Origin of the sequence: Mesorhizobium sp. M0698 (genome assembly GCF_040320455.1) — a bacterium.
Taxonomy (GTDB): Bacteria; Pseudomonadota; Alphaproteobacteria; order Rhizobiales; family Rhizobiaceae; genus Mesorhizobium.
The window spans coordinates 387,923-443,667 of the sequence record NZ_JAMYPQ010000001.1; the positions used below are offsets into that span (position 1 = coordinate 387,923).

Genomic DNA, 55,745 nt, shown 5'->3' on the forward strand with positions numbered 1-55,745 from the left:
GTTTATCTCAGTGAATTGAAAGCCGTTGCCGACCCTGACGAGGTCGGCGAACCGCCGTGCGGCGAATGGGGCGAAGCCCCGGACGGCATTCAGTATTTCGAGGTGCAATCACCCGAACTGCGAAAGCTTCTATTCGTTCGCGTTGGCCAGGAAGAGCCGCTGTTTGACGAGCAGACACTGCAAGTCCTGCCACCCGGATAGCGCCGGTAGATATCAGCCGTAGTGCCAGCTTGGCTTTGGCTCGGTGCCGGTGAACATCACCCCAATTCGGTCCTCGCGGCGCCAGCGGACCACCGCCTTGTAGGCAATGCCGTCGGTCGGAACATAGAGCAGGAACTCATCGGGCACGCGCGCGTCGATCGAGATCTTCAATTCGGCGCCGCCGGCATGCATGTTGCGCAGCGTGCATGTGACCTCGGAATTGCTCACGCCGGTCAGGATCGTCGCGCCCTTCAAGACGCGCTGCCGGTGTTTGTCCCTCTGTTCGTCCTCGGCCATCGCACGCAATCCAGCCATCTTCGCGTCTCGGGCGTTCTGATCGGGAGGATTATTAGACCTGCCTGATAAAAATAGCGTTATCAGCAGTGGAGGCTGGCGATTTTTCGCGGTTGCTGGCCGTAAGAAAAAATCGGCGCCGCAACGCGCGGCGCCAGACGATATTATTACCGGCCTGCTCAGCTATAGGGCGAGTAGCATTGCTGGCGCGGCCCGTTATAGGGCTGGAACGTGTTGTCCCAGGCGCGGTACGACCGGTAGCGATTGTAGCACCATTGGACATGCGCGCTGGAAAGCCGCTGTGTCCGGTAGTAGCGCCGCGGTGCGGGCGCATCGTAGTAGTTGTAATTGTTGTATAGGCTGCCGAGGCCAAACCCCAGGCCCAGCCCAAGAATCGCGGCGCCGGCACCATCATCGTAGTAACCGCCGCGGTAATGGCGGCGGTGATGGCGCCAACGCCAGTTGTCATTCCAGTCGCCATTGTCCCAGTGTCTCGAGAAATGACGGCCGCGGAAATTGTTGGACCGCCATCTCCAACCATCGTCGCCGCGCCATTGCCGAAAGCCGTGATTGCGCCAACGCCAGATCTGCCTGTCGTTGCCGCCTGCCCAATCTTCACGAATTTGCACGATGTCGGCGGCATTGCCCGCCACCGGCAGCAGGGGTTTGGGTATCGGCCCGGCAAGCGAGGGGGCCGAGAGGCCGGCGATCAGACCGAGGGCCATCAGCCCGGATCCGACAGAAGATAAAAAGAGCGGTTTCATCGCACTCTCCGAAGATTCAGGCCCCACGCCCAGAATACCCCGGGGAAGGGCCTATTGATGGAACTTTCCATCTGAACGGAAGATGAACAAAAAGGTTCCGTCAACCATGGCGAGCGCGCGATCAATCAGAGCCGCCTGGTTTCTGCGCCCTTGTTTTCGGGCGCGCTTGCGGGCAAAGGTCAAAGCCATGTCGCTGCGCCTTGCCACCTTCAACGTCGAAAACCTGATGAACAGGTTTGATTATTCCGGCTACCGCAACCAACTCAACGAAGACCGCACACTGGCGCTTTTCGACATTCAGAGCGAGGCCGAATACAAGATGCTCGAGCAGGCGCGGGCCATCGCCCAATCCGACGACACGCGGCAGCTGACGGCATTGGCGATCGCGGCCACCCGCGCCGACATCATCTGCATGCAGGAGGTCGACAATATCGAGGCGCTGAGGGCCTTCGAATATGGCTATCTGTTCAAGATGGTGGGGCAAGGCTACCGACAGAAATACACCACCGCCGGCAATGATTCGCGCGGCATCGACGTCGCCGTGATGATGCGCAACGAGACCGCGCAGGGCCAGCCGATCGAATTCGTGCGCATGACCAGCTACGCCTATGTCACGTTCGAGCAATTCGGGCTGCACACGGCGGAATTGGCAGCGCTTGGTTACCAGGCCAATGAACGCATCTTCCGGCGCGACTGCCTGGAAATCGATCTGACGGTGGCTGGCGCGCCGTTGACGCTCTACCTCGTTCATTTCAAGTCGATGGGCTCGCCCCGCAACGGCCTCGACGGCCGTGAAGCGACAATGCCGCTGCGCATCGCCGAAGCTCAAGCAGTGCGCCGGATCATCGAGGAGCGCTTCGGCAAGGACCATGCCGCCGACAAGCGCTGGGCAATCTGCGGCGATATGAACGACTACCGGCAGCGCGTGAAGATTACCGGCGATGCCGTCGACGGCTACCGTTTCGAGGTCATCGACGAGAGCCGGTCCTGCATCGATGTGCTCACTGCCGGCGGCTTTTGTGAAAACGCGGTCGAGCGGCGGCCGGAAATGGACCGCTGGACTTTCTATCACACACGCGGACCGGAAGAGCGGCATCTCTGCCAGCTCGACTACATCCTTTTGTCGAGGGCGCTGGCCAGGCAGAACGCCACCGCCGTTCCCGATATCATCCGCAACGGCCAGCCTTGGCGCACCATATTTCCGGCGGGCCAGGAGGTCGAGCGCTTCCCACGCGCCGGGTGGGACCGGCCGAAGGCATCCGACCATTGCCCGGTAGCAATTACCCTCGACATGGCGTGAGACAGGCGTGAGTTTCGACCTGCCGCGCAACGTCATCCTGCCGGTCGATGCCATCGACGTCAGGCTCGATTCCGGCCCGCATCCGTTCGAGCGCGATCATGCCGACGCGATCGCCGAGAACTGGCGGCGTGAGACCGCGGCCAAGCCGGCGCTTTTCGACGGCACCGTGGTGCTGCTTTCCGCTCTCAGCTATCGCGACAATCGCCTAGTCGGCCGTTGCCATGCGGTGCGGTATTCGACCTTCATGCTTTGGCGCGGCAATCGACAGGTGGCCGGGGCCGAGCACGCCTATGCCCATGCCATGCTGGTCGCCGGCGACAATGCGCTTGTGGCGATCCGCATGGCGCCGCATACGGTCAATGCGGGGCGCGTCTACTTCGCCGCCGGTTCGTTCGAGCCAAGCGATTTCCGCGATGGCCTTGTCGACGTCGACTTCAACATGATCCGCGAGGTGCGCGAAGAGACCGGTCTCGACCTGTCAGGCGCGACACGCGGCAGGCGCCATTACGCCCTGTCGACGGCAAGCGGCACGGTGATCTTTCGCCGCTACCGAGAGACGGCCTCCGCCGACGACCTGGCACAGCGGATCAGCGCTTTCGTCGCGGCCGAGTCAGAGCCTGAAATCGAAGGCCCCGTCATCATCCGCAATGCAGCCGACCTGCCGGACGGGTTGATGCCGCATATGAGACCGCTGATCGAATGGCACTTTGCGAGCGAGCAAGGTTTCCAACTCTAACGTCGTAGCCTACCTTCAATAGCCTTGCGGTCGTTGCGGGCGGCAACAAAATACAACAGCACGCCGAGACCCAGGAGCGCGCCCATCGTCGTTCCCATCGTCTGCCCAATTACCTGCTGGAAGTCAGCGGTGACGCGATCGGGATTCTCCATCCCATAAAGGATCAAATTCCACCAAAGCCCTGCCAAGGCGGCTTCGACGATCACAATCGCCAGAGCCAGTCGCGCTTTCTTGCTCATCCATTGTTCCCCCTTAGTCCCCAACAGCATTGTTATCATTGCAGAATGTGCTGCGACAAGGGCAGGTTGCATAAAAAATCGGCAGCGTCTGGAGGCGACACTTGCTGCAATGCCTATTCATGCCTCAGCGCGTCGATCGGGTTAAGCCGCGCGCCGCGCAGCGCCGGGAAGAAGCCGAACACCATGCCGATCAGCGCGGAAAAGCCGACGGCAAGCAGGATGACCGCCGGGCTCGGCGCAAACGGGATCGTCAGCGTCACCGAGGCGAGGCCGGCCAGCGCCAGGCCGATCAGGATGCCGATGATGCCGCCAAGCAGCGACAGCACGGTTGCCTCGACCAGGAACTGGATGAGGATGTGCTTTTCGTGGGCGCCGATGGCGAGCCTGATGCCGATCTCGCGCGTGCGCTCGGTTACCGACACCAGCATGATGTTCATAATGCCGATGCCGCCGACGAGCAGGCTGACGCCGGCGACGGCGCCGAGCATGCCAGTCATGGTGGTGGTGGCGCTGGCCATGGCATCGGCGATCTGGGTCATGTCGCGGATCGAGAAATCATCGTCACGGTCGGGCGTGATGCGGCGTGTGTCGCGCAAGATGTCCTCGACGCGCTGCTGCAGCACCGTGGTTGGCGTACCGTCGTCGGCGGCGACATAGATCGATTCGATGTCGCGATTGCCGGCAATGCGACGCTGATAGGCGGCGAGCGGCATCAGCACGACATTGTCTTGGTCCTGGCCGAAACCGGTATAGCCCTTCGGTTCGAGCAGGCCGATGATCTTGCAGGAGGTGCGGTTGACGCGGATGATCTCGCCTTCGGGGTCGCCGGCACCGAAGAACTGCTGGCGCACCGTCTCGCCGATGAGGCAGACGCCGGTGCCCGAGCGGGTTTCCGAATCACTGAAGGGGCGGCCCGAAACCAGCTTCCAGTCGCGGGCATCGAGATAGGCGCTGTCGGTTCCGGTGACGCCCGAGGTCAGGCTTTCGGTGCCGAAAATGACGCGCACCTGCTTTTGCGACGCCGGCGAGATGGCGCGCGAGCCGTCCAGATGCGCGGCAAGCGCTGCAAGATCTTTGTCGCCCAGCGGTCGGACGACCTGATCGAGCCCTCCAGGTCCGCCAGGCCCGGCCGGACGGCCGGAACGGATGACGAGCAGATTGCTGCCGAGCTTGGAAATATCGGACTTGACCTTTTCGGTGGTGCCCGAGCCGATGGTCAGCATGGCGATGACGGCGGCAACGCCGATGACGATGCCGAGCAGCGTCAGGAACGAGCGCAGCACGTTGCGGCGGATGGAGCGGAGCGAGAGGCGAACGGTTTCCCAGATCATGGCTAGGCCATCTCGAGATTGGCTGTGTCCAAGGCGACATGGCCATCGAGGAAACGGATCGTGCGCTGGGCATAGCCGGCAACGTCGGCTTCGTGCGTGACCATGGCGATCGTCAAGCCGAGTTCGGTATTCAATTGCGTCAGGAGTTCCATGATCTCGTGCGTGCGTGCGGTGTCGAGATTGCCGGTCGGCTCGTCGGCAACGAGCAGCGTCGGCCTGGTGACGATGGCGCGGGCGATCGCCACGCGCTGCTGCTGGCCGCCGGACAGCTCGGCTGGCGTATGATGCTCGCGGCCGACAAGGCCGACCTCGGCAAGCGCCTGCATGGCAAGGCCGCGACGCTCGCGGGCACCAACGCCGCGGTAGATCAGCGGCAGTTCGACATTCTCCGCCGCCGTAGTGCGCGGCAAGAGATTATAGCCCTGGAAGACGAAGCCCACATAGAGATTGCGCAGCTGAGCACGGCGGTTGCGGTCGAGACGGCCGGCATCGATGCCTTCGAAGCTGTAGGTCCCAGCAGTCGGCGTGTCGAGGCAGCCAATGATGTTCATGGCCGTAGATTTGCCCGAACCGGACGGGCCCATGATGGCGACGAATTCGCCGCGCCTGATGGCGAGGTCGACGCCGGCCAGCGCGTGCACCCGGGCTTCGCCCTGGCCATAGCTTTTCCAGACCTTGTCGAAGCCGATGAGGGTCGCGCCCGATGCCACGATCAGCTCCGCTGCTGCGAGGCGGTAATGACTTGCGCGCCTTCCTCCAGGCCGGAAACGATTTCGGTCAGTTCGCCATCTGTCGAGCCGACCCTGACGTTGACCGGATGCGGCCGGCCATTCTCCAGCACGTAGAGCGTGCGCGAGCCGTCGATGGGCTTCGTCGCCGCCTGCCGCTGGCGGTTGCCGCCCGGGCGCCCCATGCGGCCGGTGAACAGGTCGGTGAGGCTCCAGCCGCGGTCCGCCGTCTGCGCCGGCCGGTAGCGGAAGGCGATCGATGGCACGGTGAGCACGTTTTTGGCCTGCTTGGTGACGACCGAGACGGTGGCAGTCATGCCGGGCCGTAACAGAAGCTCGCTATTGTCGACATCCAGCCTTGCATCGTAAGTGACGACGCCGTCGGTGGTGACCGAGGCATAGGAAATGTCCCGGATCTCGGCGTCGAATGGCCGTTCAGGAAAAGCGTCGACGGTGAAGCGCGCATGCTGGCCAGGTTTTACTGCGCCGATATCGGCCTCGTCGACCGCAGCTTTCAGTTCCATGTTCTTCAAATCCGCGGCGATGACGAACAGCACCGGCGCCTGCAGCGAGGAGGCGACCGTCTGGCCGGGGTCGACCGAGCGCGTCAATATGATGCCATCGATCGGAGCGTAGATGGTACTCTTGGCAAGATCCGTCTGCTGCGCCTTGAGATCGGCATTGGCCATGGCGAGGTTGGCTTTGGCGATATCAAGCGCCGCCTTCGAGCGGTCGCGGGTGGCGGTTGCCGCTTCAAGCGACTGGTCCGTCGCCATGCCGCGCTTGGTGAGTTGTACCGCGCGCACCAGGCCCTTTTCGTTTTCGGCCACGGTCACGGTGGCGTCCTCGACGCTCGCCGCCGCTGCCTTGGCGGAGGCCTGGGCGCGCTCGATCTGCACCTCCAGCTTTGCGGTGTCGAGCGCGGCCAGCACATCGCCCTTCTTCACCAGATGGTTCTCGTTGACTGAAACCGAGCGGACGACGCCGGAGAGTTCGCTGGAAATATCGACCTGGGTGAGAGGCTGCAGCGTGCCGGTAGCCGAAACCGCGACGGTAAGGTCGGCCATGGCGGCCAGTGTCGTGGTATACTCGATCTTGGCGGGCGAGCCCGCATACCACTGGTAGCCGACGACACTCGCGGCGACGGCAAGCAGTGCGAACACTGCGTAAAGCCAACCGCGACGGCGTTTTGTCTTCAGGCCCTGGTGGTCGAGCCCGAGCGCCGTCTCGATGGCGGAAGCGGATTCCGTCTTTGGCAGATTGACAATCTGGTCCACGCCAGACCCCTATGTTCAGTGATATCCCATCGGTGCACAAATCAGGCCTTATGGTTCAAAATTCAAATTAAATTTCGCTCATGTTTGGAATGAGGCAGAGGACTTACTGAGATGCAGCCGCGGAATTACTTGCTTTACGACGTATTCACCACCAACCGGCTGGCCGGCAATCCGCTGGCCGTCGTGCTCGACTGTGATGGGCTGGACGTTGCGGCGATGCAGGCGGTGGCGCGCGAGTTCAACCTGTCCGAAACCGTCTTCCTGCTGCCGCCGGACAACCCGAAGCACCGGGCCCGCATCCGTATCTTCACGCCCGACTATGAAATGCCGTTCGCCGGCCACCCAACCGTCGGCTCGGCGATAGCGCTCGCCGAAATGGCGGGAGAGGCCGCCGGCATCTTCGTGCTCGAGGAGAATATCGGTCCGGTGCGCTGCGCTGTCAGCAAGCACGACGGTTCGACCTTTGCCGAGTTCGACCTGGCGAAACTGCCGGCGCAGCTGGCATTGTCGGCCGATCCCGAGGCGATCGGCGCGGCCCTTGGCCTTGGGCCGCACGAGATCGGCTTCGAGAACCACCGCGTTTCGTTCTGGTCGGCGGGCGTGCCCTACGTGACCATCCCCGTCGCCAATCTGGAGGCGGCCGCCCGGATCAGGCTGGACAACCAGGCGTGGTCGGAGCTTGCACCACGCAAGAGCGATTGGGCCTTCGCCAGCCCCTATGTCTATTGCCGCGAGACGGTGCATCACGACAGCGCCTTCCATGTCCGCATGATGGTGCCCGGCAATCCGTCCTACGAAGACCCGGCGACCGGCTCAGCGGCGGCCGCCTTCGCCGGCGCGATCATGCATTTCGACGGCCCGACCGACGGTGTTTCACAACTGTGGATCGAGCAGGGGCTGGAGATGGGCCGGCCTTCGCGCATTCGCCTCGAACTGAATGTCGAAGGCGGCAAACTGGCGGCCGCCCGCATTGGCGGCCATGCGGTGAAGGTGGCTGAAGGCAGGCTTTTTGTCTGATCCTACCCTTACGTTTCGTCATCCTAGGGCGGACCAGGAGCGAAGCGACGTCGCGAAGACCATAGGATCCATGCCGTGACCGGACGGCAATGCGCCGACGGTGCAAGCTGGACTTCAACGAGCCGCCGTCTTCTGCTCATTTGCGGACGGATGCTAATCCGCGTCGCTGCGTTCTTCGACGACTGTAACGGCATGGATCCCAGGGTCTGCGCTCCGCTTCGCGTTCGCTCCGCCCAGGGATGACGAGACCCCCGGTGCGATTTGTCGGGAAATGAATCGGCAGGGCTGGACATGGCGGATGTCGGCGGCTATATGCCCGCCAACGCCGGTTTTACCGGCCGAGTGGGTGCGTAGCTCAGTTGGTAGAGCAGCTGACTCTTAATCAGCGGGTCCACAGTTCAATCCTGTGCGCACCCACCAAAAATCTCCGGGATTTGGTGGAAAGACCTTACATCGAGCCGCGGCGCGAGACAGCTTTTGCCCGTCGCACATGTCGGCAAGCGGCTAGCTGACTCGCCCGACTATTGGATAGTGGGCTTCAGATAGGTCAGGATTGCTCGCGTTATGGCTATCACGCCGTCGACGGCATCGAAGTTTGTTTTGCTCTTGCTTGCGATCCATTCGAGTTCAGGATGCCTGGGCAGTCGAAGTGCATGGAATAGCGCCTCGCCCGAGAGACCGCCCAGTTCAAAGAATGTAGGTTCACCGTCTGCGTAGTAAGAAAAGTGAAAATCCAGCCGAATCGCCCCACCATATCCAAGCTTAAAGGTCATTCTGACTGTAACATTGTGACCAAATCTGTCCTCAAAAATTCCGCAGAACCTAAGGTCCTTGGCATCATAGCTATGCCATTGCCTCGCCAATCCCAAAGAACTCCATACCTTCAGGGTATGGGCTTTCAGTTCTTTGCGATTAGGGAATTTCGTCAATTCCGGGGTCAGATGGATGGGCGGATCACTGTAACCTGTCTCTGTTCTCCACTCTTCCGCAGCACTGCGAAGATCTTCAAAAATTTGGATGATTGGCGGATTCGTCGGATTCCCAGAGCGAACCGAAATCCGGCATTGAGAAATCATCTCGCACAGCTCTTCGACCGTATGGCCCGATCGCTCTGCCCAATCTTCGGTGGCGCGTATCCACGGGGAATTGTATTTCAGCCCGGCAAAAGCGCCGCTCTTGCTATCGAAATCTCTGATGATCCGAGCAAGAATATCGCGAAGCCCCTGTTTGGGGTCTCCGAAAATCTGTGAGAGTTTGTTCATCAACGCGATCCGCGCTTGGCTCCGCCTTACTTCTCCGAAACACCAGCCTCAGCAAAGCTTGCCATGCGGGCATGGCATTCGAGCGCTGAACGAACAATGTTGACGGCGAGGCAGGCGCCGGAGCCTTCACCGAGCCGCATGCCGAGGTCGAGCAAGGGTGGCAGGCCGAGCGCTTCGAGCAGGCGGCGGTGGCCGGATTCAGCTGAGACGTGAGCGGCCATGGTGTGAGCGAGGCCAGCAGGGTGCAGCGCTGCCAAAGGTGCGGCGGCGGCGGTGCAGACGAAGCCGTCGAGCAGCACCGGGACGCCCAGGTGGCGCGCAGCTAGCGTCGCACCAAGGATCGCCGCGAGCTCGCGGCCGCCGAGGGCTGCCGCTACCTTCAGGGGGTCGGCTAGCGCCGGGGCGTGGCGCTTCAGGCCGGCCTCGATGGCGACGATCTTGCGCACGAGGCCGGCGTCGTCGACGCCGGTGCCACGCCCTGTCCATCGCTCCGCGCCGCCGCCGAACAGCGCGGTCGAGATGGCCGCCGCCGGCGTGGTGTTGCCGATGCCCATTTCGCCGAAACATACAAGGTCGAGATCCCTGCTGATCGCGTCGTAGCCTGCCGAGACGGCGGCGAGGAAGGCTTCGTCGTCCATCGCCGGCTCTTGCGTGAAGTCGCCGGTCGGACGGTCGAGGTCGAGCGGGATGACGTCCAGCTCCGCGCCGGCGATGCGGGCAAGCTGGTTGATGGCGGCGCCGCCGCCGGCGAAATTCGCCACCATCTGCACGGTGACCTCCGACGGGAAGGCCGACACGCCTTGCGCGGTGACGCCGTGGTTGCCGGCAAAGACGAAAACCTTGACGCGGTCGAGCTTTGGTATGTCGCGGCCCTGCCAGCGCGCCAGCCAGGCGGCTACTGTCTCCAGCCGGCCGAGGCTGCCTTGCGGCTTGGTCAGCGTGTCCTGGCGGTGGGCGACGGCGTTGGCCGCGGCGTCGCTGCCGCTGTGCAGGTCGAGGCAGGCGGCGCGCAGTTCATCGAGCGATTTGAAAGGCATGGGGGCAAAATCTCCGAAACAGAGTCAAGACAGGGAAACGGAAGCGACGAGCAGGATTGCGATCTCGCCGAGCTGCTGCAGGGCGCCGACGGTGTCGCCGGTCTGGCCGCCGATCTGGTTGAGGCAAAGCGCTCGAAATGCGGCAAACAAGAACGCAAGCAGGATGAGCGCGAACATGGCAGCACTGAACCCAAGCGCCAGCAGCGCGACGGCGCCGAGCACGGCACCGATACCAGCGGTTTCAGTGGAGACGGTGCCTGCATCGGCCGAGAGGCCGTCGGCGCGGGCCGGCGGCAGCAGGTGCATGAAGGCGCCGAGCAGGCCGCGCGAGGCCGCATGCGCTGCAATGAGAGCCCAGAAGACATGAGCCGGGCCGGCGAATCCAGAGAGCACGCTCCAGCGGATCAGCAGCGAGACAGCAAGTGCACAAGCGCCGTAGGCACCGATGCGGCTGTCGCGCATGATCTCCAATTTCCTGCCGCGCGTCTTGCCGCCGCCAAAGCCGTCGGCCACGTCCGAAAGCCCGTCCTCATGCAGGCAGCCGGTAGCGAGCAAGATCGCGGCAAGGGTCAGCGCTGCAGCAGGACCCTCGGCAAGGCCGAGCCTCGTCCCGACGGCGTAGACCAGCGCACCGGCCAGAGCGACGGCGAGACCGGCAACGGGTGCAGCCCAGATCGCAGCGGCAAGGCTGCGGCCACGGAAGTCGGCTCTCGGCAGCGGCAGCCGGGTAAAGAAGACGAGGCAAAGCGCGATGTCGTCGGTAAGCTGCCGTTGCGAGACGTTCATGCGCCCCTCGCAATGGCATGGAAGAACGTGCCGCTGACATTGCCGCGCCGGTAGCCCGAGGCGCCGAGCGGATTTCCTTGACCGTCGGCGAGGTCGGCCAGCGGCTCGTCATTGCCGGTCGCAATCATCTGCGCGTAGTGGAATTCGTGGCCGCGGATCAGCGTGCCTTGGCTGCCGAGCGGACAGCCGGACCGCAGCCGCGCCTCGCGGTAGCCGAGATTCATCTTGCGCTTGGCGAAGCTGGTCAAATGGCCGAGGAGGCCAAGCATCCGATGCGTCTCGCCCGACGCGTCCTCGAGCGCTTCGCCCAACACCATGAAGCCGCCGCACTCGCCGTGCACCGACCGCGTGCCGGCGAACCGCGCCATGCCGGCCCTGAAATTCGCCGCGGCCGCGAGGCGGCCGGCATGAAGCTCGGGATAGCCGCCGGGCAGCCAGCAGACATCGCAATCGTCGCCTGGCGCCTCATCGGTGAGCGGCGAGAACGGAACGATCTCGGCGCCGGCCTTGCGCCAATGCGCGGCAACGTGCGGATAGAGGAAGGTGAAGGCGGCGTCCTCGGCCAATGCGATGCGCTGGCCGGGCGGCGGCAGCCCGTCGTCGAAATTGCCCGGCGCGGGCGTGAATGGCGCCGCCAGCGCCATAATGGAGTCGAGGTCGAGCGACCGCTCGACCATGTCGGCCAGCCGGTCGAGATGCGCCATCAGATTCTCATATTCGCCGGCCTGGACGAGGCCGAGATGGCGCTCGGGCAGGTTGAGCGAGGGATCGCGCAGGATGGCGCCGACGACAGGCAGGCCGAGTGCCTCGATGGCATCGCCGCATAGCCGGCGGTGGCGCTCGCTGCCCAGCCGGTTGAGCACGACCCCGGCCATGCGTACATCCGGGTCATAGGTGGCAAATCCCCTGGCGACGGCCGCTGCCGTGGTCGACTGACCGGAGACATCGAGCACAAGCAGCACCGGCAGGCCGTAAAGCCGGGCAAGGTCGGCAGCCGAGCCGGAACGGCCTGGAGCAGCAGGGATCCCGTCGAACAGGCCCATGGCGCTTTCGAGAAAGATAAAATCGGCATCTTCGGTCGCTTCGCCGGCCAGTGCGTTGAGCAGGGCGGGCGGCATTGCCCAACTGTCGAGATTGACACCGGACAGGCCAGTGGCTGCGGTGTGGAAGCCGGGATCGATATAGTCCGGGCCGGATTTGGCGCCGCGCACTTTCAGGCCGCGCCGGGCAAGTGCGCGCAAAATGCCGATGGTGACGCTGGTCTTGCCCGAGCCCGAGCGCGGCGCGCCGATGATGATGGCGCGGGTCATGACTCACCCGCCAGTGCCGCGCGCATCCCGACAATACCGCCGACGACGATCAGCGCCGGCGAGGTCAAGCCGGCTGCGGCCGTTTCCTCGGCAATCGTGGCGAGCGTGGCGACGACGATACGCTCCTGCGGCGTCGTCGCGGCAACGATGACCGCGGCGGGCGTCGAAGACGGCAGGCCGCCCTCGAGCAACGAAGCGGCGATCAGCGGCAGGTTGGCCATACCCATATAGACGACCACCGGCTGGCCGGTGCGGGCGATTGCCGCCCAGTCGAGATCATCATCGGTGCCGGCGGCATGGCCGGTCGCCAGGATCAGCGCCTTGTTGATGCCGCGCATGGTGCCGGGAATGCCGGTCGCGGCCAGCGCGCTGAGGCCGGACGTCAGGCCAGGCAGGATGCGGAACGGGATAGTTTCCCCGGCCAACGCCAGCGCCTCTTCGCCGCCACGCCCGAAAATATAGGGGTCGCCGCCCTTCAGCCTGACGACGCGCCGGCCCGCGCGCGCCAGCCGGACCAGCAGAGCGGTGATGTCGTCCTGCTTCATCGACGGCTTGCCGCCGCGTTTGCCGGCATAGAACAGTTCCGCGCCCTCGGCGACAGCGACGACTTCTGGCGAGACCAGCGCGTCATAAACCAGCGCGTCGCACTGTCCGAGGGCGGCCAGCACTTCCAGCGTCAGGCAGCCGGGATCGCCAGGGCCGGCGCCGGCCAGCCAGACATGCCCGGGCTCAAGCTGGCGCGGCTTGAAGTTGAGCCGGGTGAGCGCCTGCTCGACCGTAGTGTTTCTGTTGCTGCCGCTCACAATCCGTCCCGTCCGCGAAAGCGTCGCTGGTAGTGCGCGTCGTACAGTGAACTTTCGCCAAAGCCCTCCGCCGCCAGCGAGCGGCCGACGAAGATGATTGCCGTGCGTTCCATCGGATCGGCGGCCAGTTGCGCCTCGATGGTGGCCAGCGTGCCGGTCAGCACGCGCTCGTCCGGCCAGGAAGCACGGAAGACGACCGCCACCGGGCAATCGGCGCCATAGAACGGCGTCAGTTCGGCGACGATCCGGTCGATAGCGTGGATGGCAAGGTGGATGGCCAGCGTGGCGCCGGTGCGGCCAAAGCCGGCCAGCGTTTCGTCGGGAGGCATTTGCGAGGCGCGGCCGGAGATGCGGGTCAGCACCAGGCTTTGCGCGACTTCTGGAATGGTCAGCTCGCGGCGCAGCGCTGCCGCCGCAGCGGCGAAGGACGGCACGCCCGGCGTCAGCGTGTAAGGAATGCCGTGCTTTTCCAGCCGGCGGATCTGCTCGGCAACGGCGCTCCACACCGAAAGATCGCCGGAATGCAGGCGGGCGACATCATTGCCGGCCGCGTGGGCGGCCAGATATTCTGCCTCGATCTCGTCGAGCGACATCGGCGCGGTGTCGATCAACCTCGTTCCGGGCGCGCAGTGCTGCAACAGCTCCGGCGCGACGATCGATCCGGCATAGAGGCAGACGGGACAACTGCCGAGCAGGCGGCTGCCGCGCAAGGTGATGAGGTCGGCAGCACCCGGGCCGGCACCGATGAAGTGAACGGTCATGCCGCATCTCCGCTGATGGCGATGGCGCAAGTGACAGCACCGAGCACGGTGCGCGGCCCGAGCAGTTTTGCGCCTTTGCCGGCGGCGGCAAGCGCCGAGGCTTCGGAAACCGACGGCGTGCCGGCATGCTCCTGCGATAGGTCGGAACGGCTGGTCGTAGATGCGGCTTTGAGTTCATCCTGTTCGACGACGATCACCGGAAGGCGGAGTTCGCGTCCGGCGGCGAAGATTGCCGCTTCATCCTGCTTGAGAGACGCGGTCGCGAGGGCTGAAAGCGCGGGCAGGGCAAGCCCGTGCGCTTCCAGGGCGGTTTCTACCGCGGCAAGCACGTCGCGCGCGCTGACGCCTTTGCGGCTGCCGATGCCCGCGACCATCATGGCTTCACCCAGCTCCATTGAGTGACCGGCATAGCCGGCCGCCACGCCTGCATCGAACCGACCGGCGAAGCACGGGATACAGCGATGCGGGTGAGCTGGCCGCCGAGCGCGGCGTGACGGGAAAGCAGCAGCGCCTCCATCTCCAGGGTCACCGCATTGGCGACGAGGCGGCCGCCGGCAGGCAAGGCATCGATGGCTCCTTCCAGCACGCCGGCATCGCTGCCGCCGCCGCCGATAAAGATCGCCGCGGGCGTCTCCAGCCCGGCAAGCGCTTGCGGTGCCGAACCTTCGACGACGGTGAGACCGGGAACGCCGCAGGCCGCGGCGTTGCGTCGGATGCGGGTGGCGCGGGCCGGATCGGCCTCAACGGCAATGGCGCGCATGGAGGGATGCGCCAGCATCCATTCGATGCCGATGGAGCCCGATCCGGCACCGATGTCCCACAGCAGTTCGCCGCGCCTTGGCGCGAGAGCGGACAGGGTGACGGCGCGCACTTCGCGCTTGGTGATCTGGCCGTCATGCTCGAACAGGTGATCGGCAAGTCCGGCGGCGAGCGACAGGATCCGTGCTTGCGAAGTCGATTCAACTTCGATCGCGAGCACGTTGAGCGGGTTGATCTTTTCGAGATCGAAAGTGCCGGCGCTCGCCGAGCGCAGCCTTTCGTTCGGCCCACCCAGCGCCTCCAGCACCGTCAACCGCGAAGCGCCGAAGCCAAGTTCGGTCATGAGACGGGCAATCGCTCCCGGTGCATCGCTGTCCGAGGTCAGCGCGAGAATGCGGGTGCAAGGATGCAGCAACGGCCGGATCAGGTCGAGCGAGCGACCATGCAGCGAGGCGGTCTCGATATCCTGCAGCGGCCAGCCAAGGCGGGCGGCGGCCAGCGAAAAGGCCGAGGGCGCGGGGATCACCCGCATACCCTCTGCCGCGACCTTGCGGGCGAGGGTGACGCCGACACCGTGGTAGAAGGGATCGCCGGAGGCCAGCACGCAGACGCGTCTGCCGGAGAGCGCCAGCACGTCGCGCAGCTCGGCATCGAAAGGTGTCGGCCAGGCGCGCGCTTCACCTTTGGCGAGCGACGCGACGAGGGCAAGATGGCGCTTGCCGCCGAAGACGAATTCGGCCTCCGCGATCAGCCGCTTGGCCTCGTCGCCGAGACCCGCTACACCGTCCTCGCCGATGCCGATGATCGTGAGCCACTTTGAGGTGAGCTTGGCGCCGCGCGGAGCTTCAGCAGGCATGATGACCCACCGCATTCTGATCCTCGGCGGAACCACCGAAGCCCGGCAACTGGCCGGAAAGCTGGCCGCGCGCGCGGATATTTCGGTCATACTGTCGCTGGCCGGCCGCACCGAAAACCCGGCCGCGCAGGGGGTGCCGGTGCGGGTCGGCGGCTTCGGCGGTGCCGCCGGGCTGGCGGCGTATCTCCGCCAGAACAAGATCGACCTGCTGATCGACGCCACGCATCCCTATGCGGCGCGAATCTCCGCCAATGCGGCGGAAGCAGCGCGCATGACCGGCGTGCCTATCGTTGCGCTCAGGCGTCCCGGATGGGAGGCGGTCGAAGGTGATCGCTGGATGTTGGTCGACACCGTTGCCAGCGCGGTGACGGCTTTGGGATCGGTGCCGCGCCGCGTGTTCCTGGCGCTCGGGCGACAGGAGGTCGCTGCCTTCAAGGCCGCTCCCCAGCATCATTATCACATCCGCAGTGTCGACCCGGTCGAGCCCAGGCTCGCTGTGCCCGACGCGAGCTATCTCTTGGCGCGCGGGCCGTTTCGGGAAGTCGACGAACATGCACTGCTTCTGCAACACCACATCGAAGTCGTTGTTTCCAAAAACAGCGGCGGCGAGGCGACCTACGGCAAGATCGCGGCGGCGCGAGCGCTGGGAATCGAGGTGGTGATGATCCGCAGGCCGGCGCTGCCGGACGTCACGTCGGCTGAGACCGTCGAATCTCTTGCCGAGATGGTCGATCATTTTCTGGTCGGTCATGTTCTTGGGCCAGCTGCCGAACGCGGCGTGTAGACCAGCGCGGCCTTGTCACCCCGCTTGATGATCCTGGTTTCCGGCGAGCCGATGATGATGCAGGTCGACATGTCGGCCTTCGCGGCATCGGCGTCGGCCAGCAGAAAAACCTCGATGCGCTCGTCGGGACGGCCGGCGGCACGGCCGAAGATCACCGGCGTGGTGCCGGGCAGGATCGCAGCAAGGCATTCGAACGCGCGGCCTAGCTGCCATGGGCGCGCCTTGCTGATCGGGTTATAGAGCGCGATTACGAAGCCGGCTCCGGCTGCCGCCAGCAGGCGTAGCTCGATCAGGTCCCACGGCTTCAGATTGTCGGACAGCGAGATGGCGCAGAAATCATGGCCGAGCGGCGCGCCGATGCGGGCGGCGACGGCGAGCATGGCGGTGATACCGGGCACGATGGCGATGTCGACCGCGCGCCATTCGGGTGGGCCCGCCTCTATCGCCTCGCAGACGGCCGCGGCCATGGCGAAGACGCCGGGATCGCCGCCCGACACGACGGCGACATCGTGGCCTTCCGCAGCCTTCAGCAGCGCGTCCTTGGCGCGCGCGAGTTCCTCGCGATTGTCGGAAGCGACGCGAATCTGGTCGGGGCGCAGATCGAGCCGGTCAAGATAAGGCTTGTAGCCATAGAAGAATTTTGCCTCGGCAACGGCGCGGCTTGCCTCCGGCGTCACCTGGTCGGCGCCGCCGGGCCCGAGGCCGATGACGGTGAGGCGGCCGCTCATGCTTCGGCTCTCAATGCGTTTGGCCGGCCCGACCAGCCGGCCACCAGCACGATGGCGAAATAAGGCGCCTGGCCATCCTTTTTGTCGGCAAGCCGCATCGAGACACCGCCCGGCATGGTGCCGCGCTCGACATAGATGGCCCGCGCCAGCTTGTCGGTTGCCTCCAGCGCGCGCCTGATCTTGGGCAGGTTGCGGCCGACCTTCATGATCACGGCGGCGTCGGTGTCGGCGAGGCGGCGCATCAGCTCGAATTCGCTCATTGTGCCGGGCAATACGGTCAGTACGTCGTCGCCCTGGACGATCGGCAGGCCGGTCGCCGACCAGCAGCCGGACATGGCGGTGATGCCGGGAATGACTTCGGTCGGGAAGCGGTGCGCCAGCCGGACATGGAGATGCATGTAGGAGCCGTAGAAAAGCGGGTCGCCTTCCGAAAGCACAGCGACCATCCTGCCGGCGCTGAGGTGCGCGGCGACCTTTTCGGCCGATTCCTCGTAGAAATCGGTGATCTGCGAGCGGTAATCGCTGTGATCCTTGTCGATTTCGGTCGTCACCGGATAGAGCAGCGGCAGTTCAATCAAATCGGAGCGAAAATGGGTTTCGACGATGGCCCGGGCGTTGCTGTTGTTGCCGCGCTTAGCGAAATGCGCGACGACATCGGCCTCGGCCAGCGCGCGCACTGCCTTCAGCGTCAAGAGTTCCGGGTCGCCGGGTCCGGTGCCGACGCCGACAAGCCTGCCTTTTGCAATCGCATTCATAGGCCCGGCCTCGCCAAAGCGTTGAGCGCGGCGGCGGTCATGGCGCTGCCGCCCAGCCGGCCGCGCACGATGGCGTAAGGCACGCCATAGGAATTTTCGGCCAGCGCATCCTTCGATTCGGCGGCGCCGACAAACCCGACCGGCATACCGATGATCGCCGCCGGCTTCGGGGCGCCGTCGCGCAGCTTTTCCAGCAGATAGAAAAGGGCTGTCGGCGCATTGCCGATGGCGACGACCGAACCGGCCATGCGCTCGCCCCACAGGTCGATCGCCGCGGCCGAGCGGGTGTTGCCGATCTTTTTCGCGATGTCGGCCGTCCGCGGATCGCGCAGCGTACAGATCACCTCGTTGCCGGCCGGAAGCCGGGCGCGCGTGACGCCATGCGCGACCATCTGCGCGTCGCAGAAGATCGGCGCGCCGGCCCCCAGCGCCGTGCGCGCCGCGGCAACGAAATCGCTCGAGAAAACGAAGTGCCTGCAAGCGTCGACCTGGCCGCAGGCATGGATCATGCGGATGGCGACGTCGGCCTCGGCTTCGGAAAAGCGCGACAGGTCGGCCTCGGCGCGGATGATGGCGAAGGAGCGCTCGTAGATCGCCGTGCCGTCACGGATGTAGTCGTAGGCGTTCTGGGCGGGCATGCTCATTCCTGTCGATAGATTTCGGTGATGCCGGCCGCGCCGAGCCTCGCCAGGCAGGCGGTAGCGGTTTCGCCGGGATGTCGTGCGCTGCGGATCATCGCTGCAACGCGGCCGATGCCGTGCGCGGCGTCGTAGCCCGGCCTGTATCCGGCGGGCAATGCCTTTGCCGTCCCGTCCACGACAAGTCCGGCTCCGTTTTCGCCACCGACCAGGGTCAGCGCCGCCGGACCGGGATGGGCGCAACCCTTGGCGCAGCCGGAGATGTGCAGCGTCAGCGAGGAATCGAGGATATCGCGGTCTTCCACGGCGATGGTCTCGGCGATGTTGCGTGTCGCGATGCGGCCCGAGGCACAGGCGGAAGCACCCGGGCAGGCGGCGATCCTGGTGCGCGGATCGGCTGCGTCGGTGACGAAGCCGAGGGTTGCGGCGGTTTTCTGGAGTGAAAGACATGCGGCTGGGGAGAGGCCAAGCAAAAGCAGCGTGCGACCCGGCGCCAGACGGATTTCGGTGGTGCCGAGGATGAGGGCGTATTGGGTGAGATCGATAAGTTTTTGCGCTGGTATGCTGCCGAACGGCAGGCCGATGCCGAGGGAGGTACTGCCGGCTGCCAGATCGAAAACTCCGATGGGCCGGCGATCCTTCGCGCCCCCCTCTGTCCTGCCGGACATCTCCCCCTCTAGGGGGGAGATTGCGCCTTCGTCTCCGATTTCGCCAATCGCCGAAGGTGCTGGGGGGAAGCCGCCGGCGAAGCTGCCGATCTCCCCCCTTGTGGGGGAGATGTCCGGCAGGACAGAGGGGGGCGCGACGGATCGCCAACTTGCGAGAGATCTCAGCTGCCTCGCCGTCAAATCCCGCGCATGGGCATCGCGGCCCTTTTCGGCAACCATCCTGAGAATGGCGACGGCGATGTCACAAGCCGCATCTTCCTCGGACATCGCCAGCGGCGTGGCACCCTGCGCATCTCCGGCGAGCGATACCCGCCACTTAATTCCGTCGGCGGCCCGCACCCCGACCAGCCTGACATCGGCCGTAACCGCATCCATTGTCAGCTGCCCGCCGCCGTCAACAATCACCGACACCTTCGGGCCAAGCCGTTGCGTAACACCGGCGTCCTCAATTGCCGCCCGAATCCGCTGCGCCATTGGGCGCGGGTCGGCTATCTCCTCCTGGTCGAGCCCGGCCAGCGGGCCGGTCTCGACCGGCACGCCGGTGCGCACCGCGATGCCGAGCGCATCGACCTCCATCGCCAGCAGCCGCGCGCTTGCCGACGTCAGGCCGCGGATCTGCAGGCTGCCGCGGGCGGTCACTTCCATGATACCGTTGCCATGGCGCAAGGCAGATTCGCAGAGTCCGATCAACGATTTCGGCAACAGTCCTCCAGCGACCGGATTGAGCCGCACCAGCAGCCCGTCGCCGGTCTGCATCGGCGCGGACAAGGCAGGGCAGGCGCCACGGCGCGAGAAAGCGTTCATGCCGCCACTCCCAGAGCTTGCGCTTCGGCAATCAGTGCGGCGAGATCGTCATCGATCGAATTGCGCAGCGGATGCCAGAGCCCGCGCCGCCGTGCCGACAGCAAACGCTCGGCAATCACCTTCGCCGCCGCCGGGTTCTCGCGCAGTATGAAGGCGCGCACCACGGGGTCGCCAAGATAGGCGTCGTGCATCGCCTCGATCAGCGTGCCCGATATGGCATGGGTAGTCTCAGCAAAGCCGACAAGCCGGTCGACCGTCTCGGCGAATTCCGAGGCGCCGCGCGGGCCATGACGCATCTGGCCGGCGATGAAGCGCGGGTTGACCGCGCGGGCGCGAACTACCCGGGATACGGCCTCACCAACCGAGCGCGGCTTCGGTCTTTGCGGGTCCGTGGTGTCGAGCACGATCACGTCGGCGTTTTTGCCGAGCGCGGCAAGTGCTGCCGAAAAGCCGCCGATGAAGGCGACGTCGGCCGAGCCTTCGAGGATGTCGCGGCCGGGGTCGTCGCCGCTATGAACCAGAAGGTCGGCCTCGGCGAGGCGATCCTCGAACGCGCCGGGCGCCGAAATGCCTTTGCCCTCGGAGCCGCCATAGGCGTGCGAGGTGGCGGCGAGATAGGTGCGGCCGATCTCTTCGCGCGCGGCCCAGTCGCCGCTCGACAACAAGTCCTCGACGCCCGCGCCGTAAGTGCCCGGCGAGGTGCCGAAAATGCGCGGGCCGATCTTGCCGTCGATGCGGGTCCTAGCGGCGAGCGGGTTTTCCGAATCGTCCTCGTCGCGGGTCGCCACCGCGTTGGCCGCGGCGTCGATCAGCGCGATCTGGGTCGGGAACATGTCGCGGAACAGGCCCGATATGCGCCAGGTGACATCGATGCGCGGAAGGCCGAGTGTTGCCGGCGGCAGCACATCTATGCCGGTGATGCGGCCGGTGGCGGAATCCCATTGCGGCCGGCAGCCCATTAGCGCCAGGCCTTGCGCGATCTCCTCACCGCCGGTGCGCAGCGAGGCCGAGCCCCACAGGTCGATGACCAGCGAGCGCGGCCAGTCGCCATGCGATTGCATGTAGCTGCGGACCACTTCTTCCGCTGCCATCTTGCCCAGATCATAGGCGGTCGGCGTCGGCATGGTGCGCGGGTCGGCGGTAAACAAATTGCGGCCGGTGGGCAGCACATCGCTCCGGCCACGCGCCGGCGCACCGGCCGGACCGGCAGCGACGTGGCGGCCATCGAGGGCGGCAAGCAGCGCGGTTTTTTCAGCTGCCGCACTTTGCCGCCGCAACGGATCAGCCTCGCCTTCCGGCGCGCGGCCGTAAATGTGCAGGCCGTCCTTGATGGCGAAATCCTTGAGATCGCAGAGCCAGGCGTCGATGCGGCGCAAAGCCTCGTCGGCTGCGTCGGTCCTGGCGACGCCTGCCTCTGAGGCGAGGCCGGTCTTTTCCGCCGTCTCGACGATCAGCTTCGCCAGGCGGTCGCGGCGGCGGCGGTCGAGCCCGTCGGCCTGGGCATATTCGTCAACCAGTCGTTCAAGCCTGTGCTGGTTTTCGTCCAGCCCGGCGCCGGTCAGCGGCGGCGGCAGATGGCCGAGCGTGACGGCGGCAATGCGCCGCTTGGCCTGCGCTGCCTCTCCCGGGTTGGAGACGATGAAGGGATAGATGACGGGCAGGGGACCGGTGACTATCTCGGGAAAGCAGTTTTCGCTGAGCGCCACGGTCTTGCCGGGCAGCCACTCCAGCGTGCCGTGGGCGCCGACATGGACAATTGCATGGATGCCGAGCGACTTGCGCAGCCAGAGGCCAAAGGCGACCAGCGCATGGCGCGGCGGCAGCGTCGGGTCGTGATAGTCGGCGCGGCGGTCGGCTGAGCGCCCGCGGTCAGGTGCGAGTGCCACGGTGACGTTGCCGAAGGTGGCTGCGCGGAAGGCGAATTTTGCGGCGCTAGGCGCCTGAACACCCCCCTCTGTCCTGCCGGACATCTCCCCCTCAAGGGGGGAGATTGCGCTGTTGTCTCTGCTTTCGCCAATCACCAAGGATGTTGAGAGAGAGCCGTCGGCGAAACTGCCAATCTCCCCCCTTGAGGGGGAGATGTCCGGCAGGACAGAGGGGGGTGCCTCGCACAAACTTGTCTCATCTGCCGCATTCCCCCAAGCCGCCTCTACCGCAGCGATTGCCGCTGCAGGCAATTCCTTCGAAAAGGTCTGATAGTCGTGTAGGGCCAACCCTTGGCTGTCCTTTTCCAGCACCTCTAGCAACTCGCGCGGCGTTTGCGGAATCCTTTCAACGGCGTAGCCCTGTTCGCTCAGGTCGTGCAGCATTGCCAGCACGCTGGACGGCACGTCGAGACCAACCGCGTAGCCGGTGCGACCGGGGGCGCTCGGATAGTCGGGGATCAGGATGGCGAGCTTGCGCTCCGCACGCGGCGTCCGCTGCAGGCGCACGAAGGCCTCGACACGGTTCGCCACTTGCGCCACGCGGTCGGGCTCAGGCCGGTTGGCGAAGGCGCGGAAGGCCAGCGCCGGGTCGGTTTCGCTTTCGCTCTTGAATGAAATGGCGCCGGCCAGGATGCGGCCGTCGAGCTCGGGCAGGACGACATGCATGGCAAGGTCGGCGGGCGCCAGGCCGCGCTGATTGGTTTGCCAGATGTCGCGGCGGGTGGTCGCGACGATGACCTGGAACACCGGCACGCCGGCGCGGTCGAACAGGGTTTCGACACCGGGCTCGGCACCCGAGGCGAAAGCTGTGGCGGTGATGATGGCGGCAGGCTTCAGGGTTGCGAGCGCGGTTTCGACAAAGGCGAGCGACGCCGGGTCCTTGAGGCTGGAGACGAACAGAGGCACGGGAGCCATGCCGCGGTGGCGCAGGGCTTCGAAAAGCGCGTCGATGGGCGCGACATCGGCGGCGAGCAGCATCGAACGGTAGAAGAGAATTGGCACGACGTCCCCCTTCCCCTCGAGGGTAGGGTGGCCCGCAGGGCCGGGTGCGGTCGTCACGGCAGTGCGCGACGTTTTGTGTAGGCGCGCTTCGGAGAGGACCCCACCCCCGGCCTGCGGCCGGACCCTCCCCTCGAGGGGGAGGGGGACGCCGCGTTCTACTACCCCCAGTCCCGGCTCGTAAAATCCCGCCTTTGGCACGCTAACAGGTTCGGCTACCGCCGCACCCGATCCAGCGAGACTTGCCAGCCTCTGCACCAGCGCCGTCATATTTGCCGGCCCGCCCTCGCGGAAATAGCCAAGCAGGGCGTCCAACTCCTCGCGCGGCAGCGTCGAGCCTTCGATCAGTCGCAAATCCTCGTCGTGGCTCTCGCCCGGTAGGAGCGCCAGCTTGATACCGCGATTTCGCGCGATAACGGCGAGCTGGTCGCAGCCATAGCGCCACCAGTCATAGCCGCCGAGGATGCGGACCAGAATGACCTTGGCGTGGCGGGCGACGCTGTCGATCCACAGGTCGACGGACATCGGATGGCGCAGGTCGCGCAAGGCGGCGAGCCGCATCGACGGCAGGCGGTGCGCATCTGCCTTCCACGCCGCCGCCAGCCCGGCCAGGTCGCTGTCGGTGAAGGACAGCGCCACGACATCCGCAGGCGTTTGCCTGAGATCGACGGGCTCGGCGAGATCGTCGAGCGAGGCGGATGTGGTGGTGAGGATGTGCATCGCGGCTCGTGCCTGGGGTCAGCCGGCGAGGATACGCTCGATGGCCGGGCGGTTCAGCCCTTTCAGGCCGATGACGACCAGGCGCGAGCGGCGGTCGTCTTCAGCGGTCCAGGCGCGGTCGTAATAGTGGTTGACGCGCGGACCGACGGCCTGCAGCAGGAGCCGCATCGGCTTGCCGCCGACTTCGACGAAACCCTTGACGCGCAACACGTTTTCTTCCTCCGCCGCCGTGGCGACCCGTTGTGCGAGCTCGTCCGGGTTGGACACAGACGCGATGTCGATGACGAACGAGTCAAAATCGTCATGTTCGTGGTCGAGCTCGTCGTCGTGGTGGGTCTTGCGATTCTCGATGTCGTCCTCGACGGCGAGGCCGAGGCCGAGCAGCACCGACGGGTCGACCTTGCCTTGCGAAGTCGGTACGATCTTCACCGCCCGCGCAACATGCTTTCCGATCACGGCATTGGCGCGGGCCGCGCCGGCTGTGTCCATCAGGTCGCTCTTCGACAGGATGATCAGGTCGGCGCAGGCGAGCTGGTCTTCGAACACTTCCTCGACCGGATCGTCATGGTCGAGCGTCTCGTCCTGCGCGCGCTGGGCCTGCAGGGCGTCCATGTCGTTGGCTACGCGGCCATCAGCCAGCGCCGGCCCGTCGACGACGGCGATGACGCCATCGACCGTGACGCGGCTTTTCACGGACGGCCACTGGAAGGCCTGGACCAGCGGCTTGGGCAAAGCAAGGCCGGATGTCTCGATCAGGATGTGGTCGACCCTCGGCGTCAGCGACAGGATCTGGTCCAGCGCCGGGACGAAATCATCGGCGACGGTGCAGCAGATGCAACCATTGGCCAGCTCGACGATGTTTTCCTCGGGGCAGGTGTCGATGGCGCAGCCCTTCAGAATCTCGCCGTCGATGCCGATGTCGCCGAACTCGTTGACGATGATGGCCAGGCGCTTGCCTTTGGCGTTTTCGAGCAAATGGCGGATCAACGTCGTCTTGCCGGCGCCGAGAAAGCCGGTGACCACGGTGCAGGGAACGCGCGAAAGGGAGGCAGCGGTCATGTCAGGTCCTTCAAAACGTCAAGGGGAGGGATGCGGGCAACCAGGCCGCGCTTCAGGCAATCGGGACGGCCGCGCCATGGAATGAGCCCATCCGTCGCGGTGGCGAACAGCTTTGCCCCGGTGACGAGATCGGCCCCGCTGGTCGTGGTCAGATCACCGAAGACGTAACTCCAGCAGCCGTCGCGCAGCATGGCCGCGCTGAGCCGGCGCTTGCAATTGCCGAGGCATTCGACGGTGCGGATTTTGATGTTTTCGCTGGAAGCGGCGCGGCGCGTGTCCTCTGCGAGCAGTTCGCCGGCGCGCGGATGAGCGTCCGAACCGGTCTCGTCACGGCAGGACGAGCAGACGATGACGGTAACGCCGGCCGGGGAATCACCATGGCCGGACAATAAATCCGCTGTCTCAGCCGGAAAACTGCTGTCGCGTTCCAAATCAGGCTCCTTGCCCGGAAAACCCGCCAGGCGATCGGATTCTTATGTCCTAGACGGCAGGTCTCCTGGCTCGCGGGTCATCGCCTGGGTGCCGCCTTCCCGGGAATATCCCAGTGGTTTTCGGCCTTGGCTCGTCGCTTACAGTTGCGGGGACAGCCGCGGATTTGAAATCGAGATTTCGCACCGCATTCCCTCTTGGCCCCTGCCGTTGCGGGCAGGGGACCGTCTGGAACGGATTTAGGCTTGTGGAGCCAGTCGTGTCAACGCACGTCTATGACGCGGCGATATCCGCGAGCGGCCGGCCGAGGTCGCCGGCAGCGGTCACCTCGATGCGTTCCAGGCCGAGCCAGCCCTGCATCTGCTTCAATTCCTCGAAAAGGGCGGCTGCGGTTTGTGGCGGGGCGCCGGGCTCCGCATAGGCGGCGTGGACGCGCAACACACCGGCCGGGCGGTCGGCCCTGAGGTCGACGCGCCCGACGATGCTGTCGCCGAGCAGGAATGGCAGCACATAATAGCCATACCGGCGCTTTTCGGCCGGCGTGTAGATCTCGATGCGGTAGTGGAAGTCGAACAACCGCTCGGTGCGCGACCGCTCGAAGACGACAGGATCGAACGGCGCGAGCAAGGCGCGCGCCTCGATCTTGCGCGGCAAACGGGCGTCCTTGTGGAGATAGGCTGTTTTGCTCCAGCCTTCGACGCTCACCGGCAACAGGTCGCCGGCCTCGACCAACTCCTCGATGCGGCCCTTGATGTCGGCGGGCGAGAGCCGGAAATAGTCGCGCAGGTCTCCTGCCGTGGCGATGCCGTGGGCGCGGGCCGAGATGCGCAGCAATTCGCGGTGAGCATCCTCGGGACAGGGAATCGGTAGCGCGAGTACCGCCGGCGGCAATACGCGCTCCGGCAGATCGTAGAACCGTTCGAAGCCGCGGCGATGCGCCGTGGTGATGCGGCCGGCCCAGAACAGCCATTCGAAGGCGTGCTTGGCATGGCTCCAGCCCCACCAGCCGCCCGAACCCTTCTGCCCTTCGAAAGCCGACGCTGCGATCGGGCCTCGTTCGGCGACCTCGCGATAGATGTCTTCGATATAGGCGGCGTGCTCGCGACCCCATTTGGCCAGTCCGCTGTACATTTCGTCGCCGCGTTCGGCCCGCTGCATGCGCCAGCGCATCAGCGGATAGGTCTCGACCGGCAAGAACGAGGCTTCATGCGCCCAATATTCGAAGACCATGCGCTTGCGCGTTACCGCGGCGTTGTCGAGCAACGCCAGCTTGTAAGGGCCAAGCCGCGAATAAAGAGGCATATAATGGGCGCGCACCACGGCGCTGACGGAATCGATCTGCAGCAGGCCGGTACGGGCAAGCACCCGGGCCAGATGCCGGCGGTCAGGCGTGCCGGTGGGGCGCGGGTCATTGAATCCCTGTGCCGCGAGCGCAATGCGACGGGCCGTGGCAAGCGAGATTCTTTCCTTCATGAAGGCGGCATCCGGACGATTTTAGACAGAGAAAATGACCTGCGATTCCGTGCCATGCTAGCAGGGTTTTGGCGGCATCCATGTCAGGAGAGAAAAGTGGAGTAAAAAGTGAAGGAAATCAAACAGGAGCGGATCGGACCAGTTTTCCCGGATATGCCGTCCAGCACCGCGATTTGAACAAGGTTTGACTTGCTTCGCCGAAAGCGCTGCGCTAACCCTCGCCGCGTTGCAGCATAGAGCCCCCTTAAAACGGTTCAGTGGTTAAACTGTCACGCTTCCGCAAGTGGGTCCGGTGCTGTAATCAGAGTGGATTGGCCGCCAACGGAAACTGCAGCATGAACGCACTTTTAGGTTCGTACCTGCCCATCGTCCTGTTCATCGGCGTGGCGCTGATCGTCGGGCTGGCGCTGCTCGCTGCACCGTTCCTGGTGGCCTACCGCAACCCCGATCCGGAAAAGCTTTCCGCCTATGAGTGCGGCTTCAACTCGTTCGACGACGCCCGCATGAAGTTCGATATCCGCTTCTACCTGGTGTCGATCCTGTTCATCATCTTCGATCTGGAGGTGGCCTTCCTGTTTCCTTGGGCGGTGTCGTTCAGCCAGATCGGCATGCTCGGTTTCTGGTCGATGATGGTGTTTTTGGCGGTGCTGACCATCGGCTTTGCCTATGAATGGAAAAAAGGAGCGCTGGAATGGGATTGAACGACAGTTCCGGCACGCTCGTCGCGCCGAAGCCCAAGGGCCTCATCGACCCCAACACCGGCAGGCCGGTCGGGTCCGACGATCCATTCTTCCTGGAGATCAACAACGAGCTCGCCGACAAGGGCTTTCTCGTCACCTCGACCGAGGCGCTCATCACCTGGGCGCGCAGCGGCTCGTTGATGTTCATGACCTTCGGTCTCGCCTGCTGCGCGGTCGAGATGATCCATACGTCGATGCCGCGCTATGACTCGGAGAGGTTCGGTGTCGCGCCGCGCGCGTCCCCGCGCCAGTCCGACATCATGATCGTCGCCGGCACGCTGACCAACAAGATGGCGCCGGCGCTGCGCAAGGTCTACGATCAGATGCCGGAGCCGCGCTACGTCATCTCGATGGGCTCCTGCGCCAATGGCGGCGGCTATTATCATTATTCCTATTCGGTGGTGCGGGGCTGCGACCGCATCGTGCCGGTCGACATCTACGTGCCCGGCTGCCCGCCGAGCGCCGAAGCGCTGCTCTACGGTATCCTTCTGCTGCAGAAGAAGATCCGCCGCACCGGCACGATCGAGCGGTGAGCGGCATGACCCAGGCGTTGAATGACCTCTCGACCTATCTCGGCGAGAAGCTGATCGGCCGGATCGGCGTGGCGGTGCTCGCCTATGGCGAACTCACCATCTCGGTCGAGCCGCGCGACCTGATCGAGGTGGTGACCTTCCTGCGCGACGACCCGAAGTGCCAGTTCATTTCGATCATCGACGTTTGCGGCGCCGATTATCCATCGCGCGCAAAGCGCTTCGACGTGGTCTATCACCTGCTGTCGCCGAGACAGAATATCCGCGTCCGCATCAAGGTCCAGGCCGACGAAGAGACGCTGGTGCCGTCGATCACCGGGATTTATCCCGGCGCCGACTGGTTCGAGCGCGAGACCTACGATCTCTACGGCGTGCTATTTTCAGGCCATCCGGATCTGCGGCGGATTTTGACCGATTACGGCTTTGAAGGCCATCCGCTGCGCAAGGACTTTCCGCTGACCGGCTTCGTCGAGGTGCGTTACGACGACGAAGCCAAGCGCGTCATCTACGAGCCGGTGGAGCTCAAGCAGGAATTCCGCAATTTCGATTTTCTGTCTCCGTGGGAAGGTACGGATTACGTGCTTCCGGGGGATGAAAAGGCAAAGCAGTAAATGGCTGAAACCTCCGTTCGCAACTTCAACATCAATTTTGGCCCGCAACACCCTGCGGCGCATGGCGTTTTGCGCCTCGTGCTGGAGCTTGACGGCGAAGTCGTCGATCGCGTCGATCCGCATATCGGGCTGTTGCACCGCGGCACGGAAAAGCTGATCGAGGCCAAGACTTATCTGCAGGCCGTGCCCTATCTCGACCGGCTCGATTATTGCGCGCCGATGAACCAGGAGCACGCCTTTGCGCTCGCCGCCGAGCGGCTGCTCGGCATCGAGGTGCCGAAGCGCGGCCAGTTGATCCGAGTGCTCTATTCGGAAATCGGCCGCATCATGTCGCACATCCTCAACGTGACGACGCAGGCGATGGATGTCGGCGCGCTGACGCCGCCGCTGTGGGGCTTCGTCGAACGCGAAAAGCTGATGGTGTTCTATGAGCGTGCCAGCGGCTCGCGCATGCACGCGGCCTATTTCCGCCCCGGCGGCGTGCATCAGGACCTGCCGCAGAAGCTGATCGAGGACATCGGCAGCTGGATCGACCCGTTCCTGAAATCGCTCGACGACCTCGACTCACTCTTGACCGGCAACCGCATCTTCAAGCAGCGCAATGTCGACATCGCGACGGTGTCTCTGGCCGACGCCTGGGCCTGGGGTTTTTCCGGCGTCATGGTGCGCGGCTCGGGTGCACCCTGGGACCTGCGCAAATCGCAGCCCTATGAATGTTACGCCGAGATGGATTTCGACATTCCGATCGGCAAGAACGGTGACTGTTTCGACCGCTATCTGGTGCGCATGGAAGAGATGCGCCAGTCGGCCAAGATCATGCGCCAATGCGTCGACCTGTTGCTCGGTAAGGAGGGCAGCGGGCCGGTGTCCAACCTCGACGGCAAGGTGGTGCCGCCGAAGCGCGCGGCGATGAAGCGCTCGATGGAAGCGCTGATCCATCACTTCAAGCTCTACACCGAAGGCTACCGCGTGCCGGCCGGCGAGGTCTATGCCGCCGTCGAGGCGCCGAAGGGCGAGTTCGGCGTCTATCTGGTCTCCGACGGCACCAACAAGCCCTATCGCTGCAAGCTGCGCGCGCCGGGTTTTGCCCATCTCCAGGCCATGGATTTCCTGTGCCGCGGCCACATGCTGGCCGACGTCACCGCTGTGCTTGGTTCCCTCGATATCGTGTTTGGTGAGGTCGATCGGTGATGATGGGAATGGCTCGACCGTCAAAGGCGTTTCTGGCCGCGGCATGCCTTGCGGCTTCCGCTGAAGTGTCGCTTGCTGGGTCCGGTGAGGGTCTCTCGTCAACCGATCTTCTCAAAGAGGGGTTCAAGCTTATTGCAGAAGGCGATCTGCTTACAGTCCGTGGCTTGAGCACCCAGACCCCAGCAATGGATGAGGGCATTCTTGTCCATGGCCGGCCGTCGACATCGTCCAACTGCGCGGTTCATGACAACCTCGTAGCGTCATTGATCCCCGAAGAATATCGTTGCAAGCCAATAGCTTGGGTGTATAGCCGCTATGACGGATACATCCGCCTGAAGCGTGGAAATGAAGAGTTCGTATGCGTTTTGGGGCGATCCGAGGATTGCTATCGCGCCTACAGCTCTAATCAGTAGAAACATAGAAGCGAAATCGTAATGTCAGTCCGCCGTCTCGCAGAAGCCAGCCTCCAGCCAGCCTCCTTCGCCTTCAACCGGGCGAATGCGGCGGCGGCGAAGCAGTGGATCAAGAAATATCCGAAGGGGCGCGAGCAATCCGCGGTCATCCCCTTGCTGATGCTGGCGCAGGAACAGGAAGGCTGGGTGACCAAGGCGGCGATCGAGACGATCTCCGACATGCTCGACATGCCCTATATCCGTGGGCTGGAAGTCGCCACCTTCTATACGCAATACCAGCTCAATCCGGTCGGCAGCCGCGCTCATATCCAGGTCTGCGGCACCACGCCCTGCATGCTGCGCGGCTCGGAAGCGCTGATGGATGTGTGCCGCTCGAAGATCCATCACGACCAGTTTCACACCAATGACAAGGGCACGCTGTCGTGGGAGGAGGTCGAGTGCCTCGGCGCCTGCGTCAACGCACCGATGGTGATGATCTTTAGGGATACTTTTGAGGATTTGACGCCGGAGCGGTTTGCCGAGATCATCGACCTCTATGACGCCGGCAAAGGTGCTTCGGTGACGCCAGGACCGCAAAACGGCCGCATCACCTCGGAGCCGGCCAGCGGCCTGACGACCCTCAAGAGCGAAAAGGCGATCCTCAAGGCGACCCGCGACCGGGAAACCAGGGCGGCGGCCAAGGCCGCCAAGGATGCAGAGCCGGCGGCTGCCGCCGCAGCATCAGTTCCGCCAGCTGCTCCTGCGGCGCCGGTTGCGCCCTCGAATGCCAGCAAGCCGAAAACCGATGCGGTCGAGACCAGCCCGGCGCTGAAATCGCCGTCGGCGACAAAAGTCGCGCCCGCGGTGGAGAAGGCGGCGAGCGTCGCAGCGCCTCTGCATTCGGCCGCCAATGCCAATAAGGCCGAGCCGCAGGTCGAGGACGTCTCGAAACAGCGCAAGGGCCCCAAGAACAAGGCCGAGCCGGCGTCTGCCTTCAAGGCGCCGGAGGCCAAGGTTAAACCGGCGAAGGCTGTCGCCAAGGCGGCCAAGCCGTCGCCCGGAAACAAGAGCCGGCCGACCGGCAAGAAGCCGGTCTGAGGAACGAGCAATGCTTCAGGACAGAGACCGCATCTTCAACAACATCTACGGCCGCTTCGACAAGTCGCTGGCCGGCGCCATGGCGCGCGGCGCCTGGGACAACACGCCCGGCATCGTTGCCAAGGGGCGCGAGTGGATCGTCAACGAGATGAAGGCATCGGGCCTGCGCGGCCGCGGCGGTGCCGGTTTCCCGACCGGGCTCAAATGGTCGTTCATGCCCAAACAAAGCGACGGCCGGCCGAGCTATCTCGTCGTCAATGCCGACGAGTCCGAGCCCGGTACCTGCAAGGACCGCGACATACTGCGCCACGACCCGCACACGCTGGTCGAAGGCTGCCTGCTTGCCGGCTTCGCCATGGGCGCGGTCGCAGCCTACATCTATGTGCGCGGCGAGTTCATCCGCGAGCGCGAGGCGCTGCAGCGCGCCATCGACGAGGCCTATGCGGCCAAGCTGATCGGCAAGAACAACACATCCGGCTACGATTTCGACATCTACATGCATCACGGCGCCGGCGCCTATATCTGCGGCGAGGAGACGGCGCTGCTCGAAAGCCTCGAGGGCAAAAAGGGCCAGCCGCGGCTGAAGCCGCCATTTCCGGCAAATGTCGGCCTCTATGGCTGCCCGACGACAGTCAACAATGTCGAGTCCATCGCTGTCGCGCCGACCATCCTGCGCCGCGGTGCCGCCTGGTTCTCGTCCTTCGGCCGGCCCAACAATGTCGGCACCAAGCTGTTCTGCATCTCCGGCCACGTCAACAATCCGTGCACGGTCGAAGAGGCGATGTCGATCCCGTTCCGCGAGCTGATCGAGACGCATTGCGGCGGCATTCGCGGCGGCTGGGACAATCTGCTGGCGGTCATTCCGGGCGGCGCCTCGGTGCCGCTGGTGCCGGCCGAGCAGATCATCGACGCGCCGATGGATTTCGACGCGCTGCGCGACCTGAAATCGGGCCTCGGCACGGCGGCTGTCATCGTCATGGACAAATCGACCGATATCGTGAAAGCGATCGCGCGGCTGTCCTATTTCTACAAGCACGAGAGCTGCGGCCAGTGCACGCCCTGCCGTGAGGGCACCGGCTGGATGTGGCGGGTGATGGAACGGCTGGTGCGCGGTGAGGCGCAGAAGCGCGAGATCGACATGCTGCTCGACGTGACGAAGCAGGTCGAGGGCCACACGATCTGTGCGCTGGGCGATGCGGCAGCATGGCCGATCCAGGGCCTGATGCGGCATTTCCGCGGCGAGGTGGAGCGGCGCATCGACGAGTTTTCGCGCAACGCACATCGCGCCGAACCGGTGCTGGCGGCGGCGGAATAGAAGAATTCAAAAAATTGCGGGCGAATGCCCGAAACGAGGAAACGAGCGCGGGGCAGACGGAAACGACCAGGAGACCACCTATGTCGCTGTTTTCGACACCCGACGATTTTACGCCCGATATGGACCCGTTGTTGAAGATGAACCAGGATCTGACCAGGATGATGCCGAAGGAGATGGCCAATGCCGTCAATCTCCTGGCGCATCCTGTCGCGGGCGCGGCGGCGATGACGGCACTCGGCATCGGCCTTGCCAACCACGCCTTTGGCATCTGGATGGGCGTGCTTTCAGGCGCGGCCGAGACCTCGCAGCGGCTTTGGCAGCCAGTCGCCGAGGATTTCGAGGCGCGAATGGAACGCGTTTCCGCGACCGGCAAAAGCTCATCGATAAAGGCGCGCGCGGCGACCAAAACCCTGATTGCCGAAGCGCAGTCCTTCGCCAACGATGTGACCGATATTGCGACGAGCACCGCTGCGCGGAGCTTGGCGAATGGCAGCACCGTTGCAGCGGATGCGTCGGCCGGGCTGATGCCGGAGGATTTCAAGCAGCCCAAGCCGATGGATCGGCCAGCCAAGCCCGCCGACCTCAAGGCGATATCGGGCATCGGGCCGAAACTGGAAAAGGTGCTGAACGGCCTTGGCATTTGGACATACGCCCAGATCGCCGCGTGGACGCCGCAAGAGATCGCCTGGGTCGAAGATTACCTGTCGTTGAAGGGCCGCATCGGCCGTGACGGCTGGATCGGTCAGGCGGCCGCGTTGGCCGGGGCCAAAAAGTGAATTCAATATCGTGCGCGGTCTCGGCTGCGCCCGGAAGGAAAGATTGCGGAACGTCCGCAGGGGTTTGAGGCGAAATGGCAAAGCTCAAGGTCGACGGGAAAGAGATCACTGTACCCGACCATTACACGCTGCTGCAGGCGGCCGAGGACGCCGGCGCGGAAGTGCCGCGCTTCTGCTTCCACGAGCGGCTGTCGATCGCCGGCAATTGCCGCATGTGCCTAATTGAGGTGAAGGGCGGCCCGCCCAAGCCGCAGGCATCCTGCGCCATGGGCGTGCGCGACCTGCGCCCCGGCCCGAACGGCGAGCCGCCGGAAATCTTCACCAACACGCCGATGGTCAAGAAGGCGCGCGAAGGCGTGATGGAATTCCTGCTGATCAACCATCCGCTGGACTGCCCGATCTGCGACCAGGGCGGCGAGTGCGACCTGCAGGACCAGGCGATGGCGTTCGGAGTCGATTCCTCGCGCTACCATGAGAACAAGCGGGCGGTCGAAGACAAGTATATCGGGCCGCTGGTCAAGACGATCATGAACCGCTGCATCCATTGCACGCGCTGCGTCCGCTTCACCACCGAGATTGCGGGCATATCCGAGCTCGGCCTGATCGGCCGCGGCGAGGATGCCGAGATCACCACCTATCTCGAAAGCGCGATGACTTCGGAACTGCAGGGCAATGTCATCGACCTTTGCCCGGTCGGTGCGCTGACCTCCAAACCCTACGCCTTCCAGGCACGGCCGTGGGAACTGACCAAGACCGAATCCATCGACGTGATGGACGCTGTCGGCTCGGCGATCCGAGTCGATAGCCGAGGCCGCGAAGTGATGCGCATCCTGCCGCGTACCAACGAGGCGGTGAACGAGGAGTGGATTTCCGACAAGACCCGCTTCATCTGGGACGGTTTGCGCACGCAGCGCCTCGACCGCCCCTATGTGCGCAAGGACGGCAGACTGGCCCCGGCAAGCTGGGCCGAGGCTTTTGCCGCGATCAAGGAAGCGGTGTCGAATGCGGCACCCGAAAAGATCGGTGCCATTGCCGGCGATCTCGCAGCCGTCGAGGAGATCTACGCGCTGAAGCTTCTGATGGCTTCGCTCGGCTCGAAGAACACCGACTGCCGCCAGGACGGCGCCGCACTCGATCCGTCGCTCGGCCGGGCGAGCTATGTCTTCAACCCGACCATCGAAGGCATCGAACAGGCCGATGCGGTGCTGATCATCGGCGCCAATCCGCGCTTCGAGGCATCCTTGCTCAACGCCCGCATCCGCAAGCGCTGGCGGGCCGGCAATCTGCCGGTCGGCGTCATCGGCGATGTCGGCGATACGCGCTATGATTACGAGCAGCTCGGCGCCGGGCCGGAATCGCTGAAGGATCTGGCCGACGGTAACGGCAAGTTCTTCCAGCTGCTGAAGAAGGCGACGCATCCGCTGATCATCGTCGGCCAGGGTGCGCTGGCGCGTCCGGACGGGGCGGCCGTGCTCGGCCAGGCGGCGAAGCTCGCCGTCGCCGTCAATGCCGCTAGGGCCGACTGGAACGGCTTTGCCGTGCTGCACACCGCCGCGGCACGCGTCGGCGGCCTCGATGTCGGCTTTGTGCCGGGCGAGGGCGGCAGGAACGTCGCCGGCATGCTGGGCGAGACCGATGTGCTGTTCCTGCTCGGCGCCGACGAAATCGATATGGCCAAGACCGGCGGCGCTTTCGTCGTCTATATCGGCACGCATGGCGACAAGGGCGCACACCGCGCCAACGTCATCCTGCCGGGAGCCGCCTATACCGAGAAGTCGGGCACCTTCGTCAACACCGAAGGCCGCGTGCAGCAGACCAACCGGGCCGGCTTCGCGCCCGGCGAGGCGCGCGAAGACTGGGCGATCCTTCGGGCACTGTCGGATGTGCTCGGCAAGAAGCTACCGTTCGATTCGCTGCCGCAGCTACGCGCAAAGCTCTATGCGGAATACCCGCATCTTGCCCGCATCGACCATGTCGCGGCCGGCGACCCGGCCGACATCGCCAGGGTTGCCAAGCTCGGCGGGCGGCTGAACAAGGGCACCTTCACCTCGCCGGTCAAGGATTTCTACCTGACCAACCCGATCGCGCGGGCTTCCGCGGTGATGGCCGAATGCTCGGCTTTGGCGAAGAACGGCTTCAGGCAGGCGGCGGAGTAGACATGGACACCTTCTTCTCCTTCTACGTGCTGCCGGCGCTGCTGATCCTTTTGAAGTCGGTCGTGCTGATCGTCGTTCTGTTGATCTTCGTCGCCTATGTGCTTTACGCCGACCGCAAGATCTGGGCGGCGGTGCAATTGCGCCGAGGCCCGAATGTCGTTGGCCCATGGGGCACACTGCAGGCCTTCGCCGATCTGCTGAAATTCGTCTTCAAGGAGCCGGTCATCCCGTCCGGCGCCAACAAGGGCGTTTTCCTGCTGGCGCCTTTGGTGTCGGCGGTGCTGGCGATCTCCGCCTGGGCAGTCATACCGGTCAATGAAGGCTGGGCGATCGCCAACGTCAATGTCGGCATCCTCTATGTCTTCGCCATCTCCTCGCTCGAGGTCTATGGCGTCATCATGGGCGGCTGGGCCTCCAATTCGAAATACCCGTTCCTCGGCGCACTGCGCTCGGCGGCGCAGATGGTGTCCTACGAGGTCTCGATCGGCTTCGTCATCGTCACCGTGCTGCTTTGCGTCGGCTCGCTCAACCTGTCCGACATCGTCTTGTCGCAACAGGACGGGCTGGGCACGCGGCTCGGCCTGCCCAACACCTTCCTCGACTGGCATTGGCTGTCGCTGTTCCCGATGTTCATCGTCTTCTTCATCTCGGCGTTGGCCGAGACCAACCGGCCGCCCTTCGACCTTGTGGAAGCCGAATCGGAACTCGTCGCCGGCCATATGGTCGAATATTCCTCGACGCCGTTCCTGTTGTTCTTCCTCGGCGAATATGTCGCCGTCGTCCTGATGTGCGCACTGGCCACCATATTGTTCCTCGGCGGATGGCTGCCGCCCTTCGACTTCGCACCCTTCACCTGGGTGCCGGGGCTCATCTGGTTCGTGCTCAAGGTCTGCCTGGTGTTCTTCATGTTCTCCATGGTGAAGGCGTTCGTGCCGCGCTATCGCTACGACCAGCTGATGCGGCTCGGCTGGAAAGTCTTCCTGCCGATCTCGCTGTTCATGGTGGTCGCCACCGCCGCCTTTCTCAAACTCACCGGGTTTGCCTGATGTCAGCATTATCCCAGGCCGCCAAGTCACTGCTTTTGCAGGATTTCGTCAGCGCTTTCTTCCTGTCGATGCGCCAGTTCTTCGCGCCGAAGGAGACGATCAACTATCCGCATGAAAAGGGGCCGGTCAGCCCGCGCTTCCGCGGCGAACATGCGCTGCGCCGCTATCCGAACGGCGAGGAACGCTGCATCGCCTGCAAACTGTGCGAGGCGATCTGCCCGGCACAGGCCATCACCATCGAAGCCGGCCCACGCCGCAACGACGGCACACGGCGCACCGTGCGCTACGACATCGATATGGTGAAATGCATTTATTGCGGCTTCTGCCAGGAAGCCTGCCCGGTCGACGCCATTGTCGAGGGGCCGAATTTCGAATTCGCGACGGAAACGCGCGAGGAGCTTTATTACGACAAGGACAGGCTCCTGGCCAATGGCGACCGCTGGGAGCGTGAGCTGGCGCGCAACATCTCGCTGGATGCGCCTTACCGCTGATATTTGACGCATGGACGGGGCGAGGGGCCTGGTTTAAGGAACACGCAACTTGCCGACCGGAGGCGGTGGCAAAAAACAGGACGAACGTCCTGTTCTGACAGGAAACCCGGGGGAACCCATGCTGAGTGGACTAGAGGCGGCCTTTTTCTACCTCTTCGCCTTTGTCGCGGTGGCATCGGCGTTCATGGTCATTTCGGCGCGCAATCCCGTGCATTCGGTGCTGTTCCTGATCCTGACCTTCTTCAACGCCGCCGGCCTGTTCATGCTGACCGGCGCCGAGTTCCTGGCGATGATCCTGCTCGTCGTCTATGTCGGCGCGGTGCTGGTGCTGTTCCTGTTCGTCGTCATGATGCTCGACGTCGACTTCGCCGAAATGAAGGAAGGCGCCCTGCAATATGCACCGATCGGCGCGCTGGTCGGGCTGATCCTGGCGGCGGAGCTGATCGTGGTGCTCGGCGGCTATACATTCGCGCCGAAACTGGCGGCGACGGTCGCGAAACCCATTCCGGACCTGGCCGCGCGGTCGAACACGGCAGCGCTCGGCGACATCCTCTATACGGATTACCTCTATTACTTCCAGGTAGCGGGGCTGGTGCTGCTGGTCGCCATGATCGGCGCCATCGTGCTGACGCTGCGCCACAAGCCGGGCGTCAAGCGGCAGTCGATCGCCGCCCAGGTCGGCCGCACGGCGGCAACCGGAGTGGAAATCCGCAAGGTCAAGACGGGCGAAGGAGTCTGAGATGGTCGTCGGCATCGCGCACTACCTGACCGTATCGGCGATCCTGTTCACGCTCGGCGTGTTCGGCATCTTCCTGAACCGCAGGAACGTCATCGTCATCCTGATGTCGATCGAGCTGATCCTGCTTGCGGTCAACATCAATTTCGTCGCCTTTTCGGCGGCGCTCGGCGATTTGGTCGGCCAGGTGTTCGCACTGTTCGTGCTGACGGTCGCGGCGGCCGAAGCGGCGATCGGCCTTGCCATTCTCGTCGTCTTCTTCCGCAACCGCGGCTCGATCGCGGTCGAAGACGTGAACATGATGAAGGGTTGACGGAACCACCATGTATCAGGCCATCGTCTTCCTTCCGCTGCTCGGCTTTCTGATCGTCGGCCTGTTCGGCACCTCGCTCGGGGCCAAGGCTTCCGAATACATCACCTCGGGCTTCCTGGTGATCGCGGCCGTGCTGTCGTGGGTCGCCTTCTTCTCGGTTGGCTTCGGCGGCGGAGAGGTGTTCACCGTGCCGGTGATGCGCTGGATCCAGTCGGGCGGGCTGGAGGCGTCCTGGGCGCTCAGGATCGACACGCTGACGGTGGTGATGCTGGTAGTTGTCAACACGGTGTCGTCGCTGGTCCATATCTACTCGATCGGCTACATGCATCACGATCCGGACCGGCCGCGCTTCTTCGCCTATCTGTCGCTGTTTACCTTCGCCATGCTGATGCTGGTGACGGCCGACAACCTCGTGCAGATGTTCTTCGGCTGGGAAGGCGTCGGCCTTGCCTCCTATCTGCTGATCGGCTTCTGGTACAAGAAGCCGTCGGCCAATGCGGCTGCGATCAAGGCCTTCGTCGTCAACCGCGTCGGCGATTTCGGCTTTGCGCTCGGCATATTCGGCGTGTTCGTGCTGTTCGGCTCGGTCAATCTCGGCACCATCTTCGCCAATGCGGCGACGTTCATTCCGGCGGAAGGCGCGCCGCAAGGCCCGGCCGTGCTGACCTTCCTCGGCTATGCGCTCGACAAGCAGGCTGCGATGACGGTTGTCTGCCTGCTCCTGTTCATGGGCGCCATGGGCAAGTCGGCGCAGGTGCCGCTTCACACCTGGCTGCCGGATGCCATGGAAGGCCCGACGCCGGTCTCGGCACTGATCCATGCCGCGACCATGGTGACGGCAGGCGTGTTCATGCTGGCGCGGTTGTCGCCGCTGTTCGAGCTGTCGCATTCGGCATTGACCGTGGTCACTTTCATCGGCGCCTTCACCGCCTTCTTCGCGGCGACAGTCGGTCTCGTCCAGAACGACATCAAGCGCGTCATCGCCTATTCGACCTGTTCGCAGCTCGGCTACATGTTCGTGGCGCTCGGCGTCGGCGCCTATGGCGCGGCGATCTTCCATCTGTTCACGCACGCCTTCTTCAAGGCGCTGCTGTTCCTCGGCTCGGGCTCGGTCATCCACGCCGTCTCCGACGAGCAGGACATGCGCAAGATGGGCGGCCTGAGGACGCTCATTCCGAAAACGTACTGGATGATGGTGATCGGCACGCTGGCGCTGACCGGTGTCGGCATCCCGGTAACGATCATCGGCACGGCCGGCTTCTTTTCCAAGGACGCCATCATCGAAGCGGCCTTCGCCGGCCACAATGCGGTCGCCGCGTTTGCCTTCATATTGCTGGTCATTGCTGCCTGCTTCACCTCCTTCTACTCCTGGCGGCTGATCTTCATGACCTTCCACGGCGAGCCGCGGGCCAGCCACGAGGTCATGCACCATGTCCATGAATCGCCGCCGGTCATGCTGGTGCCGCTGTTCATCCTGGCGGCGGGCGCGCTGTTTGCCGGCGTGATCTTCCACGGCGCCTTCTTCGGCGAGGGCTATGCCGAATTCTGGAAGGCGTCGCTGTTCACGCTGCCGGACAACCACATCCTGCACGAAATCCACGAAGTGCCGTTGTGGGTCGAGCTGTCACCGTTCATCGCCATGCTGATCGGCTTTGCGATTGCCTGGCAGTTCTATATTCGCGCGCCGGAAATGCCTCGGAGCGTCGCCGCCAACCATCGCCTGCTCTACGCCTTCCTGCTCAACAAATGGTATTTCGACGAGCTCTACGACTTCCTGTTCGTGCGGCCGGCAAAGCGCCTCGGCAGCTTCCTGTGGAAGACCGGCGACGGCACCGTCATCGACGGGCTCGGGCCGGACGGCATTTCGGCGCGCGTCGTCGACGTCACCAACCGGGTCGTCAAGCTGCAGACCGGCTATCTTTACCACTATGCCTTCGCCATGCTGATCGGCGTTGCCGCACTCGTCACCTGGATGATGCTCTGATGACCGCCTGGCCGATCCTATCGCTGGTCACCTTCCTGCCGCTGGTTGGTGTGCTGCTCATCCTTTTCGTGCGTGACGACAGCGAGAACGCGCGCCGCAACATCCGCGCCATCGCGCTGTTCACGACCGCGTTCACCTTCGTGGTTTCGCTGTTTATCTGGACCGGCTTCGACAATTCGCAGCCCGGCTTCCAGTTCGTCGAGAAGTTTGCCTGGCTGGATTCCGGCATCTCCTATCATATGGGCGTAGACGGCATCTCCATGCTGTTCGTCATCCTGACCACCTTCCTGATGCCGCTCTGCATCCTCGCCTCGTGGGAATCGATCGAGAAGCGCGTCAAGGCCTATATGATCGCCTTCCTGCTGCTCGAGACGCTGATGATCGGCGTGTTCTGCGCGCTCGACATCGTCTTGTTCTATGTCTTCTTCGAAGCCGGCCTGATCCCGATGTTCATCATCATCGGCGTGTGGGGCGGCAAGCGGCGCGTCTATGCCTCGTTCAAGTTCTTCCTCTATACGCTGGCCGGCTCGGTGCTGATGCTGCTCGCCATCATGGCGATGTTCTTCCAGTCCGGCACCACCGACATCCCGACGCTTCTGACCCACAACTTCCCGGCCAATATGCAGACTTGGCTATGGCTTGCCTTCTTCGCGTCCTTCGCGGTGAAGATGCCGATGTGGCCGGTGCACACCTGGCTGCCGGACGCGCATGTCGAGGCGCCGACGGCCGGCTCGGTGATCCTGGCCGCCATCCTGCTCAAGATGGGTGGGTACGGCTTCCTGCGCTTTTCGCTGCCGATGTTTCCGATCGCATCCGAAATGTTCGCGCCGCTGATCTTCACGCTCTCCGTTGTCGCCATCATCTACACCTCGCTGGTGGCGCTGATGCAGGAGGACATGAAGAAGCTGATCGCCTATTCGTCGGTCGCTCACATGGGCTTCGTTACCATGGGCATCTTCGCGATGAACCAGGAAGGCGTCCAGGGTTCGATCTTTCAGATGCTGTCGCACGGCCTGGTCTCCGGCGCGCTGTTCCTCTGCGTCGGCGTCGTCTACGACCGCATGCATACGCGTGACATCGACGCCTATGGCGGGTTGGTCAACAACATGCCGAAATATGCAACCGTGTTCATGATCTTCACCATGGCCAATGTCGGCCTGCCCGGCACCAGCGGCTTCGTCGGCGAGTTCCTGACCATGCTCGGCGTGTTCCGGGTCAACACCTGGGTAGCGTTCTTCGCCGCCACCGGCGTCATCCTTTCGGCGGCCTATGCGCTCTGGCTCTACCGCAAGGTGATCTTCGGCGCGCTGACCAAGGAAAGCCTGAAAGGCCTGCTCGACCTGTCGACGCGCGAGAAGGTGATCATCTATCCGCTGGTCGCGCTGGTCATCTTCTTCGGCGTCTATCCGGCGCCGATCTTCGACGCGACCGCCGAATCGGTCAAGGCGCTCGTTACCAATGTCACCGCATCCATCGGCGCCGCGCAGACCGCGGCGGCGAACTGACTGGGGGTTTTGCGAACCATGACGCCGGACCTTCTCTCAAGCCTGTCGCTCTCGACGCCAGAGCTGATCCTCGCCATCGGCGCCTTGGCGCTGTTGATGCTCGGCGCCTATTCGCGCGCCAACACCACTGTCACGGTGAGCGGCCTTGCCGTCGCCGTGCTGGTGATCGCCGGCGCCTGGCTGGTCTTTTCGCCGGGACAGGGCAACGCCTATGGCGAAGCCTTCATCCAGGATCCGTTCGCCCGCTTCATGAAGGTGCTGGCGCTGGTCGGCTCGGCGGTGACGCTGGTCATGTCGGTCCGCTTTGCCCAGGTGGAGCGTTTCGACAAGTTCGAATATCCGGTGCTGATCCTGCTCTGCACGCTCGGCATGATGCTGATGATCTCGGCCAACGGCATGATCGGGCTCTATCTCGGCCTCGAGCTGCAATCGCTGGCGATCTACGTGCTGGCGGCGATCAACCGGGACAATCTGCGCTCGACCGAGGCCGGGCTGAAGTATTTCGTCCTTGGCGCGCTGTCGTCGGGCATGCTCCTTTACGGTATCTCGCTGGTCTACGGCTACACCGGCAACACCGGCTTCCAGGAGATCGCCACGGCGCTGAGCGGCGGTGAGCGCCAGCTTGGGCTCGTCTTCGGCCTGGTTTTCGTGCTGGCCGGCCTTGCCTTCAAGATCTCGGCGGTGCCGTTCCATATGTGGACGCCCGACGTCTATGAAGGCGCGCCGACGCCGGTGACGGCTTTTCTGGCGGCGGCACCGAAGATGGCGGCGATGGCGCTGATGGTGCGCGTCACCATGGGCGCCTTCAAGCCGATCGCCGCCGACTGGCAGCAGATCATCGTCTTCATCTCGATCGCCTCGATGGCGCTTGGCGCCTTTGCGGCCATCGGCCAGACCAACATCAAACGGCTGATGGCCTATTCCTCCATCGGCCATATGGGTTATGCGCTGGTCGGCCTTGCCGCGAACAGCCAGGACGGCGTGCGCGGCGTCGCCATCTACATGCTGATCTATCTGGTGATGACGCTCGGCACCTTCGCCTTCATCCTCGCCATGCGGCGCAAGGAGGGCAATGTCGAGCAGATCAGCGATCTCGCCGGCCTGTCGGCGACCAATCCGATCATGGCGACGATCCTCACCATCCTGATGTTCTCGCTGGCCGGCATCCCGCCGCTCGCCGGCTTCTGGGGGAAATGGTACGTGTTCCTCGCCGCCATCAATGCCAACCTCTACGCGCTGGCGATCATCGGCGTGCTCGCCTCTGTGGTGGGCGCCTACTATTATCTGCGTATCATCAAGATCATGTGGTTCGACGAACCGGTCGGCGGCTTCGTGCCGATGGCGTCCGAACTGCGCGTCGTGCTCGGTGTCTGTGGCGCCTTCGTGCTGTTCTACGTGCTGATCGGCGGTCCGATCGGAACCTACGCGGCAGCCGCGGCCAAGACCTTCTTCTAACGGAATGACGTTCAGGCTGGCCCCAACCGCGGCTTCGGACGGGTTCCGGCTCGAGGCGCACGACACGGTCGGCTCCACCAACGCGCTGGCGCTGGAGCACGCACGGGCCGGCGATCCGGGCAAACTCTGGGTCGTCTCCAAAAAGCAGGAAGCCGGGCGTGGCCGCCGTGGCCGCGCCTGGGCGACGCCCGAGGGCAATCTGGCAGCGACGTTGCTGGTGATCACCAACACCGAGCTTCGACTTGCCGCGACGCTCGGCTTCGTTGCCGGACTGGCGCTGGCCGACGCGCTCGACGCCGTCGTGCCGAAAGGCAGGATCGCGATCGGCCTCGATGGTGCGAGCCAAGGCAAGAACCGTTTCGAACTGAAATGGCCGAACGATGTGCTTGCCTCGGGCGCCAAGCTCGCCGGCATCCTGCTGGAATCGGCGATGCTGGATGGCGACCGTTCGGCGGTGGCTGTCGGTATCGGCGTCAACGTGGTGGCATACCCTCAGGATTTGCCTTATCCAGCGACGTCGCTAAGCGCGCTGGGGTCTGCTTGCGATGCCGAGACGCTGTTTCTGGCGCTGTCGGATGCCTGGAGCGAGAATGCGCGGCTGTGGAACGAAGGGCGTGGGCTTGCCGCCGTCAGGCGGCGCTGGCTGGCGCGTGCGGCGGGGCTTGGCGGGCAGGTTGCTGTCAGAATTGACGGTAATGTGGTGCGCGGCACCTTCGAGACCATTGACGAGGACTGCCGTTTCGTGATCCGCGACGATCAAGGTTCGGTTCTGACAATCGCCGCCGGCGACGTGCATTTCGGCGCGGTTGCCTCGGCCGGCGTTTGACTGGCCAATACGTTTGACTGGCCAGGTATTTGACCAGCTTGAATTTGACCGGCCGACAATTTTGACCGGCCCACAATTTTGACCGGCCCACAATTTTGACCGGCAAGGAAGGAAAGACCATGGCGATAGCGGAAAACGCCGAACTTGTCTTCGTGCCGCTCGGCGGTGTCGGCGAGATCGGCATGAACTTCGCCCTCTACGGCTATGGGCCGGCCAAAGCGCGCGAATGGATCGTCGTCGACGTCGGCGTCACTTTTCCCGATGCAACCCTGCCCGGCGTCGACCTGGTTCTGCCCGACACGCGTTTCATCGAGGAGAATGTCGCCAATCTGCGCGGCATCGTCATCACCCATGCGCATGAGGACCATTACGGCGCGCTCCACGACATCTGGCCGAAGCTCAAGGCGCCGGTGTGGATGACGCCGTTCAGCGCCGGCCTGCTGGAAGCCAAGCGGCAGGGCGAGCAAGGGGCGCCGAAGATCCCGGTGACGATCTACCGGGCCGGCGAGAAATTCACCGTCGGCCCGTTCGAGATCGAGGCCATCCCTGTTGCGCACTCCATTCCCGAACCGATGTCGCTGGCGATCACGACGCCGGCCGGCGTCGTCATCCATACCGGCGACTGGAAGATCGATCCGGCGCCGACGGTCGGGCCGATGACCGACGAGGCGCGCTTCCGAGCCTATGGCGACAAGGGTGTGCTGGCGCTGGTCTGCGATTCCACCAATGCGATGCGGGAAGGGGAATCGCCGTCCGAAGTGGCGGTGGGCGAGGGCCTCAAGAGCGTCATCCAGAACGCCAAGGGCCGGGTCGCCGTCACCAGCTTCTCCTCCAATGTCGGGCGTATCGTCTCCATCGCCAAGGCGGCGCGGGATGCCGGCCGCCAGTGCCTGGTGATTGGCCGCTCGATGAAGCGCGTCATCGATGTGGCTGATGAACTCGGCTATATGGACGGGTTGCCGGAATTCATCGCCGAGGAGGATTACGGCTTCATCCCGCGCGAAAACCTCGTCATCATCTGCACCGGCAGCCAGGGCGAGCCGCTTGCCGCACTTGCCAAGCTGTCGCGCGACGAGATGAAGTCGGTGGCGCTGACGGCCGGCGACACGGTGGTGTTTTCCTCGCGCACCATTCCCGGCAACGAGAAGGCGATCCTCGAAATCAAGAACCGCCTGATCGATCTCGGCATCAAGATCATCGAGGACGGCGATGCGCTGGTGCATGTCTCCGGCCATCCACGCCGCAGCGAATTGCGCAAGATGTATGAATGGGTGCGGCCGCAGATCGGCGTTCCCGTGCATGGCGAAGCGGCGCATCTGGTGGCGCAGGGCTCGCTGATGTCGACGTCCGGCATCGGCCAGGTCGCGCAGGTGCGCGACGGCGACATGCTCAGGCTGTATCCGGGTGCCGCCGCCATCATCGACCAGGTGCCGTTCGGCCGCATCTACAAGGACGGAAGGCTGATCGGCACCGACCAGGCGATGGGCATTCGCGACCGCCGCAAGCTGTCCTTTGCCGGCCATGTCGCCGTCAATGTCGTGCTCGACGACAAATACGAGCTTGCCGGCGATCCCGATCTCGTCGCCATCGGCGTCGCCGAGGCCGACGGCAGCGGCGAGAGCCTGGAAGACCTGATGATCGATGCGGCAATCGGCGCCGTGGACTCCATCCCCCGCCAGCGCCGAAAAGACCTCGACCTGGTCCAGGAGGCAGTGCGGCGCGCGGTGCGCGGCGCGGCCAACGAAGCCTGGGGCAAGAAGCCGCTGGTGACGGTGTTCGTCACGAGGTGACGAACAAGGGAGTAGGGGAGTAGGGCAGTAAGGGAGTAGGGAAGTAGGAGGTAGGAGCGCAAACAGATGCACTTCTAGATCCTTTTTTCCCTACTCCCCTACTGCCTTACTCCCCTACTCCCCTAACCCGGGAGTACGCTATGCTCGGACGCCTCAACCATGTCGCGCTTGCGGTGCCGGATCTGGCCGCGGCTGCGGCGGTCTATCGCGATACGCTTGGCGCTCGCGTGACCGCGCCGCAGGCGCTGCCGGAGCATGGCGTTACGGTGGTGTTCGTCGACGTCGGCAACACCAGGATCGAGTTGCTCGAGCCGCTCGGCGAAGCCTCGCCGATCGCCGCATTCCTCGCGAAGAATCCGTCCGGCGGCATGCACCATGTCTGCTATGAGGTGGACGACATTGTTGCGGCGCACGACCGTCTCAAGGCCAGCGGCGCGCGCGTGCTGGGCGACGGCAATCCGAAGATCGGCGCACATGGCAAGCCGGTATTGTTTCTGCACCCCAAGGATTTCTTCGGCACGCTGGTCGAACTGGAGCAAGCATGAGTTGGGTTTCGTTTGTCGCCCTGTTCTTCGCCACATGGTGGGTGGTGTTGTTCGCCGTCCTGCCGTTCAGCATGCGGACGCAGGACGAGGATCGGGACGTGACGCTTGGCACGGTTCCGAGCGCACCGCGCGGACCGCACATGCTGCGCGCGGCGCTGCGCACGACGATCGTCACGCTGGTCCTCATGGGTATCTTCTACGGCATCACGAGAGGGCTTGGCCTCGGTATCGACGACATCCCGCACATCGTGCCGGATTTCAACCAGAGCCCAGCGCATTAGCCGGCTACCTACCGTGTCCGACTATCCCAGCCTAGCCGAGGCTCTGAAATCAAGCTGAGCCAGCAAGGTCAATCCAAAGTAAAGGCCGGGGCGGGTTTGGGCTGACGCAACGTCATGTAGTTTGGTAATCTGTCGTGCTAACCAAATGATTGCACAAAAAAAATGCAAGGCGCGAGGCCTTGCAATTTAAACGCGTCCGATCTGTTTCCGGTGTCCGGCGGCAGCGGGTTACCGCGCCTAGATCGCATCCTCCCAAGACTTTGACCGCGTAGGAGGGCAGATTTTTCTCCGCCCTCTCGGTTATGGGGGCACACTAGCCTAAGGCGGGTGAAAATGTCACGAAGAATTTTGCCCGGAAACAGGCAATCTCGTGCTGCAGTGCACAATAGTACGGCAGGCGTTGCTTGCGAAACGCCCAGCAAGCCGTGTGCGGCAATTGCGGCGTCTATGCAGCGCCTGGGCCGGGTTTCCATTCCGCCATGAAATGGCTATGAAGCCGGGGCAAGCAAGCCTGCGCTGCGCCGATTCCGGCGCCGCCATCCTCTCTCACGGACCAGTCCATGCGTTTGTCGCGCTATTTCCTGCCCATTCTCAAAGAAAATCCGCGCGAGGCCGAGATCGTCTCGCATCGGCTGATGCTGCGCGCCGGCATGATCCGCCAGCAGGGGCAGGGCAGCTTTTCCTGGCTGCCGCTCGGCAAGCGGGTGCTGGACAAGGTCTGCCGGATTATTCGCGAGGAGCAGAATCGCGCCGGCGCGCTCGAAATCCTGATGCCGACCATCCAATCGGCCGAGCTGTGGCGCGAAAGTGGCCGCTATGAAGACTACGGCAAGGAGATGCTGCGCATCAAGGACCGGCAAGACCGCGATATGCTCTACGGGCCGACCAACGAGGAGATGGTCACCGAGATCTTCCGCTCCTATGTCAAGTCCTACAAGGACCTGCCGCTCAACCTCTATCACATCCAGTGGAAGTTTCGCGACGAGGTGCGCCCGCGCTTCGGCGTCATGCGTTCGCGCGAGTTCCTGATGAAGGACGCCTATTCCTTCGACCTCGATTATGAAGGCGCCAAGGCCGCCTATAACCGCATGTTCGTGTCCTATCTCAGGACGTTTACGCGCATGGGGCTGCAGGCCATTCCGATGCGCGCCGACACCGGGCCGATCGGCGGCGACCTCAGCCATGAGTTCATCATCCTGGCCGACACCGGCGAGAGCCAGGTGTTTTGCCATCGCGACTATCTTTCGCTGGCAGTGCCCGGGGCGAACACCGATTTTTCGAACGACGCCGAGATCGGCGGCATCGTCAAGACGTGGACGACGCCCTATGCCGCCACCGACGAAATGCATGACGAGGCGGCATGGGAAAAGCTCTCCGAAGGCGACAAGGTCTCGGCGCGCGGCATCGAGGTCGGCCATATCTTCCATTTCGGCGACAAATATTCCAAGCCGATGGGCGCCAAGGTGACCGGCCCGGACGGCAAGGATCATTTTGTCTCTGGCGGTTCCTACGGCATCGGCCCGTCGCGGCTGGTAGCGGCGATCATCGAGGCCAGCCATGACGATAACGGCATCATCTGGCCGGAAGCGGTGGCGCCGTTCGACATCGGCCTGATCAACATGAAGGCTGGCGATGCCGAATGCGACCGCGTCTGCCGCGAGCTGAATGCCGCCTTTGCCGCCGCCGGCAAGGAGGTGCTCTACGACGACACCGACCAGCGGCCGGGCGGCAAGTTCGCCACCGCCGACCTGATCGGGCTCCCGTGGCAGGTGATCGTCGGGCCGCGTGGTGTCGCCGCCGGCGAGGTCGAGATCAAGAACCGCAGGACCGGCGAGCGCGAGACGCTGCCGATTGGCGACGTGAAAAAGCGTTTCGGTGCCGCCGTATGAGTGAAGCGGCAGCAGCCAAACCTTCGGCGGCAGGACCCTTTTCCGGCTTCGAGCGCATGGTGGCGTGGCGCTATCTGCGCTCGCGCCGCAAGGAGACGGTGATCTCGGTGATCGCCTCGATCTCCTTCCTCGGCATCATGCTGGGCGTGGCCACGCTGATCGTCGTCATGGCGGTCATGAACGGCTTTCGTGCCGAACTGCTGACGCGCATCCTTGGCGTCAACGGGCACCTGATCGTGCAGCCGCTCGACATGCCGCTGGAGGACTATGACCAGGTCGCCGGCCGCATCAACGGCGTGCCCGGCGTCAAATATGCCATTCCGCTGATCGACGGGCAGGTGCTGGCGCAAGGCAATGTCGGCGGCGGCACCGGCGCGCTGGTGCGCGGCATACGCGGCGAGGATCTCGGCAAGATCACGATCGTCGCCAACAACATCAAGGCGGGCTCGATCGTCGGCTTCGACACCGGCGAGGGAGTCGCCATCGGCAGCCGCATGGCCGAGAATCTCGGCCTTGTGCTCGGCGATACCATCACGCTGATCTCGCCCGAGGGCGACGTCACGCCGCTCGGCACGACGCCGCGCATGAAAGGCTATCCGATAACCGCGATCTTCGAGGTCGGCATGTCGGAATATGACAGCTCCATCGTCTACATGCCGTTTTCGGAAGCGCAGCTTTATTTCAACATGGACGGCAGGGCGCAGACGATCGAGATCTACGCCGACAATCCCGACAATATCGACGCGCTGAAGCCGAAGGTCGAAGAGGCGTCGCAACGGCCGATCACCCTCGTCGATTGGCGGGAGCGTAACAAGACGTTTTTCGACGCGCTGCAGGTCGAGCGCAACGTCATGTTCATGATCCTGACGCTGATCGTGCTGGTGGCGGCGCTCAACATCATTTCGGGCCTGATCATGCTGGTGAAGGACAAGGGCCACGACATCGCCATCCTGCGCACCATGGGCGCCACGCGCGGCGCGATCCTGCGCATCTTCCTGATGACCGGGGCTGCGATCGGCGTTGTCGGCACCATCGCCGGCGTGCTGCTCGGCATCGTGATCTGCCTCAACGTCGAGCGCATCCGCCAGTTCTTCTCCTGGCTGGCCAACGAGCGGCTGTTCAATCCCGAGCTTTATTTCCTGAGCCAGCTGCCGGCGCGCATGGATGCCAGCGAGACGATCTCGGTCGTTCTCATGGCTTTGGCGCTGTCGTTCCTGGCGACACTGTTTCCGGCGTGGCGCGCTGCCAGGCTCGATCCGGTCGAAGCGCTGAGGTACGAATGATGGCCGAGGCCATTATCGAGCTGAAGAGCGTCGAACGCCATTATGTACAGGGGCCGCGCAAGCTGACCATCCTGAACGGCGCCGATTTTTCGCTGAAGCGTGGCGAGATGGTGGCGCTTGTGGCGCCGTCGGGCACCGGCAAGTCGACGCTGCTCCACACGGCCGGGCTGCTGGAGCGACCGGACGCCGGCGACGTGATCCTGGCGGGGCGCGCCTGCGGCCGGCTTTCCGACGACGAGCGCACGGCGATCCGCCGCAACGATGTCGGCTTCGTCTACCAGTTCCATCATTTGTTGCCTGAGTTTTCTGCGCTGGAAAACATCATGATGCCGCAGCTGATAAAAGGGCTGCCGCGCAAGGAGGCGGCCGAGCGGGCGGCGCAATTGCTCGACTATATGCAGATCGGCAAGCGGGCACAGCATCGCCCCTCCGAGCTCTCCGGCGGCGAGCAGCAGCGGGTCGCCATTGCGCGTGCCGTCGCCAATGCGCCGCTGGTGCTTTTGGCCGACGAGCCGACCGGCAATCTCGACCCGGTGACCGCTTCCTATGTGTTCGAGGCGCTGGCAGCACTGGTCCGGCAATCGGGCCTGGCGGCGCTCATCGCCACCCACAATCACGAGCTCGCCTCGCGCATGGACCGCCGCGTGACGCTGTCCGACGGCAAGGTTGTGCCGCTTTAGGGTGCGCTGCAATTGAGGCGATGACGGCCCGCGAGCTGCCGTGCGCCGTCCCGCCGCTTTCGCGCGCCTGTCGGCCCCGAAACGCTCGGCATCTCCTTCTCAACCCTTTCTTAACCCTGTCGAAATGACCGAGCGCAATTCGGGTGACGCCCGGACTGCGATCGTTGACATTCGAACAAAATTAGAACAAAATACGAACATACTAACAACAGGAGAGAGTTATGACCGATCTTGTTCAGGATGTCGTCTCGCTGGTGTGCATGAGCACGTTCCTCATTTCCATGGCAATCTGGATCGGCGCGATGTGAGGATTGAGCTCAAGGGCGGGCTCGATGCTGATGAGCGAGGGCCGCCTTCGCATATTGGCGCAGGCATTGGGCGAGTGTTTCAGCCGGCCTTGCGGGACACTTCGACAGGCGACACCGCGGCGGGCCCGAACACGTCCTCGAAAGCGGATTTCAGCGCCAGGTCGAGGTCGGCCATGGTCACGGGAAGGCCGAGGTCGACAAGGCTGGTGACGCCGTGATGCTGGACGCCGCACGGCACGATGCCGCTGAAATGGCTAAGGTCCGGCTCGACATTGATGGCGATGCCGTGAAAGCTCACCCAGCGCCTCAGCCTGATGCCGATGGCGGCGATCTTGTCCTCGGCCGCCGAGCCGTCGGGCAAAGCGGGGCGGTCCGGCCGAACCACCCAGACGCCGACGCGGTCCTCGCGGCGTTCGCCGCGTACGTTGAAGGCGGCCAGCGAGCCGATGATCCATTGTTCGAGTGCGGCGACGAAGGCGCGGACATCCTCGCGCCGCCGCTTCAGGTCGAGCATGACGTAGGCGACTCGCTGGCCCGGCCCATGATAGGTGTATTCGCCGCCACGCCCGGCGGCAAAGACCGGGAAACGGTCCGGCTCGATCAGGTCCTCGATGCGGGCGCTGGTGCCGGCGGTGTAGAGCGGCGGGTGCTCGACCAGCCAGACCATCTCGCCGGCGGCGCCGCTGCGGATTGCCTCGGCGCGCGCCTCCATCACGGCGAGCGCATCGGGATAGGCGGTGAGCCCGGGCTCGATGCGCCATTCGACCGGCGCCGAGCCGGGCAAGGGCAGGAACGACGTGGCGATCTGGCTGCGTTCTGTCATGATATCTCGTCTCGCCACTCATATGGCGGCAATCGGTACAAACGTCCAGTTCCGGCACGTTCGGCCCTTGAAGAGTTATGCCGATGTCCGGCCGATTATTGCTGGCCGCGCACTTGTTTCACCGGAAACGATTTGCTACACGCCGCGGGCCGGTTGGTTCCGGCTCCTACCACGTGCGGTCGTGGCGGAATTGGTAGACGCGCAGCGTTGAGGTCGCTGTGGGGCAACCCGTGGAAGTTCGAGTCTTCTCGACCGCACCATCAAATTCGTGAACTTGGCCATCTAAGCCATTGAAACTCCAGTCCGGCAGAGCACCCGTTGATGAGGGCGCTTGGCGTTCTTGCCGAAATGCGATACAATTTGGGATACAAACTGAGATACATCGCGAGTTTGGCCCATGCGAAAAGAGGCCGTCGCAGAGCCCGCCAGAGACCCGGATCGCTACCTCGTCCAGCGCGACGGAATTTTCTATTATCATCGGCGAATGCCCGCCAAGATGGTCGGCATCGACGATCGCGGCAGGTTCATTCGCAAGTCCCTGGGAACGGACGAACGCCGCCTCGCACGTGCCATGCGCGACAAGCTCGAAGACGCGGACAAGACCCTGTGGGCGGTGCTTCTTTGCGGCGGCGAGACAAGGTCAGCACTCGATCAGTATCGCGACGCCGTTCGCCGGGCTGAAGCCATGGGCGTTTCCTACCTTTCAAATGGACAGGTGGCAGGCTTTCAGAATGTCGATTCAATTTTAAAGCGTGTCGAGGCGCTGGAGCGCGTTCAAGCGGCCCCCGCGGTCGCCGACGCTCTCCTCGGCGGGGTGCAGGTGCCGCCGGTCAAAGTCTCCAAAGCTTTTGATCTCTACGCCGATGAGATCATGGCCCATGAAGTCGCGGGTAAGAGCCAGTCGCAGCGCCGAATGTGGAAGAAGGTAAAGCAGAGAGCCGTAAACAATTTCGTTGCCCTGGTTGGTGACAAGCCGATCGGCGACGTCACGCGTGAAGACGGACTGACCTTCTACCGGTTCTGGCTCAAGCGCATCGCGCCGCCGCCAGACATCGGAGCCGCGACACATTCGGCGTCTGCCGGCAATCGAGACCTCGGCAACATGCGGGATCTCTACAGGCGTTATTTCGCTCATTTGGGCGAGGAACAAAAAGGCACCCCATTCGATGACCTCCGCTTTTCGGAGCGTGGCAAGCGCCGTCGTAAACGGCCGTCATTCGAACCCAAATGGATAACCGATCAGATCATGAGGCCGGGCGCTTTAGCATCCCTGGATGCTCAAGCGCGTCGCTGCGTTCTGGCGCTGATCGAGACAGGCACACGCCCAAGCGAGATATGCAATCTTGATGAGACCGTGATCTTCCTTGACACGCCGGTTCCGTATATTCGCATTACCCCACGAGAGGACGCCGATGATCCGCGCGAGATCAAGACCGAATGGTCAGTGCGAGATGTACCGCTGGTAGGCGTCGCGCTGGAAGTTTTTAAGAAAAATCCGCAGGGCTTTCCGCGCTACCGCAATCGTGAAGAGGCGCTTTCTGCAAACCTCAATAAATTCTTTAAAACACACAAACTTTTCCCGACACCGAAGCACAAGATTTATTCCCTCCGGCACAGTTTCGAGGATCGTATGAAGGAGGCAGGTATCGACAGCGAGCTTCGCAAAATCTTGATGGGCCATACGATAGAGCGTGTAGAGTATGGTACGGGCGGATCGTTGCAATGGCGACGAGACGAACTCAAAAAAATTGCTTTGCCTTTCGATCCCGAGATCGTTTGAGCCGTTCCTGGATGCGCAGCATTGCGCCCATCTCTGCAATCAATTTCTTCTTCTCCCGTTCAAGACGCTCGTAAATCGGGAGATACGCTCGTCCTTTGTTGCCAGCCTTGTGGATAGCTAGGGCGAGCGTATCCAGAGCGCGGTCAATTCTGTCTAAGGTCACGGGCTCAGGAACAGTGCTTACCTGTGGCAGAACACAGGTCATTGTCTGTCCCGTCTGTTTCCTGTTCGGCGATGACACAGACGAGATAATGGCAGCAGGCGCAGGTGAGAAAAGCGGTTTGCCTCCCGCATCGTGCAGCGGCGATACTTCGACGTAGAAATCGGAAAACACGCTTGCGGCAACTCTGCACTGTCAGATGCAGCTAGCCACATCCGGCCACATGAATTGCTGAGCGGACTCAGACGGGTCGATGCCCTTGAACCGGACACGAGACCGAATCGATCCGCAGGCTGTCGGCGGGCCGGAATGCCTCATCCGATCCGACCAAACCGATCGGAGGACGCAGGCAATGCCGGATTTGGTGGGCTATAATTACCTGAGGAGAGGCAATCAGCTGATCCGGATCAGTGCGTGGGAGCGCGAGTATCTCGGGAGGTCGCTTATGATTACCTTATCATTAGCATTCCTCGATATTGCGGCACCTTTGGGGTGAGTTTGACAAGCTTCACACGGCGATCGCTTGGCAGGAAATCGGTTATGAGATTCGTGTCGGTTCAATGATGGGCGGGACCAACTGCGCCGAAAGCGAACAAATTCGAATACTTAATGTAAAGTCTTGGGTCATGCTGTCCGAATGCAGTACCGTGCGGGCGATCAGCCAACGATTGGCGAAATTTTGAACAGGCTACCATTACCGATGGCCTAGACACCGTTTTCGTCCTTCGTTGCCGCAAGAAAGGTATCGCCAACCGCCGGATCAATCCGATCAGCCTGTGGCAACGCGCAACGGCTCCAATGCTCAGCGTTTCGGGGGGCTGAAGAGGTTGATGACTGCCGCACCCGGAGCAGTTCGACGTATTTCCTTATTTCGCTTGGCCCGCTGAAATGCAGCCGCATCTTTAGAAGGAACGAACCGTCTGGCAGGACGGCGCAAGCAATTGATGGCAACGCCGTCGAGTGGATGGAGAAAGTCAGCGACAAACGATACCGCCGCTGAACGTTACCGGTCCGCAGCGTCTCGCACTTGGCTGCCAACTCACCCCAGCCAATACCTCGGCCCCGGCCCCTTGCGTCCTGCCATATCGGTAGGGTTTGCAAGGCTACACCGGTCGATCGACAGGCAGCCGCAACCGATGCACTCGGTAAGCCCCGACCTCAGGCGCTGCAACTCGGCGATGCGCTGGTCGATGCGCTTGGTCCACTGGCCCGACAACCGCGACCAATCCCGACGCGACGGCACGCGATCGGCTGGCAACTTGGCGAGCTCGGCGCCGATCTCCTCGAGCGTCAGCCCAATTCGCTGCGCGAAGACGATGAAGGCGATCCGGCGCAGCACGGATCGCGGATAGCGTCTGTGTCCCGAGCCGGCCCGCTCGGACGCGATCAGCCCGCGCTCCTCGTAGAAGCGCAGGGCCGATGAGGCGACGCCGCTACGCCGCGACACGTCGGCGATGGTCAGCATGGAATCCATGCATGAACGAAAGCACGATTCCCGCTTGACTTCAAGTTAACTTGAACTTGTAGAAGGCGCCATAAAGCTTGAAGGAGCACCGGCAATGCAGTCGAATATTGATCTTCAGGGACTTCGCGTGGCGGTTACGGGCGGCACCTCCGGGCTCGGAATGGCGCTTGTGCGGCAGCTGACCGCGCAGGGTGCGTGCGTGGCCTTCGTCGCTCGCACCGCCGCGAATGTCGAACGCATCGCTGACGAGACGGGCGCGCACGGCATTGTCGGCGACGTCGGCAAGAAGGAGGACACCTACTCGATCGCGCTACAGGTAACTGCGAGCCTCGGCGGGCTCGACGTCCTGATCAACAATGCCTCGAGCCTCGGCCCTGTCCCTCTGGCGCTCCTCGCCGATACTGAGTGCGAGGAACTGGAAGTGGCGCTCGCGGTCAACCTGGTCGGCGCGTTCCGGCTGACGAAGGCCCTGTTCGGTGCACTTGCCGCGTCCGCACGCGGGGGCCGTGGCGCGCTGGTGATCAACATCTCCAGCGATGCGGCGGTGAACGCCTATCCCGGCTGGGGCGCCTACGGCACGAGCAAGGCTGCTCTTGCTCATCTGACGGCGATTTGGGACGAGGAGGCGAAGGCTCACGGCATACGGCTCTTCGCGCTAGACCCCGGTGATATGGACACCCCATTGCACGCGCTGGCGCTTCCTGACGCCGATCCGTCTACATTGAAACGCCCCGAGCTGTCCGCTGCCGAGATCATCGAAAAGATGCTCGACGCGTTGCAGGTCCGTGCTACGCTTCACGCCGGGGCAAATACATGATTGCCGCCGACCGTCCCGACCGGCGCGCTGCCAGGCTGTTGGTCCTCGAGGCGGACGGCACGACGCGCGACCTGCCGGGCGCTGGAATCAAGACGCTATTCGGTCCCGGCGATCTGGTCGTCGCCAATGACGCCGCGACCTTGCCTGCCAGCTTGCACGGCACGCATGTCCCGAGCGACGAGGCGATCGAGATCCGACTGGCAGGCTGGCAGTCGTTTCCCGATCCAACCCGTTTCTTGGCGATTGCCTTCGGTGCAGGCGATCACGGCACGCGCACTGAAGACCGGCCGCCTCCGCCTCCGCTGTCACCAGGCGA

56 protein-coding genes, 2 tRNA genes and 1 riboswitch (2 of these 59 running past the window's edge) are annotated in these 55,745 nt (G+C 63.7%); of the genes, 32 read left to right on the forward strand and 26 right to left on the reverse strand.

Going from position 1 to position 55,745, the window contains the following annotated elements:
- Positions 1-201 carry the end of a hypothetical protein gene (locus NKI16_RS01975; RefSeq protein WP_023676658.1) on the forward strand. The gene continues 423 nt to the left of window position 1, outside the view, so only the last 201 of its 624 coding nucleotides appear in the window; its start codon lies beyond the left edge, outside the window; its stop codon occupies positions 199-201.
- Between the two features lie 12 nt (positions 202-213).
- Here the strand turns inward: NKI16_RS01975 and NKI16_RS01980 are convergent, their stop codons facing one another.
- The 3 genes from NKI16_RS01980 to NKI16_RS01990 all read right to left on the reverse strand — a co-directional run bounded on the left by NKI16_RS01980 (position 214) and on the right by NKI16_RS01990 (position 1,448).
- Entirely contained in the window at positions 214-498 is a 285-nt protein-coding gene (locus tag NKI16_RS01980; protein ID WP_023676657.1) for a PilZ domain-containing protein, read from the reverse strand.
- 176 nt (positions 499-674) lie between these two features.
- Positions 675-1,259, reverse strand: a complete 585-nt coding sequence (locus tag NKI16_RS01985) for a BA14K family protein (protein WP_023676656.1) — start codon at positions 1,257-1,259, stop codon at positions 675-677.
- 51 nt (positions 1,260-1,310) lie between these two features.
- Entirely contained in the window at positions 1,311-1,448 is a 138-nt protein-coding gene (locus NKI16_RS01990) for a hypothetical protein (RefSeq protein WP_156937338.1), read from the reverse strand.
- Between NKI16_RS01990 and NKI16_RS01995 the strand changes: the two genes are divergently transcribed.
- Both NKI16_RS01995 and NKI16_RS02000 read left to right on the forward strand, forming a co-directional pair.
- The gene (locus NKI16_RS01995) at positions 1,447-2,559 is read left to right on the forward strand and encodes an endonuclease/exonuclease/phosphatase family protein (protein ID WP_023676655.1); all 1,113 of its coding nucleotides are present in this window, start codon (positions 1,447-1,449) and stop codon (positions 2,557-2,559) included. The two genes, NKI16_RS01990 and NKI16_RS01995, sit on opposite strands and share 2 nt — an antisense overlap.
- Positions 2,560-2,566: 7 nt before the next feature.
- Positions 2,567-3,295, forward strand: coding sequence for a hypothetical protein (locus tag NKI16_RS02000; protein WP_023676654.1), 729 nt, complete (start codon positions 2,567-2,569; stop codon positions 3,293-3,295).
- Here NKI16_RS02000 and NKI16_RS02005 read toward each other — a convergent pair.
- The 4 genes from NKI16_RS02005 to NKI16_RS02020 form a co-directional block, all read right to left on the reverse strand.
- Positions 3,292-3,534: a hypothetical protein gene (locus NKI16_RS02005; protein WP_023676653.1), complete on the reverse strand. Its 243-nt coding sequence runs from the start codon at positions 3,532-3,534 to the stop codon at positions 3,292-3,294. The genes NKI16_RS02000 and NKI16_RS02005 overlap by 4 nt on opposite strands.
- Positions 3,535-3,647: 113 nt before the next feature.
- Positions 3,648-4,865, reverse strand: coding sequence for an ABC transporter permease (locus NKI16_RS02010; RefSeq protein ID WP_023676652.1), 1,218 nt, complete (start codon positions 4,863-4,865; stop codon positions 3,648-3,650).
- A gap of 2 nt (positions 4,866-4,867) precedes the next feature.
- The gene (locus NKI16_RS02015; protein ID WP_031211754.1) at positions 4,868-5,575 is read right to left on the reverse strand and encodes an ABC transporter ATP-binding protein; all 708 of its coding nucleotides are present in this window, start codon (positions 5,573-5,575) and stop codon (positions 4,868-4,870) included.
- Between the two features lie 2 nt (positions 5,576-5,577).
- Positions 5,578-6,870 (reverse strand): efflux RND transporter periplasmic adaptor subunit, encoded by a 1,293-nt coding sequence (locus NKI16_RS02020; protein WP_023676650.1) that lies wholly within the window; start codon positions 6,868-6,870, stop codon positions 5,578-5,580.
- A 111-nt stretch (positions 6,871-6,981) separates the two neighbouring features.
- Here NKI16_RS02020 and NKI16_RS02025 point away from each other — a divergent pair, with 111 nt between their 5' ends.
- The gene (locus NKI16_RS02025; protein ID WP_352623931.1) at positions 6,982-7,887 is read left to right on the forward strand and encodes a PhzF family phenazine biosynthesis protein; all 906 of its coding nucleotides are present in this window, start codon (positions 6,982-6,984) and stop codon (positions 7,885-7,887) included.
- Positions 7,888-8,231: 344 nt separating this feature from the next.
- A tRNA-Lys gene (locus NKI16_RS02030) sits at positions 8,232-8,307 on the forward strand.
- A 101-nt stretch (positions 8,308-8,408) separates the two neighbouring features.
- Here NKI16_RS02030 and NKI16_RS02035 read toward each other — a convergent pair.
- From NKI16_RS02035 to NKI16_RS02070, 8 genes are read right to left on the reverse strand one after another with little or no spacing between them, the layout of a single operon-like run.
- Complete coding sequence (locus NKI16_RS02035) at positions 8,409-9,149, reverse strand: hypothetical protein (RefSeq protein ID WP_023676648.1); 741 nt, start codon at positions 9,147-9,149, stop codon at positions 8,409-8,411.
- A gap of 26 nt (positions 9,150-9,175) precedes the next feature.
- Complete coding sequence (gene cobT / locus NKI16_RS02040) at positions 9,176-10,186, reverse strand: nicotinate-nucleotide--dimethylbenzimidazole phosphoribosyltransferase (RefSeq protein WP_023676647.1); 1,011 nt, start codon at positions 10,184-10,186, stop codon at positions 9,176-9,178.
- A 24-nt stretch (positions 10,187-10,210) separates the two neighbouring features.
- Positions 10,211-10,972, reverse strand: coding sequence for an adenosylcobinamide-GDP ribazoletransferase (gene cobS, locus NKI16_RS02045; RefSeq protein WP_023676646.1), 762 nt, complete (start codon positions 10,970-10,972; stop codon positions 10,211-10,213).
- Positions 10,969-12,282 carry a cobyrinic acid a,c-diamide synthase CobB gene (locus tag NKI16_RS02050; RefSeq protein WP_023676645.1) on the reverse strand — a complete coding sequence of 438 codons (1,314 nt, stop codon included), beginning with the start codon at positions 12,280-12,282 and terminating at the stop codon, positions 10,969-10,971. Before NKI16_RS02050 ends, cobS begins: the two co-directional genes overlap by 4 nt.
- Entirely contained in the window at positions 12,279-13,085 is an 807-nt protein-coding gene (gene cobA / locus NKI16_RS02055) for a uroporphyrinogen-III C-methyltransferase (RefSeq protein ID WP_023676644.1), read from the reverse strand. Before cobA ends, NKI16_RS02050 begins: the two co-directional genes overlap by 4 nt.
- The gene (cobM, locus tag NKI16_RS02060; protein WP_023676643.1) at positions 13,082-13,846 is read right to left on the reverse strand and encodes a precorrin-4 C(11)-methyltransferase; all 765 of its coding nucleotides are present in this window, start codon (positions 13,844-13,846) and stop codon (positions 13,082-13,084) included. Before cobM ends, cobA begins: the two co-directional genes overlap by 4 nt.
- Positions 13,843-14,223, reverse strand: a complete 381-nt coding sequence (locus NKI16_RS02065) for a cobalamin biosynthesis protein (RefSeq protein WP_023676642.1) — start codon at positions 14,221-14,223, stop codon at positions 13,843-13,845. The genes cobM and NKI16_RS02065 overlap by 4 nt, the downstream gene beginning before the upstream one ends.
- Positions 14,220-15,461, reverse strand: coding sequence for a bifunctional cobalt-precorrin-7 (C(5))-methyltransferase/cobalt-precorrin-6B (C(15))-methyltransferase (locus tag NKI16_RS02070; RefSeq protein WP_023676641.1), 1,242 nt, complete (start codon positions 15,459-15,461; stop codon positions 14,220-14,222). Before NKI16_RS02070 ends, NKI16_RS02065 begins: the two co-directional genes overlap by 4 nt.
- 1 nt (position 15,462) lies before the next feature.
- Here NKI16_RS02070 and NKI16_RS02075 point away from each other — a divergent pair, with 1 nt between their 5' ends.
- Positions 15,463-16,245 carry a cobalt-precorrin-6A reductase gene (locus NKI16_RS02075; RefSeq protein ID WP_023676640.1) on the forward strand — a complete coding sequence of 261 codons (783 nt, stop codon included), beginning with the start codon at positions 15,463-15,465 and terminating at the stop codon, positions 16,243-16,245.
- Here the strand turns inward: NKI16_RS02075 and NKI16_RS02080 are convergent.
- The 8 genes from NKI16_RS02080 to NKI16_RS02115 all read right to left on the reverse strand — a co-directional run bounded on the left by NKI16_RS02080 (position 16,209) and on the right by NKI16_RS02115 (position 26,443).
- Complete coding sequence (locus tag NKI16_RS02080; protein WP_023676639.1) at positions 16,209-16,973, reverse strand: precorrin-3B C(17)-methyltransferase; 765 nt, start codon at positions 16,971-16,973, stop codon at positions 16,209-16,211. The two genes, NKI16_RS02075 and NKI16_RS02080, sit on opposite strands and share 37 nt — an antisense overlap.
- Complete coding sequence (locus NKI16_RS02085) at positions 16,970-17,728, reverse strand: precorrin-2 C(20)-methyltransferase (RefSeq protein WP_023676638.1); 759 nt, start codon at positions 17,726-17,728, stop codon at positions 16,970-16,972. The genes NKI16_RS02080 and NKI16_RS02085 overlap by 4 nt, the downstream gene beginning before the upstream one ends.
- Positions 17,725-18,372, reverse strand: a complete 648-nt coding sequence (locus NKI16_RS02090) for a precorrin-8X methylmutase (protein WP_502897549.1) — start codon at positions 18,370-18,372, stop codon at positions 17,725-17,727. Before NKI16_RS02090 ends, NKI16_RS02085 begins: the two co-directional genes overlap by 4 nt.
- The gene (gene cobG, locus NKI16_RS02095) at positions 18,369-19,838 is read right to left on the reverse strand and encodes a precorrin-3B synthase (protein ID WP_023676636.1); all 1,470 of its coding nucleotides are present in this window, start codon (positions 19,836-19,838) and stop codon (positions 18,369-18,371) included. Before cobG ends, NKI16_RS02090 begins: the two co-directional genes overlap by 4 nt.
- Positions 19,835-23,482 carry a cobaltochelatase subunit CobN gene (locus tag NKI16_RS02100; RefSeq protein ID WP_023676635.1) on the reverse strand — a complete coding sequence of 1,216 codons (3,648 nt, stop codon included), beginning with the start codon at positions 23,480-23,482 and terminating at the stop codon, positions 19,835-19,837. The genes cobG and NKI16_RS02100 overlap by 4 nt, the downstream gene beginning before the upstream one ends.
- An 18-nt stretch (positions 23,483-23,500) precedes the next feature.
- The gene (gene cobW / locus NKI16_RS02105; RefSeq protein ID WP_023676634.1) at positions 23,501-24,541 is read right to left on the reverse strand and encodes a cobalamin biosynthesis protein CobW; all 1,041 of its coding nucleotides are present in this window, start codon (positions 24,539-24,541) and stop codon (positions 23,501-23,503) included.
- Positions 24,538-24,972 (reverse strand): DUF1636 family protein, encoded by a 435-nt coding sequence (locus NKI16_RS02110; protein ID WP_023676633.1) that lies wholly within the window; start codon positions 24,970-24,972, stop codon positions 24,538-24,540. Before NKI16_RS02110 ends, cobW begins: the two co-directional genes overlap by 4 nt.
- Before the next feature lie 38 nt (positions 24,973-25,010).
- Positions 25,011-25,214: riboswitch (cobalamin riboswitch) on the reverse strand.
- Positions 25,215-25,243: 29 nt separating this feature from the next.
- Positions 25,244-26,443 (reverse strand): winged helix-turn-helix domain-containing protein, encoded by a 1,200-nt coding sequence (locus NKI16_RS02115; protein ID WP_023676632.1) that lies wholly within the window; start codon positions 26,441-26,443, stop codon positions 25,244-25,246.
- Positions 26,444-26,778: 335 nt separating this feature from the next.
- Between NKI16_RS02115 and NKI16_RS02120 the strand changes: the two genes are divergently transcribed.
- The 22 genes from NKI16_RS02120 to NKI16_RS02225 all read left to right on the forward strand — a co-directional run bounded on the left by NKI16_RS02120 (position 26,779) and on the right by NKI16_RS02225 (position 50,076).
- On the forward strand, positions 26,779-27,144 hold the full coding sequence (locus NKI16_RS02120) for an NADH-quinone oxidoreductase subunit A (RefSeq protein ID WP_023676631.1): 366 nt from the start codon (positions 26,779-26,781) through the stop codon (positions 27,142-27,144).
- On the forward strand, positions 27,135-27,716 hold the full coding sequence (locus tag NKI16_RS02125) for a NuoB/complex I 20 kDa subunit family protein (protein WP_023670824.1): 582 nt from the start codon (positions 27,135-27,137) through the stop codon (positions 27,714-27,716). Before NKI16_RS02120 ends, NKI16_RS02125 begins: the two co-directional genes overlap by 10 nt.
- Positions 27,717-27,721: 5 nt before the next feature.
- Positions 27,722-28,324 (forward strand): NADH-quinone oxidoreductase subunit C, encoded by a 603-nt coding sequence (locus NKI16_RS02130; RefSeq protein WP_023676630.1) that lies wholly within the window; start codon positions 27,722-27,724, stop codon positions 28,322-28,324.
- Positions 28,325-29,515 carry an NADH-quinone oxidoreductase subunit D gene (locus tag NKI16_RS02135; protein WP_023676629.1) on the forward strand — a complete coding sequence of 397 codons (1,191 nt, stop codon included), beginning with the start codon at positions 28,325-28,327 and terminating at the stop codon, positions 29,513-29,515.
- 434 nt (positions 29,516-29,949) lie between these two features.
- Positions 29,950-31,005 carry an NADH-quinone oxidoreductase subunit NuoE gene (nuoE, locus tag NKI16_RS02140; protein ID WP_023676627.1) on the forward strand — a complete coding sequence of 352 codons (1,056 nt, stop codon included), beginning with the start codon at positions 29,950-29,952 and terminating at the stop codon, positions 31,003-31,005.
- A gap of 10 nt (positions 31,006-31,015) precedes the next feature.
- Positions 31,016-32,320 (forward strand): NADH-quinone oxidoreductase subunit NuoF, encoded by a 1,305-nt coding sequence (gene nuoF / locus NKI16_RS02145; RefSeq protein ID WP_023676626.1) that lies wholly within the window; start codon positions 31,016-31,018, stop codon positions 32,318-32,320.
- 80 nt (positions 32,321-32,400) lie between these two features.
- Positions 32,401-33,096 (forward strand): helix-hairpin-helix domain-containing protein, encoded by a 696-nt coding sequence (locus NKI16_RS02150; protein WP_023676625.1) that lies wholly within the window; start codon positions 32,401-32,403, stop codon positions 33,094-33,096.
- A 74-nt stretch (positions 33,097-33,170) separates the two neighbouring features.
- Positions 33,171-35,252 carry an NADH-quinone oxidoreductase subunit NuoG gene (gene nuoG, locus NKI16_RS02155; protein WP_023676624.1) on the forward strand — a complete coding sequence of 694 codons (2,082 nt, stop codon included), beginning with the start codon at positions 33,171-33,173 and terminating at the stop codon, positions 35,250-35,252.
- Positions 35,253-35,254: 2 nt separating this feature from the next.
- Positions 35,255-36,298 (forward strand): NADH-quinone oxidoreductase subunit NuoH, encoded by a 1,044-nt coding sequence (nuoH, locus tag NKI16_RS02160; RefSeq protein WP_023676623.1) that lies wholly within the window; start codon positions 35,255-35,257, stop codon positions 36,296-36,298.
- A complete protein-coding gene (gene nuoI, locus NKI16_RS02165) occupies positions 36,298-36,789 on the forward strand; it encodes an NADH-quinone oxidoreductase subunit NuoI (RefSeq protein ID WP_023676622.1) in 492 nt (163 codons plus the stop codon). Before nuoH ends, nuoI begins: the two co-directional genes overlap by 1 nt.
- A gap of 118 nt (positions 36,790-36,907) precedes the next feature.
- Complete coding sequence (locus NKI16_RS02170) at positions 36,908-37,528, forward strand: NADH-quinone oxidoreductase subunit J (RefSeq protein ID WP_023676621.1); 621 nt, start codon at positions 36,908-36,910, stop codon at positions 37,526-37,528.
- A gap of 1 nt (position 37,529) precedes the next feature.
- On the forward strand, positions 37,530-37,838 hold the full coding sequence (gene nuoK, locus NKI16_RS02175) for an NADH-quinone oxidoreductase subunit NuoK (RefSeq protein ID WP_023676620.1): 309 nt from the start codon (positions 37,530-37,532) through the stop codon (positions 37,836-37,838).
- Between the two features lie 10 nt (positions 37,839-37,848).
- Positions 37,849-39,822 (forward strand): NADH-quinone oxidoreductase subunit L, encoded by a 1,974-nt coding sequence (gene nuoL / locus NKI16_RS02180; protein ID WP_023676619.1) that lies wholly within the window; start codon positions 37,849-37,851, stop codon positions 39,820-39,822.
- Positions 39,822-41,327, forward strand: a complete 1,506-nt coding sequence (locus NKI16_RS02185) for an NADH-quinone oxidoreductase subunit M (RefSeq protein WP_023676618.1) — start codon at positions 39,822-39,824, stop codon at positions 41,325-41,327. Before nuoL ends, NKI16_RS02185 begins: the two co-directional genes overlap by 1 nt.
- 18 nt (positions 41,328-41,345) lie before the next feature.
- On the forward strand, positions 41,346-42,782 hold the full coding sequence (gene nuoN, locus NKI16_RS02190; RefSeq protein WP_352782005.1) for an NADH-quinone oxidoreductase subunit NuoN: 1,437 nt from the start codon (positions 41,346-41,348) through the stop codon (positions 42,780-42,782).
- Between the two features lie 4 nt (positions 42,783-42,786).
- A complete protein-coding gene (locus NKI16_RS02195) occupies positions 42,787-43,608 on the forward strand; it encodes a biotin--[acetyl-CoA-carboxylase] ligase (protein WP_023676616.1) in 822 nt (273 codons plus the stop codon).
- A gap of 119 nt (positions 43,609-43,727) precedes the next feature.
- Entirely contained in the window at positions 43,728-45,398 is a 1,671-nt protein-coding gene (locus tag NKI16_RS02200; protein ID WP_023676615.1) for a ribonuclease J, read from the forward strand.
- 140 nt (positions 45,399-45,538) lie between these two features.
- Positions 45,539-45,943 carry a methylmalonyl-CoA epimerase gene (gene mce / locus NKI16_RS02205; RefSeq protein WP_023676614.1) on the forward strand — a complete coding sequence of 135 codons (405 nt, stop codon included), beginning with the start codon at positions 45,539-45,541 and terminating at the stop codon, positions 45,941-45,943.
- Positions 45,940-46,224 carry a DUF1467 family protein gene (locus tag NKI16_RS02210; protein WP_023676613.1) on the forward strand — a complete coding sequence of 95 codons (285 nt, stop codon included), beginning with the start codon at positions 45,940-45,942 and terminating at the stop codon, positions 46,222-46,224. The genes mce and NKI16_RS02210 overlap by 4 nt, the downstream gene beginning before the upstream one ends.
- Positions 46,225-46,784: 560 nt before the next feature.
- On the forward strand, positions 46,785-48,113 hold the full coding sequence (gene proS, locus NKI16_RS02215) for a proline--tRNA ligase (RefSeq protein WP_352782004.1): 1,329 nt from the start codon (positions 46,785-46,787) through the stop codon (positions 48,111-48,113).
- The gene (locus NKI16_RS02220; protein WP_023676611.1) at positions 48,110-49,396 is read left to right on the forward strand and encodes a lipoprotein-releasing ABC transporter permease subunit; all 1,287 of its coding nucleotides are present in this window, start codon (positions 48,110-48,112) and stop codon (positions 49,394-49,396) included. Before proS ends, NKI16_RS02220 begins: the two co-directional genes overlap by 4 nt.
- Positions 49,393-50,076, forward strand: a complete 684-nt coding sequence (locus NKI16_RS02225) for an ABC transporter ATP-binding protein (protein WP_023676610.1) — start codon at positions 49,393-49,395, stop codon at positions 50,074-50,076. Before NKI16_RS02220 ends, NKI16_RS02225 begins: the two co-directional genes overlap by 4 nt.
- A 387-nt stretch (positions 50,077-50,463) precedes the next feature.
- On the opposite strand, the gene lipB is transcribed toward NKI16_RS02225, so the two are convergent.
- On the reverse strand, positions 50,464-51,207 hold the full coding sequence (gene lipB / locus NKI16_RS02230; RefSeq protein ID WP_023676608.1) for a lipoyl(octanoyl) transferase LipB: 744 nt from the start codon (positions 51,205-51,207) through the stop codon (positions 50,464-50,466).
- Positions 51,208-51,382: 175 nt separating this feature from the next.
- Here lipB and NKI16_RS02235 point away from each other — a divergent pair.
- Positions 51,383-51,467: transfer RNA gene (locus NKI16_RS02235), tRNA-Leu, on the forward strand.
- A 137-nt stretch (positions 51,468-51,604) separates the two neighbouring features.
- Positions 51,605-52,987 carry a DUF6538 domain-containing protein gene (locus NKI16_RS02240; protein ID WP_023676607.1) on the forward strand — a complete coding sequence of 461 codons (1,383 nt, stop codon included), beginning with the start codon at positions 51,605-51,607 and terminating at the stop codon, positions 52,985-52,987.
- On the opposite strand, the gene NKI16_RS02245 is transcribed toward NKI16_RS02240, so the two are convergent.
- Together NKI16_RS02245 and soxR are read right to left on the reverse strand one after the other, a co-directional pair.
- Entirely contained in the window at positions 52,947-53,321 is a 375-nt protein-coding gene (locus NKI16_RS02245) for a hypothetical protein (protein ID WP_156937337.1), read from the reverse strand. The genes NKI16_RS02240 and NKI16_RS02245 overlap by 41 nt on opposite strands.
- An 865-nt stretch (positions 53,322-54,186) precedes the next feature.
- Complete coding sequence (gene soxR / locus NKI16_RS02250) at positions 54,187-54,621, reverse strand: redox-sensitive transcriptional activator SoxR (protein ID WP_352617470.1); 435 nt, start codon at positions 54,619-54,621, stop codon at positions 54,187-54,189.
- An 85-nt stretch (positions 54,622-54,706) separates the two neighbouring features.
- Between soxR and NKI16_RS02255 the strand changes: the two genes are divergently transcribed.
- Positions 54,707-55,429: an SDR family NAD(P)-dependent oxidoreductase gene (locus NKI16_RS02255; RefSeq protein ID WP_352784759.1), complete on the forward strand. Its 723-nt coding sequence runs from the start codon at positions 54,707-54,709 to the stop codon at positions 55,427-55,429.
- Positions 55,426-55,745: the beginning of an S-adenosylmethionine:tRNA ribosyltransferase-isomerase gene (locus NKI16_RS02260; protein WP_352784756.1), read on the forward strand. Its footprint extends 856 nt past the window's final position; the window shows 320 of its 1,176 coding nt (coding positions 1-320); its start codon is at positions 55,426-55,428; its stop codon lies beyond the right edge, outside the window. The genes NKI16_RS02255 and NKI16_RS02260 overlap by 4 nt, the downstream gene beginning before the upstream one ends.

Coding starts and splice junctions, on each gene's coding strand:
- NKI16_RS01980 (WP_023676657.1), bottom strand. CDS start 498: ATGGCCGAGGACGAACAGAGGGACAAACACCGGCAGCGCGTCTTGAAG.
- NKI16_RS02050 (WP_023676645.1), bottom strand. CDS start 12,282: ATGACCCGCGCCATCATCATCGGCGCGCCGCGCTCGGGCTCGGGCAAG.
- nuoG (WP_023676624.1), top strand. CDS start 33,171: ATGGCAAAGCTCAAGGTCGACGGGAAAGAGATCACTGTACCCGACCAT.
- NKI16_RS02090 (WP_502897549.1), bottom strand. CDS start 18,372: ATGAGCATGCCCGCCCAGAACGCCTACGACTACATCCGTGACGGCACG.
- NKI16_RS02225 (WP_023676610.1), top strand. CDS start 49,393: ATGATGGCCGAGGCCATTATCGAGCTGAAGAGCGTCGAACGCCATTAT.
- NKI16_RS02100 (WP_023676635.1), bottom strand. CDS start 23,482: ATGCACATCCTCACCACCACATCCGCCTCGCTCGACGATCTCGCCGAG.
- lipB (WP_023676608.1), bottom strand. CDS start 51,207: ATGACAGAACGCAGCCAGATCGCCACGTCGTTCCTGCCCTTGCCCGGC.
- NKI16_RS02150 (WP_023676625.1), top strand. CDS start 32,401: ATGTCGCTGTTTTCGACACCCGACGATTTTACGCCCGATATGGACCCG.
- NKI16_RS02070 (WP_023676641.1), bottom strand. CDS start 15,461: ATGCCTGCTGAAGCTCCGCGCGGCGCCAAGCTCACCTCAAAGTGGCTC.
- NKI16_RS02240 (WP_023676607.1), top strand. CDS start 51,605: ATGCGAAAAGAGGCCGTCGCAGAGCCCGCCAGAGACCCGGATCGCTAC.
- soxR (WP_352617470.1), bottom strand. CDS start 54,621: ATGGATTCCATGCTGACCATCGCCGACGTGTCGCGGCGTAGCGGCGTC.
- NKI16_RS01990 (WP_156937338.1), bottom strand. CDS start 1,448: ATGGCTTTGACCTTTGCCCGCAAGCGCGCCCGAAAACAAGGGCGCAGA.
- NKI16_RS02255 (WP_352784759.1), top strand. CDS start 54,707: ATGCAGTCGAATATTGATCTTCAGGGACTTCGCGTGGCGGTTACGGGC.
- cobM (WP_023676643.1), bottom strand. CDS start 13,846: ATGACCGTTCACTTCATCGGTGCCGGCCCGGGTGCTGCCGACCTCATC.
- mce (WP_023676614.1), top strand. CDS start 45,539: ATGCTCGGACGCCTCAACCATGTCGCGCTTGCGGTGCCGGATCTGGCC.
- NKI16_RS02065 (WP_023676642.1), bottom strand. CDS start 14,223: ATGATGGTCGCGGGCATCGGCAGCCGCAAAGGCGTCAGCGCGCGCGAC.
- nuoL (WP_023676619.1), top strand. CDS start 37,849: ATGTATCAGGCCATCGTCTTCCTTCCGCTGCTCGGCTTTCTGATCGTC.
- NKI16_RS02085 (WP_023676638.1), bottom strand. CDS start 17,728: ATGAATGCGATTGCAAAAGGCAGGCTTGTCGGCGTCGGCACCGGACCC.
- NKI16_RS02210 (WP_023676613.1), top strand. CDS start 45,940: ATGAGTTGGGTTTCGTTTGTCGCCCTGTTCTTCGCCACATGGTGGGTG.
- nuoF (WP_023676626.1), top strand. CDS start 31,016: ATGCTTCAGGACAGAGACCGCATCTTCAACAACATCTACGGCCGCTTC.
- NKI16_RS02120 (WP_023676631.1), top strand. CDS start 26,779: ATGAACGCACTTTTAGGTTCGTACCTGCCCATCGTCCTGTTCATCGGC.
- cobG (WP_023676636.1), bottom strand. CDS start 19,838: ATGAACGCTTTCTCGCGCCGTGGCGCCTGCCCTGCCTTGTCCGCGCCG.
- cobW (WP_023676634.1), bottom strand. CDS start 24,541: ATGACCGCTGCCTCCCTTTCGCGCGTTCCCTGCACCGTGGTCACCGGC.
- NKI16_RS02115 (WP_023676632.1), bottom strand. CDS start 26,443: ATGAAGGAAAGAATCTCGCTTGCCACGGCCCGTCGCATTGCGCTCGCG.
- NKI16_RS02005 (WP_023676653.1), bottom strand. CDS start 3,534: ATGAGCAAGAAAGCGCGACTGGCTCTGGCGATTGTGATCGTCGAAGCC.
- NKI16_RS02130 (WP_023676630.1), top strand. CDS start 27,722: ATGACCCAGGCGTTGAATGACCTCTCGACCTATCTCGGCGAGAAGCTG.
- nuoK (WP_023676620.1), top strand. CDS start 37,530: ATGGTCGTCGGCATCGCGCACTACCTGACCGTATCGGCGATCCTGTTC.
- NKI16_RS02035 (WP_023676648.1), bottom strand. CDS start 9,149: ATGAACAAACTCTCACAGATTTTCGGAGACCCCAAACAGGGGCTTCGC.
- NKI16_RS02135 (WP_023676629.1), top strand. CDS start 28,325: ATGGCTGAAACCTCCGTTCGCAACTTCAACATCAATTTTGGCCCGCAA.
- NKI16_RS02195 (WP_023676616.1), top strand. CDS start 42,787: ATGACGTTCAGGCTGGCCCCAACCGCGGCTTCGGACGGGTTCCGGCTC.
- NKI16_RS02010 (WP_023676652.1), bottom strand. CDS start 4,865: ATGATCTGGGAAACCGTTCGCCTCTCGCTCCGCTCCATCCGCCGCAAC.
- nuoH (WP_023676623.1), top strand. CDS start 35,255: ATGGACACCTTCTTCTCCTTCTACGTGCTGCCGGCGCTGCTGATCCTT.
- NKI16_RS02125 (WP_023670824.1), top strand. CDS start 27,135: ATGGGATTGAACGACAGTTCCGGCACGCTCGTCGCGCCGAAGCCCAAG.
- cobT (WP_023676647.1), bottom strand. CDS start 10,186: ATGCCTTTCAAATCGCTCGATGAACTGCGCGCCGCCTGCCTCGACCTG.
- NKI16_RS02080 (WP_023676639.1), bottom strand. CDS start 16,973: ATGAGCGGCCGCCTCACCGTCATCGGCCTCGGGCCCGGCGGCGCCGAC.
- NKI16_RS02075 (WP_023676640.1), top strand. CDS start 15,463: ATGACCCACCGCATTCTGATCCTCGGCGGAACCACCGAAGCCCGGCAA.
- NKI16_RS02025 (WP_352623931.1), top strand. CDS start 6,982: ATGCAGCCGCGGAATTACTTGCTTTACGACGTATTCACCACCAACCGG.
- nuoI (WP_023676622.1), top strand. CDS start 36,298: ATGTCAGCATTATCCCAGGCCGCCAAGTCACTGCTTTTGCAGGATTTC.
- cobS (WP_023676646.1), bottom strand. CDS start 10,972: ATGAACGTCTCGCAACGGCAGCTTACCGACGACATCGCGCTTTGCCTC.
- proS (WP_352782004.1), top strand. CDS start 46,785: ATGCGTTTGTCGCGCTATTTCCTGCCCATTCTCAAAGAAAATCCGCGC.
- NKI16_RS01985 (WP_023676656.1), bottom strand. CDS start 1,259: ATGAAACCGCTCTTTTTATCTTCTGTCGGATCCGGGCTGATGGCCCTC.
- nuoN (WP_352782005.1), top strand. CDS start 41,346: ATGACGCCGGACCTTCTCTCAAGCCTGTCGCTCTCGACGCCAGAGCTG.
- NKI16_RS02170 (WP_023676621.1), top strand. CDS start 36,908: ATGCTGAGTGGACTAGAGGCGGCCTTTTTCTACCTCTTCGCCTTTGTC.
- NKI16_RS02185 (WP_023676618.1), top strand. CDS start 39,822: ATGACCGCCTGGCCGATCCTATCGCTGGTCACCTTCCTGCCGCTGGTT.
- NKI16_RS01995 (WP_023676655.1), top strand. CDS start 1,447: ATGTCGCTGCGCCTTGCCACCTTCAACGTCGAAAACCTGATGAACAGG.
- NKI16_RS02200 (WP_023676615.1), top strand. CDS start 43,728: ATGGCGATAGCGGAAAACGCCGAACTTGTCTTCGTGCCGCTCGGCGGT.
- nuoE (WP_023676627.1), top strand. CDS start 29,950: ATGTCAGTCCGCCGTCTCGCAGAAGCCAGCCTCCAGCCAGCCTCCTTC.
- NKI16_RS02220 (WP_023676611.1), top strand. CDS start 48,110: ATGAGTGAAGCGGCAGCAGCCAAACCTTCGGCGGCAGGACCCTTTTCC.